This window comes from Kitasatospora sp. NPDC017646, assembly GCF_044329365.1.
GTDB lineage: Bacteria > Actinomycetota > Actinomycetes > Streptomycetales > Streptomycetaceae > Kitasatospora.
Map to the genome: position 1 here is coordinate 191,994 of NZ_JBIRJC010000010.1, position 55,284 is coordinate 247,277.

The 55,284-nt window shown below is 72.6% G+C and carries 55 protein-coding genes and 1 pseudogene (1 of these 56 cut by a window edge); 11 read left to right on the top strand and 45 right to left on the bottom strand.

Features of this window, described 5'->3' with window-relative positions; genetic code table 11:
- Positions 1-224: 224 nt before the first annotated feature.
- Positions 225-3,080: a DEAD/DEAH box helicase gene (locus ACH4J0_RS18430; RefSeq protein ID WP_396241428.1), complete on the bottom strand. Its 2,856-nt coding sequence runs from the start codon at positions 3,078-3,080 to the stop codon at positions 225-227.
- Between the two features lie 261 nt (positions 3,081-3,341).
- On the opposite strand from ACH4J0_RS18430, the gene ACH4J0_RS18435 reads away from it, so the two are divergent.
- Together ACH4J0_RS18435 and ACH4J0_RS18440 are read left to right on the top strand one after the other, a co-directional pair.
- A complete protein-coding gene (locus ACH4J0_RS18435; RefSeq protein WP_396241254.1) occupies positions 3,342-3,716 on the top strand; it encodes a hypothetical protein in 375 nt (124 codons plus the stop codon).
- A gap of 29 nt (positions 3,717-3,745) precedes the next feature.
- Positions 3,746-4,078 (top strand): ArsR/SmtB family transcription factor, encoded by a 333-nt coding sequence (locus ACH4J0_RS18440; protein ID WP_396241256.1) that lies wholly within the window; start codon positions 3,746-3,748, stop codon positions 4,076-4,078.
- A 50-nt stretch (positions 4,079-4,128) separates the two neighbouring features.
- On the opposite strand, the gene ACH4J0_RS18445 is transcribed toward ACH4J0_RS18440, so the two are convergent.
- A complete protein-coding gene (locus ACH4J0_RS18445; RefSeq protein ID WP_396241258.1) occupies positions 4,129-5,322 on the bottom strand; it encodes an aminotransferase class V-fold PLP-dependent enzyme in 1,194 nt (397 codons plus the stop codon).
- Between the two features lie 150 nt (positions 5,323-5,472).
- Between ACH4J0_RS18445 and ACH4J0_RS18450 the strand changes: the two genes are divergently transcribed.
- Entirely contained in the window at positions 5,473-5,850 is a 378-nt protein-coding gene (locus ACH4J0_RS18450) for a YrdB family protein (RefSeq protein ID WP_396241260.1), read from the top strand.
- A gap of 78 nt (positions 5,851-5,928) precedes the next feature.
- On the opposite strand, the gene ACH4J0_RS18455 is transcribed toward ACH4J0_RS18450, so the two are convergent.
- Positions 5,929-6,150 carry a hypothetical protein gene (locus tag ACH4J0_RS18455; RefSeq protein ID WP_396241262.1) on the bottom strand — a complete coding sequence of 74 codons (222 nt, stop codon included), beginning with the start codon at positions 6,148-6,150 and terminating at the stop codon, positions 5,929-5,931.
- Between the two features lie 11 nt (positions 6,151-6,161).
- Positions 6,162-6,509: a hypothetical protein gene (locus ACH4J0_RS18460; protein ID WP_396241264.1), complete on the bottom strand. Its 348-nt coding sequence runs from the start codon at positions 6,507-6,509 to the stop codon at positions 6,162-6,164.
- Positions 6,510-6,511: 2 nt separating this feature from the next.
- Here ACH4J0_RS18460 and ACH4J0_RS18465 point away from each other — a divergent pair, with 2 nt between their 5' ends.
- Entirely contained in the window at positions 6,512-6,700 is a 189-nt protein-coding gene (locus tag ACH4J0_RS18465) for a hypothetical protein (protein ID WP_396241266.1), read from the top strand.
- A 151-nt stretch (positions 6,701-6,851) separates the two neighbouring features.
- On the opposite strand, the gene ACH4J0_RS18470 is transcribed toward ACH4J0_RS18465, so the two are convergent.
- The 5 genes from ACH4J0_RS18470 to ACH4J0_RS18490 are packed head-to-tail and all read right to left on the bottom strand — an operon-like array spanning position 6,852 to position 12,540.
- Positions 6,852-7,829 carry an ABC transporter ATP-binding protein gene (locus tag ACH4J0_RS18470; RefSeq protein ID WP_396241268.1) on the bottom strand — a complete coding sequence of 326 codons (978 nt, stop codon included), beginning with the start codon at positions 7,827-7,829 and terminating at the stop codon, positions 6,852-6,854.
- On the bottom strand, positions 7,829-8,836 hold the full coding sequence (locus ACH4J0_RS18475; protein ID WP_396241270.1) for an ABC transporter ATP-binding protein: 1,008 nt from the start codon (positions 8,834-8,836) through the stop codon (positions 7,829-7,831). The genes ACH4J0_RS18470 and ACH4J0_RS18475 overlap by 1 nt, the downstream gene beginning before the upstream one ends.
- Before the next feature lies 1 nt (position 8,837).
- On the bottom strand, positions 8,838-9,824 hold the full coding sequence (locus tag ACH4J0_RS18480) for an ABC transporter permease (RefSeq protein WP_396241272.1): 987 nt from the start codon (positions 9,822-9,824) through the stop codon (positions 8,838-8,840).
- Positions 9,821-10,777 (bottom strand): ABC transporter permease, encoded by a 957-nt coding sequence (locus ACH4J0_RS18485; protein ID WP_396241274.1) that lies wholly within the window; start codon positions 10,775-10,777, stop codon positions 9,821-9,823. The genes ACH4J0_RS18480 and ACH4J0_RS18485 overlap by 4 nt, the downstream gene beginning before the upstream one ends.
- 11 nt (positions 10,778-10,788) lie before the next feature.
- Entirely contained in the window at positions 10,789-12,540 is a 1,752-nt protein-coding gene (locus tag ACH4J0_RS18490) for an ABC transporter substrate-binding protein (protein ID WP_396241276.1), read from the bottom strand.
- Positions 12,541-12,734: 194 nt separating this feature from the next.
- On the opposite strand from ACH4J0_RS18490, the gene ACH4J0_RS18495 reads away from it, so the two are divergent.
- Complete coding sequence (locus tag ACH4J0_RS18495) at positions 12,735-14,186, top strand: aminopeptidase P family protein (RefSeq protein WP_396241278.1); 1,452 nt, start codon at positions 12,735-12,737, stop codon at positions 14,184-14,186.
- Positions 14,187-14,204: 18 nt separating this feature from the next.
- On the opposite strand, the gene ACH4J0_RS18500 is transcribed toward ACH4J0_RS18495, so the two are convergent.
- The 4 genes from ACH4J0_RS18500 to ACH4J0_RS18515 are packed head-to-tail and all read right to left on the bottom strand — an operon-like array spanning position 14,205 to position 17,437.
- The gene (locus ACH4J0_RS18500) at positions 14,205-14,495 is read right to left on the bottom strand and encodes a helix-turn-helix domain-containing protein (protein WP_396241280.1); all 291 of its coding nucleotides are present in this window, start codon (positions 14,493-14,495) and stop codon (positions 14,205-14,207) included.
- A gap of 46 nt (positions 14,496-14,541) precedes the next feature.
- Positions 14,542-15,564, bottom strand: coding sequence for a nitronate monooxygenase (locus ACH4J0_RS18505; RefSeq protein WP_396241282.1), 1,023 nt, complete (start codon positions 15,562-15,564; stop codon positions 14,542-14,544).
- Between the two features lie 44 nt (positions 15,565-15,608).
- Positions 15,609-16,235 carry a response regulator gene (locus ACH4J0_RS18510; protein WP_396241284.1) on the bottom strand — a complete coding sequence of 209 codons (627 nt, stop codon included), beginning with the start codon at positions 16,233-16,235 and terminating at the stop codon, positions 15,609-15,611.
- Positions 16,232-17,437: a sensor histidine kinase gene (locus tag ACH4J0_RS18515; protein ID WP_396241286.1), complete on the bottom strand. Its 1,206-nt coding sequence runs from the start codon at positions 17,435-17,437 to the stop codon at positions 16,232-16,234. The genes ACH4J0_RS18510 and ACH4J0_RS18515 overlap by 4 nt, the downstream gene beginning before the upstream one ends.
- 162 nt (positions 17,438-17,599) lie before the next feature.
- Here ACH4J0_RS18515 and ACH4J0_RS18520 point away from each other — a divergent pair, with 162 nt between their 5' ends.
- Entirely contained in the window at positions 17,600-18,676 is a 1,077-nt protein-coding gene (locus ACH4J0_RS18520) for an ABC transporter permease (RefSeq protein WP_396241288.1), read from the top strand.
- The gene (locus tag ACH4J0_RS18525) at positions 18,673-19,356 is read left to right on the top strand and encodes an ABC transporter ATP-binding protein (protein ID WP_396241290.1); all 684 of its coding nucleotides are present in this window, start codon (positions 18,673-18,675) and stop codon (positions 19,354-19,356) included. The genes ACH4J0_RS18520 and ACH4J0_RS18525 overlap by 4 nt, the downstream gene beginning before the upstream one ends.
- On the opposite strand, the gene ACH4J0_RS18530 is transcribed toward ACH4J0_RS18525, so the two are convergent.
- The 3 genes and pseudogenes from ACH4J0_RS18530 to ACH4J0_RS18540 all read right to left on the bottom strand — a co-directional run.
- Positions 19,353-19,475: a hypothetical protein gene (locus tag ACH4J0_RS18530; protein WP_396241292.1), complete on the bottom strand. Its 123-nt coding sequence runs from the start codon at positions 19,473-19,475 to the stop codon at positions 19,353-19,355. The genes ACH4J0_RS18525 and ACH4J0_RS18530 overlap by 4 nt on opposite strands.
- Before the next feature lie 8 nt (positions 19,476-19,483).
- Complete coding sequence (locus ACH4J0_RS18535) at positions 19,484-20,194, bottom strand: GntR family transcriptional regulator (protein ID WP_396241294.1); 711 nt, start codon at positions 20,192-20,194, stop codon at positions 19,484-19,486.
- A 45-nt stretch (positions 20,195-20,239) separates the two neighbouring features.
- Positions 20,240-20,500, bottom strand: a pseudogene (locus ACH4J0_RS18540) (hypothetical protein); the annotation flags it as partial.
- Between the two features lie 26 nt (positions 20,501-20,526).
- Here ACH4J0_RS18540 and ACH4J0_RS18545 point away from each other — a divergent pair.
- Positions 20,527-20,715 (top strand): hypothetical protein, encoded by a 189-nt coding sequence (locus ACH4J0_RS18545; protein WP_396241296.1) that lies wholly within the window; start codon positions 20,527-20,529, stop codon positions 20,713-20,715.
- 96 nt (positions 20,716-20,811) lie between these two features.
- Here the strand turns inward: ACH4J0_RS18545 and ACH4J0_RS18550 are convergent, their stop codons facing one another.
- The 23 genes from ACH4J0_RS18550 to arc form a co-directional block, all read right to left on the bottom strand.
- Positions 20,812-21,708, bottom strand: a complete 897-nt coding sequence (locus ACH4J0_RS18550) for an ornithine cyclodeaminase family protein (protein WP_396241298.1) — start codon at positions 21,706-21,708, stop codon at positions 20,812-20,814.
- Between the two features lie 107 nt (positions 21,709-21,815).
- Entirely contained in the window at positions 21,816-22,844 is a 1,029-nt protein-coding gene (locus ACH4J0_RS18555; protein ID WP_396241300.1) for a proline racemase family protein, read from the bottom strand.
- Positions 22,844-24,199 carry an aldehyde dehydrogenase family protein gene (locus tag ACH4J0_RS18560; protein ID WP_396241302.1) on the bottom strand — a complete coding sequence of 452 codons (1,356 nt, stop codon included), beginning with the start codon at positions 24,197-24,199 and terminating at the stop codon, positions 22,844-22,846. Before ACH4J0_RS18560 ends, ACH4J0_RS18555 begins: the two co-directional genes overlap by 1 nt.
- A 38-nt stretch (positions 24,200-24,237) precedes the next feature.
- Positions 24,238-25,242 (bottom strand): proline racemase family protein, encoded by a 1,005-nt coding sequence (locus ACH4J0_RS18565; protein WP_396241304.1) that lies wholly within the window; start codon positions 25,240-25,242, stop codon positions 24,238-24,240.
- A 70-nt stretch (positions 25,243-25,312) separates the two neighbouring features.
- The gene (locus ACH4J0_RS18570; protein WP_396241430.1) at positions 25,313-26,176 is read right to left on the bottom strand and encodes a dihydrodipicolinate synthase family protein; all 864 of its coding nucleotides are present in this window, start codon (positions 26,174-26,176) and stop codon (positions 25,313-25,315) included.
- A gap of 163 nt (positions 26,177-26,339) precedes the next feature.
- Positions 26,340-27,743, bottom strand: a complete 1,404-nt coding sequence (locus ACH4J0_RS18575; RefSeq protein ID WP_396241306.1) for an NAD(P)/FAD-dependent oxidoreductase — start codon at positions 27,741-27,743, stop codon at positions 26,340-26,342.
- The gene (locus tag ACH4J0_RS18580; RefSeq protein WP_396241308.1) at positions 27,724-28,044 is read right to left on the bottom strand and encodes a (2Fe-2S)-binding protein; all 321 of its coding nucleotides are present in this window, start codon (positions 28,042-28,044) and stop codon (positions 27,724-27,726) included. Before ACH4J0_RS18580 ends, ACH4J0_RS18575 begins: the two co-directional genes overlap by 20 nt.
- 66 nt (positions 28,045-28,110) lie before the next feature.
- The gene (locus ACH4J0_RS18585) at positions 28,111-29,283 is read right to left on the bottom strand and encodes an NAD(P)/FAD-dependent oxidoreductase (RefSeq protein WP_396241432.1); all 1,173 of its coding nucleotides are present in this window, start codon (positions 29,281-29,283) and stop codon (positions 28,111-28,113) included.
- 122 nt (positions 29,284-29,405) lie between these two features.
- Complete coding sequence (gene tatC, locus ACH4J0_RS18590) at positions 29,406-30,299, bottom strand: twin-arginine translocase subunit TatC (protein ID WP_396241434.1); 894 nt, start codon at positions 30,297-30,299, stop codon at positions 29,406-29,408.
- 148 nt (positions 30,300-30,447) lie between these two features.
- The gene (gene tatA, locus ACH4J0_RS18595; RefSeq protein ID WP_396241310.1) at positions 30,448-30,735 is read right to left on the bottom strand and encodes a Sec-independent protein translocase subunit TatA; all 288 of its coding nucleotides are present in this window, start codon (positions 30,733-30,735) and stop codon (positions 30,448-30,450) included.
- A gap of 204 nt (positions 30,736-30,939) precedes the next feature.
- Positions 30,940-31,116 (bottom strand): hypothetical protein, encoded by a 177-nt coding sequence (locus tag ACH4J0_RS18600; protein WP_380417795.1) that lies wholly within the window; start codon positions 31,114-31,116, stop codon positions 30,940-30,942.
- Positions 31,117-31,145: 29 nt separating this feature from the next.
- Positions 31,146-31,352, bottom strand: coding sequence for a hypothetical protein (locus ACH4J0_RS18605; protein ID WP_396241312.1), 207 nt, complete (start codon positions 31,350-31,352; stop codon positions 31,146-31,148).
- Between the two features lie 27 nt (positions 31,353-31,379).
- Positions 31,380-32,336 carry a YafY family protein gene (locus ACH4J0_RS18610; protein WP_380417799.1) on the bottom strand — a complete coding sequence of 319 codons (957 nt, stop codon included), beginning with the start codon at positions 32,334-32,336 and terminating at the stop codon, positions 31,380-31,382.
- The gene (locus ACH4J0_RS18615) at positions 32,333-33,313 is read right to left on the bottom strand and encodes a helix-turn-helix transcriptional regulator (protein ID WP_396241314.1); all 981 of its coding nucleotides are present in this window, start codon (positions 33,311-33,313) and stop codon (positions 32,333-32,335) included. The genes ACH4J0_RS18610 and ACH4J0_RS18615 overlap by 4 nt, the downstream gene beginning before the upstream one ends.
- 166 nt (positions 33,314-33,479) lie before the next feature.
- A complete protein-coding gene (locus ACH4J0_RS18620; protein WP_396241316.1) occupies positions 33,480-33,863 on the bottom strand; it encodes an FKBP-type peptidyl-prolyl cis-trans isomerase in 384 nt (127 codons plus the stop codon).
- Positions 33,864-34,026: 163 nt separating this feature from the next.
- Positions 34,027-35,349, bottom strand: coding sequence for an FKBP-type peptidyl-prolyl cis-trans isomerase (locus ACH4J0_RS18625; protein ID WP_396241318.1), 1,323 nt, complete (start codon positions 35,347-35,349; stop codon positions 34,027-34,029).
- Positions 35,350-35,552: 203 nt separating this feature from the next.
- Entirely contained in the window at positions 35,553-36,539 is a 987-nt protein-coding gene (locus ACH4J0_RS18630) for an FKBP-type peptidyl-prolyl cis-trans isomerase (RefSeq protein WP_396241320.1), read from the bottom strand.
- A gap of 127 nt (positions 36,540-36,666) precedes the next feature.
- Positions 36,667-38,028 carry a Pup--protein ligase gene (gene pafA / locus ACH4J0_RS18635; protein WP_396241322.1) on the bottom strand — a complete coding sequence of 454 codons (1,362 nt, stop codon included), beginning with the start codon at positions 38,026-38,028 and terminating at the stop codon, positions 36,667-36,669.
- Between the two features lie 120 nt (positions 38,029-38,148).
- Entirely contained in the window at positions 38,149-38,904 is a 756-nt protein-coding gene (gene prcA, locus ACH4J0_RS18640; RefSeq protein ID WP_396241324.1) for a proteasome subunit alpha, read from the bottom strand.
- Positions 38,905-38,934: 30 nt separating this feature from the next.
- A complete protein-coding gene (gene prcB, locus ACH4J0_RS18645) occupies positions 38,935-39,777 on the bottom strand; it encodes a proteasome subunit beta (protein WP_396241326.1) in 843 nt (280 codons plus the stop codon).
- A gap of 161 nt (positions 39,778-39,938) precedes the next feature.
- Positions 39,939-40,157 (bottom strand): ubiquitin-like protein Pup, encoded by a 219-nt coding sequence (locus ACH4J0_RS18650; protein ID WP_380648148.1) that lies wholly within the window; start codon positions 40,155-40,157, stop codon positions 39,939-39,941.
- Between the two features lie 183 nt (positions 40,158-40,340).
- Positions 40,341-41,852: a depupylase/deamidase Dop gene (dop, locus tag ACH4J0_RS18655; protein ID WP_396241328.1), complete on the bottom strand. Its 1,512-nt coding sequence runs from the start codon at positions 41,850-41,852 to the stop codon at positions 40,341-40,343.
- 228 nt (positions 41,853-42,080) lie between these two features.
- Positions 42,081-43,847: a proteasome ATPase gene (gene arc / locus ACH4J0_RS18660; RefSeq protein ID WP_396241330.1), complete on the bottom strand. Its 1,767-nt coding sequence runs from the start codon at positions 43,845-43,847 to the stop codon at positions 42,081-42,083.
- Positions 43,848-44,133: 286 nt separating this feature from the next.
- Here arc and ACH4J0_RS18665 point away from each other — a divergent pair, with 286 nt between their 5' ends.
- Entirely contained in the window at positions 44,134-44,439 is a 306-nt protein-coding gene (locus ACH4J0_RS18665) for a ferredoxin (RefSeq protein WP_207809367.1), read from the top strand.
- Between the two features lie 3 nt (positions 44,440-44,442).
- Here ACH4J0_RS18665 and ACH4J0_RS18670 read toward each other — a convergent pair whose 3' ends face one another.
- The 3 genes from ACH4J0_RS18670 to ACH4J0_RS18680 all read right to left on the bottom strand — a co-directional run bounded on the left by ACH4J0_RS18670 (position 44,443) and on the right by ACH4J0_RS18680 (position 47,438).
- Positions 44,443-45,105 carry a hypothetical protein gene (locus ACH4J0_RS18670; protein WP_396241332.1) on the bottom strand — a complete coding sequence of 221 codons (663 nt, stop codon included), beginning with the start codon at positions 45,103-45,105 and terminating at the stop codon, positions 44,443-44,445.
- A 114-nt stretch (positions 45,106-45,219) separates the two neighbouring features.
- Positions 45,220-46,179 (bottom strand): tRNA (adenine-N1)-methyltransferase, encoded by a 960-nt coding sequence (locus tag ACH4J0_RS18675; RefSeq protein WP_396241334.1) that lies wholly within the window; start codon positions 46,177-46,179, stop codon positions 45,220-45,222.
- Between the two features lie 47 nt (positions 46,180-46,226).
- A complete protein-coding gene (locus ACH4J0_RS18680) occupies positions 46,227-47,438 on the bottom strand; it encodes a site-2 protease family protein (protein WP_396241336.1) in 1,212 nt (403 codons plus the stop codon).
- Positions 47,439-47,651: 213 nt separating this feature from the next.
- Between ACH4J0_RS18680 and ACH4J0_RS18685 the strand changes: the two genes are divergently transcribed.
- Both ACH4J0_RS18685 and ACH4J0_RS18690 read left to right on the top strand, forming a co-directional pair.
- Positions 47,652-48,569 (top strand): RecB family exonuclease, encoded by a 918-nt coding sequence (locus ACH4J0_RS18685; protein ID WP_396241338.1) that lies wholly within the window; start codon positions 47,652-47,654, stop codon positions 48,567-48,569.
- Entirely contained in the window at positions 48,569-49,240 is a 672-nt protein-coding gene (locus ACH4J0_RS18690; protein ID WP_396241340.1) for a response regulator, read from the top strand. Before ACH4J0_RS18685 ends, ACH4J0_RS18690 begins: the two co-directional genes overlap by 1 nt.
- Positions 49,241-49,345: 105 nt before the next feature.
- Here the strand turns inward: ACH4J0_RS18690 and ACH4J0_RS18695 are convergent, their stop codons facing one another.
- From ACH4J0_RS18695 to metH, 3 genes are all read right to left on the bottom strand, one after another.
- Positions 49,346-50,959: an ABC transporter substrate-binding protein gene (locus ACH4J0_RS18695; protein WP_396241342.1), complete on the bottom strand. Its 1,614-nt coding sequence runs from the start codon at positions 50,957-50,959 to the stop codon at positions 49,346-49,348.
- Between the two features lie 255 nt (positions 50,960-51,214).
- Positions 51,215-51,919: an HAD family hydrolase gene (locus ACH4J0_RS18700; RefSeq protein ID WP_396241344.1), complete on the bottom strand. Its 705-nt coding sequence runs from the start codon at positions 51,917-51,919 to the stop codon at positions 51,215-51,217.
- A 152-nt stretch (positions 51,920-52,071) separates the two neighbouring features.
- A protein-coding gene (gene metH, locus ACH4J0_RS18705; protein WP_396241346.1) for a methionine synthase crosses the window boundary here: on the bottom strand, positions 52,072-55,284 show its 3' portion. 297 nt of this gene lie beyond the right edge of the window; 3,213 of the gene's 3,510 nt are visible here — the last part of the coding sequence; its start codon lies beyond the right edge, outside the window; the stop codon is at positions 52,072-52,074.

The window sequence follows — 55,284 nt, forward strand, 5'->3', positions numbered from 1 at the left end:
ACCTACCACCCCCCCGCCCCGGGTGGGGGCCGGGCACCCACCCTCCCCCGCCGCCGGGGTCCTTTGCCAACCAAGTGGGGCGTGTGGCGCGCAGGAAGTCGGCCGGGCCGACTTCCTGCGCAACGCCACCAGCGCCCCGCCCTGGGCCTCATCAGGGACTCCCGGTGCGCGACGCAGGAGGTGGCCGGCGCGAGTGGCCTCGTGCCGGCCACCTCCTGGTCGTACTAGCCCACCGACGAGTAGGCGATGATGCCGCGGCGGAGGCCGTCGACGGCCTTGCGGGCGGTCTTGCGGAGTTCGGCGTCCGCGCCGGCGGCGTCCTGGATCTGGCCGAGGACGTCGATCAGTTGCTTGGTCCAGCGGACGAAGTCGCCGGCCGGCATGTCGGCGTCGCGCAGGACCTGGTCGAGGTTGTGGCCGAGGGCCCAGCGGTAGGCGACCCAGGCGAAGCCGAGGTCGGGTTCGCGCTGGCCGACGCCCTCGGCGGTGTTGATCCGGTGCTGCTCCTCCAGGGCGTCGAGGTGGCCCCAGATGCGGACCATCTGGCCGAGCGCCTCCTTGGCCGCGCCCTCCGGCACCCGGGGGGCGCCGGCGTCGTCGGCCTGGCGCGACTCGTAGACCAACGCCGAGGCGCAGGCGGCGAGTTCGGCGGCGGCCAGGCCGCTCCAGACGCCCTCGCGGATGCACTCGGAGGCGAGCAGGTCGAGTTCGCCGTAGAGCCTGCCGAGGCGCTTGCCGTCGTCGGTGACGGTGTCGCCCCGGAGGTAGCCGAGGTCGGTGAGCAGCGCGCAGACCCGGTCGAAGGTGCGGGCGATGGTGTGGGTGCGGGAGCGCATCCGGCGTTCCAGCAGTTCGGTGTCGCGGTGCAGCCGGTGGTAGCGCTCGGCCCAGCGGGCGTGGTCCTCGCGGTCGGTGCAGCCGTGGCACGGGTGCCGGCGCAGCTCGGTGCGCAGCCGGGTGATCTCCGGGTCGTCCGCGGCGGCCGCGCGGCCGCGCCGGAACCGCTCGGGTTCGAGGTGGCCGGCCTTGGTGCGCAGCGCGGAGGCGAGGTCGCGCCGGGACTGGGGGCTGCGCGGGTTGAAGGACTTGGGGATGCGCACGCGCTCGATCGCGGCGACCGGGTGCGGGAAGTCGATCATCGCGAGCCGCTTGACCTGCCGTTCGGCAGTGAGCACCACCGGGCGCGGGCCGTCCTGGAAGTCGGGGTGGCGCGGGCCGCCCCGGCCGGAGCGGCTGACCGGGGGCAGACCGGGGTCGAGGACCAGGGCGAGGCCGGCGAACTTGCCGGTGGGGACGTGGATGACGTCGCCCGGCTTGAGCTGCTCGATGGACTCGACGGCGGCGGCGCGGCGCTGGCTGGTGCCCTCGCGGGCCAGTTCGTTCTCGCGGTCCTTGAGCCGGCGGCGCAGTTCCATGTACTCGTCGAAGTCGCCGAGGTGGCAGGTCATCGACTCGCGGTAGCCCTCCAGCCCCTCCTCGTTGCGCTGCACCTGGCGGGCGATGCCGACCACCGAGCGGTCGGCCTGGAACTGGGCGAAGGAGGTTTCCAGCAGCTCGCGGGAGCGGTGCCGCCCGAACTGGGAAACCAGGTTGACGGCCATGTTGTACGACGGCCGGAACGAGGACTTGAGCGGGTAGGTGCGGGTGCCCGCCAGCCCGGCCAGGGCCTCCGGGTCGAGGCCTCGCTGCCAGAGCACCACGGCGTGGCCCTCGATGTCGATGCCGCGCCGCCCGGCCCGGCCGGTGAGCTGGGTGTACTCCCCGGGCGTGATGTCGGCGTGGGTCTCGCCGTTCCACTTGACCAGCTTCTCCATGACCACCGAGCGGGCGGGCATGTTGATGCCGAGCGCCAGGGTCTCGGTCGCGAAGACGGCCTTGACCAGGCCCTTCACGAAGAGCTCCTCGACGACCTCCTTGAACCGGGGCAGCATCCCGGCGTGGTGGGCGGCGATGCCGCGCTCCAGCCCGTCCAGCCACTCGAAGTAGCCGAGGACGTGCAGGTCCTCGTCGGGGATGTCGGCGCAGCGCTCCTCGACGATGGCCCGGACCAGGGCGCGGTCGGCGTCCTTGTTGAGCCGCAGGCCGGAGCTGAGGCACTGCTGGACGGCGGCCTCGCAGCCGGCCCGGCTGAAGATGAAGGTGATCGCGGGCAGCAGGCCCTCGGCGTCGAGCCGGTCGATGACGTCGACCCGGCCCGGCGTCCAGACCCGGCCGGGACGGCCGTTGGGCATGGAGCGGCCCCGGCCGCGGCCGAAGCGGTCGCGCGGGTTGCGGTCGAGTTCGGAGCGGGCGAGCCGGACCAGCTCGGGATTGACGGCCTTGCCGGGGTTCTTGAGGTTGTTCTTGGGGCGGCCGTCCCGGTCGGGGTTGGCGAACAGGTCGTACATCCGGTTGCCGGCCATCACGTGCTGCCACAGCGGCACCGGGCGGGTCTCGGAGACGATCACCTTGGTGCCGCCGCGGACGGTGTCCAGCCAGTCGCCGAACTCCTCGGCGTTGGAGACGGTCGCGGAGAGCGAGACGAGGGTGACCGACTCGGGGAGGTGGATGATGACCTCCTCCCAGACGGCGCCGCGGAAGCGGTCGGCGAGGTAGTGCACCTCGTCCATGACGACGTAGCCGAGGCCGTCGAGGGTGCTGGAGCCCGCGTAGAGCATGTTGCGCAGCACCTCGGTGGTCATGACCACCACGGGGGCGTCGCCGTTGACGGTGTTGTCGCCGGTGAGCAGGCCGACCTTGGCGGCGCCGTAGCGCTTGACCAGGTCGCCGTACTTCTGGTTGGACAGCGCCTTGATCGGCGTGGTGTAGAAGCACTTGCGGCCCGCGGCGAGGGCCAGGTGCACGGCGAACTCGCCGACGATGGTCTTCCCGGAGCCGGTGGGGGCGGCGACGAGGACGCCCGATCCGGCCTCCAGCGTCTCGCAGGCCTCCAGCTGGAAGTCGTCCAGCGGGAAGTCGTACAGCTGCTGGAAGCCGTGGAGGGCGGTGGCCTGCTCCTTGGCCCGGCGACGGCTGGCCGCGTACGCCTCGGCGGGGCTGAGCTCCCGGTCTTCCTGGGGCTCTGGATCGGGGGTGTTCATCGCCGTCCGGGTGTGGTTGGTGTGATCTCGCATCTCAGCGAGAGGTTACCCGGGTGGAGTGACATCGATAGCACTGTTTTCCGCGCGAGGAGATCACTCCTCTCCCAGATCCATAGTTGCAAATGTCTTCAAGCGATCGGGAGCGAATCAGATCCGAACGTCTCCGGTCATCTGCGGTGGAGGGCGGGAGTTGCTCCCTACCTTCGAGTGCCGGGGCACCCGCGGGTGTCCCGGTCACCGACTCACGGGAGGACAGTCACGATGGCGAACCTGGAGATGTCCCTCAAGGAAGCCATGGCGATCGACGGCGCGATCGGCGTCGCCCTGGTCGACTACGGCAGCGGGATGGCCCTCGGCAGCCTCGGCGACGGCGGCGACATGGACCTCAACGTCGCCGCGGCCGGCAACACCGACGTGGTCCGCGCCAAGATGCGGGCGATGGAGATGCTCAACCTGCACGACAACGAGATCGAGGACATCCTGATCAGCCTGACCAACCAGTACCACATGGTCCGGCCGATCACGACGCCCAGCGGGCGCGGCCTGTTCCTGTTCCTCGCCCTCAACCGCAGCCGCTCCAACCTCGCGATGGCCCGCCACCAGCTGAAGCGGATCGAACTCTCGCTGGAGATCTGAGCCCGCCGACACCAGGGAAGGGGGGCCTCGTGACGGTAGGGCTGTACCAGGCCAAGGCCGACTTCTTCCGGATGCTCGGCCATCCCGTCCGGATCCGGGTGCTGGAGATGCTCCAGGCCGGGCCGACGCCCGTCCGCTGCCTGCTCGCCGAGCTGGGGGTCGAGCCCTCCAGCCTGTCCCAGCAGCTCGCGGTGCTGCGCCGGTCCGGCATCGTCACCGCCACACGGGAGGGCAGCACGGTGGTCTACGCGCTGGCCGGCGGGGACGTCACCGACCTGCTGCGGGCAGCCCGGCGGATCCTCACCGGGCTGCTCGCCGAACGGGACGCCCTGCTCGCGGAGCTGCGGGCGGCCGGCGATTAGGGGCGTCCTACGGATCCTCGCCGGGTCCGGCAGGATCCACAGGACGCGCTCTACTCCTTCAGCAGCTCCGCGAGCCCGTCCGCGAGCCGCTCGTACTCCGCCGCCCGGTTGTACAGCTGGGCGCTCACCCGCAGCAGCCCGCCGCCGGGCCACGGCCGGGCCGCCACCCGGACGCCGAACCGCTGCCACAGCTCGGCCACCAGCGCCCGGGTGGACTCCTCGGTGTCGAAGCGGCCCTCCGGCAGCCGTACTGCGCGCATCCACACCCAGGGCGTCGCGGGCAGCGCCCGCAGGCCCGCGCGCTCGACCAGCACTCGCCGGCCGTACGCGGCGAGCGCGGCGTTGTGCGCGGCGACCGCCTCCCGGCCCAGCTCGCCCAGCAGCTCGAAGCCCGCCGGGGCGGCCAGCCAGGGGGTGTAGTCGCAGGTGCCGCGCCACTCCACGTTGGCCGGGAAGCCCCGGTGGTGCTCCCAGGACAGCGCGAGCGGGCGCACCCGGGCCGTCCACTCGGGGCGGACGGACAGGACGCCGGTGGCGCGTGGGGCGAAGGCCCACTTGTGCAGGTTGCCGAACCAGAAGTCGGCGTTCGGGTCGATCGGGTCGGACAGCATGCCGGGCGCGTGGGCGCCGTCCACCAGGGTGGTCACTCCGCGCTCGCGCAGCTCGGCGACCAGGCCCGGGGAGGCGACCGTACGGGCGGTGGGCGAGGTGATCCGGTCCAGGATCGCGACGGTGGTGCGCCCGTCGACGGCGGCGAGCACCGCCTCGTGGACGGCCCGCTCGTCCGGGGCGTCCACCGGCAGCTCGGCCACCACCAGTTGGGCGCCGGTCTCGGCGGCCTTGCGGGCGGCGGCCTGGGTGACCGCGCCGTAGCCGTGGTCGGTGACCAGGATCCGGTCGCCGGGCGCGAAGGCGATGGTGTCGAGGGCGATCGCGGCCGCCTCGGTGACGTTGGCGACCAGCGCCAGCCGGTCCGGATCGGTGGCCAGCTCGGCGGCGATCCGCACCCGGGCCGCGGCGATCCGTTCCGGCAGGTCGGCGAAGAAGAGGTCGGGGTCCCGCTCGTGTTCGGTGCGCAGCGCCTCCTGCGCGCGCTGGACCGGGAGCGGCACGGCACCGAAGGAGCCGTGGTTCAGGTGCGCGGCCTGCGGCGAGACGCTGAACAGCCCCTCGGCGGCGGGCAGTGGGGTGGGCGGTTCGACGGTGCTCAGATCTTCGGCGGTGCCCTCAGTGCCCTCGGTCACGACAGCCTCCCCTTGGTGATGTGTGACATTTCACAACACTGTACTGGCTGCCCCTCGGTCGATCCATTGAGTCCGTACGGGTCGGACTGGGAGACTCCACACGACCGCCGCCCTGGCCGGGCGGCCCGGCGAGACGGGGGAGAGCACGGGATGAAGATCGCAAGACCGGGTCCGGTCGGGCAGCGGCAGTGGACCCCGCTGACGGCGACCAACGCGGGCCTCGCCTTCGGGCTGGAGCTCGCCATGCTGGCGGCGCTCTGCTACTGGGGGTTCGAGACCGGGTCCACCCTGGCCACCCGGCTGCTGCTGGGGATCGGCGCACCCGCCCTGGCGGCCACCGTCTGGGGCCTGTTCCTGGCCGCGGGCGGGCCCAGGTTCCGCCAGCCGCTGGCCGTGGAGATCGCGCTCAAGGTACTGGTCCTGGAGACGGCGGCGCTCGCGCTGCACTCCTCCGGCCGGAGCACGCTGGCGGTGGTCTTCGCGGTGCTGGCGGTGGTCAGCGTGGCCGTGGAGTACACCGCGAACTGACGTGCCGGCGGGTGCGCGAGGAAAGGCCCCGGAGCCCCCCGACGAAGAGGGATCCGGGGCCGGTCCGCAAGGGTCCCGCTAACCCGTCCGGCGGGCGGTGAGCGCGGCCGTCCCCACCCCGAGCACGGTGATCGCGGCGATCCCGAAGGTCATGTACCGCACGGCCTCCACCGGCCCGCCCGTCCCGAGGTTGACCAGGGTGCCGGCCAGCGCCGAGGTCACCGAGAAGGAGACCAGCTGGGTGGTGTTGATCGCCGCCGCGGCCTTGCCGCCCTCGGCCGGGTCGCCGCTGCTGCGCATCGCGGCGACGCTCAGGTAGCCGCCGTCCAGCCCGCCGACACGGCGGCACCGAGGAAGTCGGCCGGCAGTGGGCCGAGACCGCCCAGCTCCTGCCCGAACAGCGGGATGAAGTTCTCCGCCACCACGCCCGCGCACAGCACCGCGACGGCCAGGTAGAGCCACTTCAGCGGCCCCCGGCCCGGTAGGTCCGCTGCGGCAGCACCGTCGCCCCGCCGCGCTGCTCGGCCGCCACGAAAGCCCACCAGCAGTGCCAGGCCGGCGCCGAGGCAGACCGCCGTCGCCCAGCCGCTCGGAACGGTCGAGCTGATGCTGAAGGCGGCCGCCGCCAGGGTGAGCAGCAGCAGCGAGGGCAGCGGCACCGGTGCGGATCTCCCGCCGCTGGGCCGAGCAACTGCGGTCCCGCCGCGGCGAGCTGGAACGGCTGGAGGCCGAGCTGACCGGCTGCACCGGCTGCGTGTGGCTGCGCCGCTGCCGGGTGCTCAACCCGGGCGACGAACTCGCCACCGAGGGGCCCGGTCCCCGGCTGCTGCTGCCGACCGAGGAGCACTGACGGTGGAACCCGGTCGGACGCGGCCCTCGTGAGGTTCCCCGCCGCGTCCGACCGGGGCTTGTGCGGCCCTGAGGGCCCGACAGGCCCTCAGGGCGGGGACGGGTTCAGGGCGGGACGGGTTCAGGGCGGGACGTCAGGGCGGGACGGGCCCTCAGACCTCCGGGAAGTGGCAGGCGGCCTGGCGGCCACCCGTACCGACGACCTCCAGCAGCGGCCGCTCCGTCCGGCAGCGCTGCTGCGCCTTCGGGCAGCGCGGGTGGAAGCCGCACCCGGCGGGCGGGTCGGCCGGGCTCGGCGGGTCGCCGAGCAGCACGATCCGCTCCCGGGCCCGTTCCGCCGCCGGATCCGGCAGCGGGACGGCGGACAGCAGCGCCCGGGTGTACGGGTGCGCCGGACTGCCGTAGACCTCGGCCTTGTCGCCGATCTCCACGATCCGGCCCAGGTACATCACCGCGACCCGGTCGCAGACCCGCTTGACCACCGAGAGGTCGTGCGCGATGAACACGTACGCCAGGCCCAGTTCCCGCTGCAACTGCTCCATCAGGTTGACCACTTGGGCCTGGACGGAGACGTCCAGCGCGGAGACCGGCTCGTCCGCGATCACCAGCTTCGGCGAGGTGGCCAGCGAGCGGGCGATGCCGATCCGCTGCGCCTGGCCGCCGGAGAACTCGTGCGGGTAGCGGTCGAGGTGCTCGGGGATCAGGCCCACAAGCTCCATCAGGTCCGCGGCCCGTTCGCGCGCCTCCTCGGCGCCGGTGCCCTGGACGAGCAGCGGCTCGGAGATGATCCGGGCCACCGTCTGCCGGGGGTTGAGCGAGGAGTACGGGTCCTGGAAGACCATCTGCAGGTGCCGCCGGTGCGGCCGCAGCCGGGCCTGGGAGAGGCCGCCGATCTCGGTGCCGTCGAAGGTGACGGTGCCCGAAGTCGGGTCGAGCAGCCGGACGATCATCCGCCCGGTGGTGGACTTGCCGCAGCCGGACTCGCCGACCAGGCCCAGTGTCTCGCCCGCGCCGAGGTCGAAGCTCACCCCGTCCACGGCCCGGATCGGCGCACCGGCCCGGCCGGTGCGCCCGCGCCGCCCGGCGAAGGTCTTCACCAAGTCCCTTACGGAGAGCAGTGGTTCGGCCATCAGACGATCCCTTCCGGCACCAGGGGCAGATGGCAGGCGGCCAGGTGGCCGGCGGCGGGCGGGCCGAGCCGGTCGAGCGGCGGGCGCTCGGCCAGGCAGCGGGCGTGCTCCTCGGCGGACGCGGCGGTGGTGCGGGCGCAGCGCGGGGCGAAGGAGCAGCCGGGGGCGGGGGCGAGCAGTGACGGCGGGCTGCCGGGGATGGCCCGCAGCGGGGCGTCGTCGGTGTCGTCCAGGCGCGGCAGCGAGTCCAGCAGGCCGCGGGTGTACGGGTGCGCGGGCGCGGCGAAAAGCCTTTCCGCCGGGGCCTGTTCGGCCGCCCGGCCGCCGTACATGACCAGCACCTCGTGGGCGACCCGGGCGACCACGCCCAGGTCGTGGGTGATCATCACGACGCCGAGGCCGCGGTCCTGCTGGATCCGGGCGATCAGGTCGAGGATCTGCGCCTGGACGGTGACGTCCAGGGCGGTGGTGGGCTCGTCGGCGATCAGCAGGTCGGGTTCGCAGGCGAGCGCCATGGCGATCATGACGCGCTGGCGCATGCCGCCCGAGAACTGGTGCGGGTACTCGTCGACCCGGCGGGCCGGTTCCGGGATGCCGACCTCGGCGAGCATCTCGACCGCCTTGGCGCGTCCGGCCTTCCGGCCGGCCCGGAAGTGCACCCGGTAGTGCTCGGCGATCTGTTCGCCGACGGTGTAGAAGGGGTGCAGGCTGGACAGCGGGTCCTGGAAGATCATCGCGATCCGCCGGCCCCGGACGGCGCCCAGCTGCCGCTCCCCCAGCCCGGTCAACTCCTGTCCGTGGAGCCGGATCGAGCCGCTGACGGCGGCCCCCCGGTGCAGGCCCATGACGGCCAGGGAGGTGACGGACTTCCCGCTGCCGGACTCGCCGACCAGCCCGAGGGTGCGCCCGGCCTCGACGGCGAAGGAGATGCCGTCCACGGCCTTGACGGTGCCGCGCGGGGTGTCGAAGGCGACCTTGAGGTCATCGACCTCCAACAGGAGAGCCATCTCAGTACCTCACTCTCGGGTCGACGTACGCGTACAGCACGTCGACCAGCAGGTTCGCGACGACGATGAAGGTGGCCGCGAGCAGGGTGACCCCGAGGATCACCGGCTGGTCGGAGCGCACCAGCGCGTCGTAGAAGAGCCGCCCGACACCGGGCAGTCCGAAGATCGACTCGGTGATGACGGCGCCGGCCAGCAGCCCGCCGAGGTCCATCCCGAAGATGGTCAGGATCGGCGTCATCCCGGAGCGCAGCCCGTGCTTGACGGTCACCGTGCGCGCCGGCAGCCCCTTCGCCCGGGCGGTGCGGATGTACGGCTCGGCCATCGCCTCGATCATCGAGTTGCGGCTCTGCCGGGCGTACATGGCCGCGTACAGCAGGGCGAGGGCGATCCAGGGCAGCAGCAGGTTGGAGGCCCAGGCGACCGGGCCGTCGGTGAACGCGTGGTACGACGGGTACGGCAGCAGCCCGGCCGTCCTGACCACGCCCCAGATCAGCATGATCGAGGTGAAGTAGACGGGCAGCGAGGCCGCCCCGACGGAGAACACCATCAGCGTCTTGTCGGCGATCCCGCCCTTGCGCAGCGCCGAGGTGACGCCCGCGCCCAGGCCGAGGACCAGCCAGAGCACGGAGGCGCCGACGGCCAGCGAGACGGAGACCGGCAGACGGTCGGTGAGCAGCCCCCAGACCGGAAGCGAGTACTCGTAGGAGTAGCCGAGGCAGGGGAAGCCGCAGTGGGTGGCGCCGGCCCCGCTGCCGTAGTCGCGTCCGGCGAAGATGCCGGTCACATAGGTGGCGAACTGTTCCCACACCGGCTTGTCCAGGCCCATCGCGGCCTTGACCTCGGCGACCCGCTCGGGGCTGCAGGTCTTGCCGCAGGCGGCCACCGCCGGGTCGGCGGGCAGCAGGTAGAAGATGGTGAAGGTGATCGCGCAGATCGCCAGCAGGATGCCGAGCGCGCCGAGCAGCCGGCGGCCGAGGTAGAGGATCACGACCGGCCTCCCCTGGGGTCGAGGATGTCGCGCAGCGCGTCGCCGAGCAGGGTGAAGGCGAGCACGGCGAGGAACAGGAAGGCCGTCGGGATCAGGAAGTAGGTCGGGTCGGTCTCGTAGAAGCTGATGCTCTCGGCGATCATCTGGCCCCAGGAGGGGGTCGGCGGGCGCACGCCCACGCCGAGGTAGCTGAGCGCGGCCTCGGTGGCGATCATGCCGGGCACCAGCAGCGTGGTGTAGGCGATGACCGGGCCGGAGACGTTCGGGAGGATCTCCCGGGTGAGGATGCGCCAGGGGCGGGCGCCGCCGACCTTGGCGGCCTCGACGTACTCGCGGTGCTTGAGCGAGAGGGTCTGGCCGCGCACCACCCGGGCGATGCCGGGCCAGGTGAAGAGCCCGATCACCAGGGTGATCAGCAGGATCCGGTTGACGTCCTTGGCCACCGACATCATCGAGATCATGAAGATCAGCGAGGGGAAGGACATGGTGAGGTCCATCAGCCGGGACAACACGGTGTCGGTCCGCCCGCCGAAGTAGCCGGCCGCGATCCCGACCAGGGTGCCGGTGACCACCACCACGGCGGTGGCGGTGAAGGCGATCAGCAGAGAGACCTGGCCGCCGTGCAGCACCCGGGCGAACAGGTCGCGCCCGGTGGCGGGTTCGACGCCCAGCCAGTGCCGGGTGCCGATGCCGCCGAAGTCGCCGATCGGCTGGCCGCCGAGGTACGGGTCCACGGCGCGCTTGTCGAACTCCTCGGGGGTCCAGCCGCCGAGCTCGCTCAGCGGCTGGGCCAGGGCGGCGAGCAGGATCAGCAGGGCGACGGTGACCAGGCCGAAGCGGGCCGAGCCCTTGGCCCAGAGCTGGTCCCAGACCAGCCGCCAGGGCCCTCTGCCGGAACGTTTCGCCAGGGTCGGCGCCGCTTCGGCCGTAGCGGTTTCGATGGTGGTGCTCATCGGAGGGACCCTCAGCCCTTGCTCTTGGAGGGATCCTTGAGACCGATCGTGGCGAAGTCCCACTGACCGGTCCACACCGGCGAGCCGAACGCCCCGGCCACGTTCGTCCCGGCCAGCAGCGGACGGCGCTGCCACAGCATCGGCACGGTGGGCGCCTTCTTCAGCAGCTCCTCGTTGAGCTGGAGCCAGGCCTTGTTGGCCTCGGCGACGTCGGACATCGCGTTGATCTGGTCGATCCGGTCCGAGGTGGCCTGGTCGCGGAACTGCTCGACGTTGCCCTGGTTGCCCTTCTCCTTGATGGTGCGGCCGTCGAAGACCTGCGGCAGGAAGGTCGCGCCGGACGGGTAGTCCGGACACCAGCCGACGATGGCCAGGTCGGGAGCGTTCTTGGTGTCGCCGATGGTGTCGTAGAAGACGGACGGGTCGGCGGTGTTGATGGTGACCTGGATACCGACCCTGGCCAGCGACTGCTGCAGCGCCTCGGCCCGGGTCTTGTCGCCGGAGGAGACGGTCAGCGAGACCTTGAGGTCCGTCTTGCCCGCGTCCTTGAGCAGCTGCTTGGCCTTCTCCGGGTCTCCGGTGGAGGGGATCTTCAGCGGGTCCAGCCTGGTTCCGCCGGTCAGCGCGGGCGGCAGGTAGGAGGTGGCCACGTCGCCCATCGCCGGGCCGCCGTTGGCCGTCACCTGGGCGTCCCGGTCGACGGCGTACATCAGGGCCTCGCGCACCTTGGGGTCGTCGAACGGCGCCTTGGAGGTGTTGGGGTACAGCATGTCGGTGCAGCCCTGCTGCTCGGCGATCAGCCGGGACTTCACGTCCGCCTTGGGCAGCACCTTGGAGACGGACTCCGGGCGCAGGTTCATCCACTCGACCGCGGAGGCGTCCGCACCCTCGCTGGCGATGATCCGGTCGTCCACCTGGCCGCCCTTGAGGCCCTGGGTGACCACGATCCTGTCCGGGTACGCCTTGCGGACCGGGTCGGTGGACTGGTCCCAGCCGGTGTTGCGGACCAGGACCAGCTGCTTGCCGCGGTCGTAGGTCTCGATCTTGTACGGGCCGGAGGAGAACGGCCGCAGGTCGTACTGGGTGCCCTTGTCCTGGGACTGTGGCACGGGCGAGAAGGTCGGCAGGGTCGCGGTGTACGAGAACTCGGCGACCGGGCGCTTGAGGTGGAAGACGATCGTCCTGTCGTCGGGGGCCTCGATGCTCGCCAGGTGCTCGCCGTTCAGCGGGCCCTTGTAGTTCTCGCCCCCGGCCAGGTACTGCTGGGCGTAGTCGGGGCCGCCGGTGAGGTCCGGGGCGAAGGAGCGCTCGACGTTGTACTTGACGTCGGCCGACTTGATCGGGGTGCCGTCCTCGTACTTGACGCCGTCCTTGAGGGTGAAGGTCCAGGTCTTGCCGCCGTCCGAGGGCCGGCCGAGGTCGGTGGCGAGGTCCGGGACGATCTCGCTGCCCGCGGCGCCCGGCTCGGCCTTGAAGGTGACGAGGGTGCGGTAGAGCAGCCGGATGCCGAAGTCCATGTTCGGCATGGTCCAGTTGCGGGCCGGGTCGAGGTGGGCGAAGTCCTGGTTGGACAGGACGGTCAGGGTGCCGCCCCTGACCGGGGTGCCGCCGACGATCGTCCCGGACTCGGCGCCGGGGGCCCGGGTGCTGCCGGCCGCGGCGTCACCGCCGCTGTCGCTCTTGTCGTTCTTGCAGGCCCCGAGGCCGAGGGTGAGGGCCGCCGCCAGGGCGGTGGCGAGGAGGGCATGGGTGCGCCTGGTCATGTGGCAACTCCGCTGTGGGGGGCCTGCGTTGGCCCGCTCTGGGCCCGGGTCGGTCGCGGGGTCCGGCTCTGGCCGCACCGCCGTGTGACCCGTAACATAGTAATGTGAAATTGCACTGCACAAGAGGTGGCGCCCTCCGTTACCCAGCTGTGTCCGTGCGCCCCAGCCCCCCTCCCCCGCCTAGGAGTTCACCGGTGACCCTTCCGCAGCCCGGACCCACCACCGGAAGCCACGACCTCCCGGTCTCCCCCGCCCTGGACGCCTTCATGGCCGCCCACTGGGCCGCCACCCCGCTGCCCGCCGACCAGCGCGTCCCCGGCCACTCGCAGTTCCCCGGCCGCCGCGCCCGGCTCTCCGCGGCCTTCCCCGGCGAACGCCTCGTCGTCCCGGCCGGCCGCCTCAAGGTCCGCTGCAACGACCTGGACCACCGCTTCCGCCCGCACAGCGCGTACGTCTGGCTCACCGGACTCACCGGCGAGGACCAGGCCGACCACGTCCTCGTCCTCGAACCGGCCGGCGCCGCCGGCCACGAACCGGTGCTCTACGTCCGCCCCCGGTCCCCGCGCGACGGCGGCGAGTTCTACCGCGACCGCCGTTACGGCGAGTTCTGGGTCGGCCGCCGACCCGACCTCGCCGAGGCCGCCCGGCTCACCGGGCTGCGCACCGAACACCTCGACGACCTGGGCAAGTCGCTCACCGGGCCGCAACCGCCCACCCGGGTGCTGGCCGGCACCGACGCCTTCGTCGACGAGGCCACCGGACGCCCCTGCGCCGACCAGCGCGACGGCGAACTCGCCGCCGTTCTCTCCGAGTTGCGGCTGGTCAAGGACACCTGGGAGGTCCAGCAGCTGCAACTCGCCGTCGACCACACCGTCACCGGCTTCCAGGACGTCGTCCGCGCCCTGCCCGCCGCCCTGCGCCACCACCGCGGCGAACGCTGGATCGAGGGCGTCTTCGACCTGCGCGCCCGCGCCGAGGGCAACGGCACCAGCTACACCACCATCGCCGCCTCCGGCGCCCACGCCTGCGTCCTGCACTGGATCCGCAACGACGGCGCCCTCGACCCGAACTCCCTGCTCCTGCTCGACGCCGGCGTCGAGACCGACACCCTCTACGCCGCCGACATCACCCGCACCCTCCCGCTCAGCGGCACCTTCACCCCGGTCCAGCGCCAGGCCTACGAACTCGTCCTCGCCGCCCAGAGCGCCGGCATCGCCGCCCTGCGCCCCGGCGCCCGCTTCCGCGACTTCCACCGGGCCGCCATGCGCGTCATCGCCGAAGGCCTCGCCGACTGGGGCGTCCTGCGAATCCCCGCCGAGCAGGCCCTCGCCGAGGACAACGGCCTGTACCGCCGCTACACCCTCTGCGGCAGCGGCCACATGCTCGGCCTCGACTACCACGACTGCGCCAAGGCCCGCGCCGACCGCTACGTGGACGGCACCCTGGAAGCGGGCATGGTCCTCACCGTCGAACCCGGCCTCTACCTCCAGCCCGACGACGAGACCCTCCCCCTGGAACTCCGCGGCCTCGGCATCCGCATCGAGGACGACCTCGTCATCACCGAGGACGGCGCCCACCTGATGTCCGCCGCCCTCCCCCGGACGGCCGACGGCATCGAGTCCTGGATGGCCACCCTGCTGAGCTGAGTCCGGTCGCGCGGACGATCAAGCCACCTTGATCGTCCGCTCCCGCTGCTTCACGGTGACCTCGACCTCGCCGCCGATCGCTGCGGCGTACGCTCGGAGGTTGTCCAGGCTGTCCACCTGCCCGTGCTCGATCTGGGACACCCGGGCCTGGCTCACGCCGAGCAACTCGGCCACATGCTTCTGGGTGAGCCCGGCCTTGCGCCGCAACTCGGCCAGCTCATACCCCCGGATCCGCGCCAGGGACTCCTCACGCATCCGCGCCCGCCCGACTTCCGCCACCGGCGTCGCCAGCTCCGGGAAACGCTCCATGACCCTGCGAGCGACAACACGCCCCACTCAACGCGCGCCCAGCGCACTACCCCCGCGCGCTCCGCCACAGCTGCGTCACGATCTCCTCCGCCGGCCCCGTACGGGCCAGCCGGTGCGCCGTGCCCGCCCACAGGTGCATGGCGGTCGTGTCGGCGCGGCGGGTGGCGGCGGCGCGCAGGGGCGCAGTGAGGTGGTGCACCTCGGGGTAGGCGGGTGGGGCGTACGGGCCGTGGCGGTCGACGAAGGCGTTGCGCAGGCCGCGGGCCGGGCGGCCGGTGAAGGCGCGGGTGACGACGGTCTCCGGCAGTTCGGTGAGCGCGGCCCGGTGGGCGGCCGAGGCACCGGACTCGTCGGAGCGCAGCAGCGCCGTTCCCAGCTGCACCGCGACCGCTCCGGCCCGCAACGCCGCCGCGACCGCCGCCCCGTCGCCCAGCCCGCCCGCGGCGACCAGCGGCAGCGGCGTCACCGCCCGTACGGCGGGCAGCAGTTCCAGCAGCGGCAGCTCCCCGGGGGCGTCCGCCGCCCGGTGGGTGCCGCGGTGACCGCCGGCCTCCGGGCCCTGCACGCACAGGGCGTCCATCCCGACCGCCTGCGCCGCTCGTGCCTCCTCCGGCGTGGTGACGGTGCCGACCTGCAGCGTTCCCACCGCCCGCAGCGCGGCCGCCTCCTCGGCCGTCGGCAGGCCGAAGGTGTACGAGACCACCGGCACCGGGTCCGCGATCAGCGCGGCGAGCTTGGCCTCCCAGTCGTCCCGGTCCGGCCCGATCACCTCCGGCAGCGCCACCCCCCACCGCTCGGCCTCGGGCCGCAGCCGCTCCCGGTAGGCGGCCACCGCCGCCGGGTCCGCGGGCGGGGCCGGCACGAAGAGGTTCACCCCGTACGGCCGGTCGGTGGACTTCCGCAGGGCGGCGATCTGTTCGGCCATGGCCGCCGCGCTCTTGTAGCCCGCGGCCAGGAACCCCAGCCCGCCGGCCCGGTTGACCGCCGCCGCCAGCTCGGGGGTCGAGGCCCCGCCCGCCATCGGGGCACCGACCACCGGTACGGCGAGTTCGTCGAGTCGCACGAGCATCGGGGGCTCCTCCCACTCCTACGGGTACCGCCCTCACCCTACGCTCAGCGGATCAGCCCCCGCCCGCGCGCCTCCCGCACCGCCGCCGTGCGCGAGTCCACCCCCAACTTGGTGTAGATGTGCACCAGATGGGACTTCACCGTGGCCTGGCTCAGGTGCAGCCGCTGGCTGACCTGCTGATTGGTCAAGCCGTCCGCGACCAGCCCCAGCACCTCGGTCTCCCGCGCGCTGAGCGCCGCCGCGGGCGTCCGCATCCGCTCCAGCAGCCGGTCCGCCACGCTCGGCGCCAGCGCGCTGCGCCCCGCCGCCGCGGCCCGTACCGCCTGGGCCAGCTCCTCCGGCGGGGCGTCCTTCAGCAGGTACCCGGTCGCGCCGGCCTCCAGCGCCGGCAGGGTGTCCGCGTCGCTGTCGTACGTGGTGACCACCAGCACCCGCGGCGCCCCCGCGCGGGCGGTGATCGCCGCGGTGGCCTGGGCCCCGTTCATCGCCGAGGCCGGCCCGAACTGGAGGTCCATCAGCACCACGTCCACCCCCGGAGCCGCGGCCAGCTCGACGGCACGCTCGGCGGTCGCCGCCTCCGCCACGATGGTGAAGTCCGGCTCGCTCTCCAGCACCGCCCGCAGCCCGGCCCGCACCACCGGATGGTCGTCGGCGATCAGCAGCCGGATCACGGACCGACCTCCGGGGCGACGGGCAGCTGCACCGCCACCGCCGTGCCCTCCCCGGGCGCGGACTCCACCGTGAAGCTGCCGCCGAGCGCCCGCGCCCGGGCCCGCATCGAGGGCAGCCCGAAGCCGCCGTCCCCGCCGGTGCGGCCGGCCACCGCCGCCGGATCGAACCCGGCCCCGTCGTCGAACACGTCCAACGCCACCTCGCCCTCCATGTAGCTGAGTGTCACCTCGGCCCGCGAGGCCTTCGCGTGCCGCACGGTGTTGCCGAGCGCCGACTGCGCGATCCGCAGCAGCGCCACCTCCTGCGCGGCCGGCAACCGGACCGGGCTCCCGGAGACGTGCAGGTGGACGGGCAGCGCGCCGTGCGCCGTGGTGGTCGCGCACAGCCGCTCCAGCGCGACCGGCAGCGGATCTCCGTCCAGCGCGGGCGGGGTCAGCGCGCGGACGAACCGCCGGGCCTCGTCCAGGTTGTCCTGGGCGGCCTGCCGCGCCTGCTCGACGTACCCGGCCGCGGCCCCGGTACGCTCCGGCAGCGCCCGCTGGGCCGCGCGCAGCAGCAGCTGGATGGAGGTGAGGCTCTGCGCGAGGGTGTCGTGGATCTCCCGGGCGAGGCGCTCGCGCTCGGCGAGCACCCCGGCCGCGTGGTGGGCGGCGGCGGCGTCTGCGCGGGCCGCGGTCAGCTCGTCGATCAGCCGGCGCCGCTCCTCGCTCTCCCGGTACAGGGCCTGGTAGCCGAGCACGGTGGCGGTGGCGACGGCCGCCCCGAGGGCGGGCCCGATCGAGGCGGCGAGGCTGAAGCTGTGCTGGTGCCAGGACCACGCGGCGATCGAGGCCGCGGCCGTCAGCCCGACCGCGACCAGGCCGCTGCGGCGGCCGAGCAGGTGCAGCTCCAGGAAGTACAGCGGGAAGGCCAGCCACACCCCGTCCTGGGTGGCGACCAGCAGGCCCGCCCAGGTGACGCCGAGCAGCGCCAGCCAGAGCGCCGCTCCCCGGCGCGAGCCGCGGACGGCGGCCAGTCGCGGGCCGACGGCGTACACCGCGGCCATCGCGGAGGCCGCGGCGGCGACGGCGGCCGGATCGGCGCTCCGGTCGACCAGGGCGGCACGGGCGACGGCGAGCGCCAGCAGGCCCGCCACGAGCAGGTGCAGGCAGACCTGGAGGACGCGGGCGACGGGAGTGGTTCTGGATCGTTCGGTCGCCATCCCTCCAGCCTAAGCTCCTCGCCCGCGCAGCGGCATCAATCAAAAGGTTGACCGGTGCTTCGACCCTTCGATGCCCAGGATGCAATCCCCGGCGCGATGCCCGAGCAGTCCGGTTTCCCGCACCGTTTGAGCATCACCCGTTTCACCGTAGGAAGGCCCACCGTGTTCGTCGCCTGGAGGGACCTGAGGTTCGCCAAGGGCCGGTTCGCCCTGATGGGAACCGTCATCGTGCTGATCACCGTGCTGGTCGGTCTGCTGTCCGGGCTCACCGCCGGACTCGGCCGGCAGAACATCTCCGCCATCGAGGGGCTTCCCGCCGACCACCTGGTGTTCGGCAAGCCCGCCGACGGCCAGGAGCTCAACTTCACCGACTCCCAGGTCACCCCCGACCAGTGGCAGGCCTGGGCACGCGAGCCCGGCGTCACCTCCGCCCAGCCGCTCGGCATCACCACCACCAAGGCCGCCGCCGGGCAGCGCACCGCCGCCCTCTCCGCCTTCGGCGTCCCGGACGGCTCCGACCTGGCCCCTGGGGGCGGCCGGGTCGCTCCCGGCCGGGCCGTGCTGTCCACCGCCGCCGCCGAGAAGCTCGGCAACCTCACCGACGGCGCCGACTTCACCATGGCGGGGCACCGTCTCACCGTCGCCGCCGTGGAGGGCGACGCCGCGTACAGCCACACCCCGGTGATCTGGACCAGCCTCACCGACTGGCAGCAGTTCGCCCCCGGCGGCACCGGCCACGCCACCGTCATCGCCCTCCACACCACCGGGGGCGCCGACCTCGCCGCCGCCGACGGCCGCCACGGCACCGAGACCCGGACCCGGGACGACGCCCTCGCCGCGATCGGCTCCTACACCTCCGAGAACGGCTCCCTCCAGCTGATGCGCGGCTTCCTGTTCGCCATCTCGGCCCTGGTGATCGGCGCCTTCTTCACCGTCTGGACGATCCAACGCAGCGGCGACGTCGCCGTGTTGAAGGCCCTCGGCGCCTCCACCCGCTACCTGCTGCGCGACGCCCTCGGCCAGGCCGTCCTGCTGCTGCTGCTCGGTACGGCCGTCGGCACCGCCATCGCCCTCGGCGCCGGCTCGCTGATCGGCTCCGCCGTCCCCTTCGTCCTCGACGCCCCGACCCTGCTGCTGCCCGCCGCCGTCATGATCGCCCTCGGCGCGGTCGGCGCGGCCCTGTCCATCCGCCGGATCACCTCCGTCGACCCGCTGACCGCCCTGGGGAGCGCCCGATGAGCCTTTTCCTGGACCGCATCACCCTCACCTACCCGGACGGCGACGGCCGGCTCACCGCGCTGGACGACGTCTCCCTGACCGTCCCCAAGGGCTCGCTCACGGCCGTCGTCGGCCCGTCCGGCTCCGGCAAGTCCAGCCTGCTGGCGGTGGCCGCGACCCTGATCAGCCCGGACTCCGGGCGGGTGGTGGTCGACGGCACCGACACCGCGGACCTCGACCGTGCCGCCCTGACGTCCCTGCGCCGCACGAAGATCGGGATCGTCTTCCAGCAGGCCAACCTGTTGCCCTCGCTCACCGCCGCCGAGCAGTTGCAGGTGATGGCCCACCTCGACGGCCGCTCCCCCCGCAGCGCCCTCCCCCGCGCCCTGGAACTCCTCGACGCCGTCGGCCTGCGCGACCAGGCCCACCGCCGGCCGCACCAGCTCTCCGGCGGGCAACGCCAACGGATCAACATCGCCCGCGCCCTGATGAACGACCCCACGGTCCTGTTGGTGGACGAGCCCACCAGCGCCCTCGACCACGAACGCGGGGCGGCGGTCCTGGACCTGATCACCGAGCTCACCCACCGCCGCGCCACCGCGACCGTCCTGGTCACCCATGACCGCACCCACCTGACGGCCGTCGACCAGATCGCCGAGGTCCACGACGGTCGGCTGGTGGTGCCTTCGGCGGCAGCCTAGGAGAACAGGTCGTCCACGCTCATCGTCACCACCGCGCCGATCGACTCCGGCAAGGTGAACGACTCCCCCGGGCGGTGGACGACCTTCTCCCGGTACTCACCGTCCTTCGGCTCGGTCAAAAGCCCCCCTAGCGGGCCCGCAGCCGCAGGGCCGGGCGCTCCGCCTCCGCCGTCTCGTCCTGGCCGGCCCAGAGGGAGCGCACGTGGCTGAGGTGCCGCGTCATGCAGGCCTCCGCCGCCTCGGCGTCCCCGCTCAGCATCAGGTCCAGCAGCTCCACGTGCTCCTCCGCCGAGGACACCAGCTGCCCCTGCTCGTCCAGACGCGTCAGCCCGTACAGCCGGGAGCGCTTGCGCAGGTCCCCGACCACGTCGACCAGGCGGGCGTTGCCCGCCAGCCCGAGCAGGTCGAGGTGGAACTGGCGGTCCGCCTCCAGGTACCCGATCAGGTCGTGCTTGCGCGCGGCCGCGACGATCGCCTCGGCCTGGGGGCGCAGCCGCTCCAGCTGGTCCTTGCTCGCGGTGCGTGTGACCCGGCCGACGGTCGGGACCTCGATCAGGGCGCGGATCTCGGTGTAGTCGTCCAGGTCGCGCTCGGTGAGCTCGGTGACCCGGAAGCCCTTGTTGCGGACGGCTTCGACCAGGCCTTCACGGGCGAGGTCGAGCATGGCCTCGCGCACGGGGGTGGCGGAGACGCCGAAATCGGCGGCGAGCGCGGGGGCGGAGTAGACGACGCCGGGGCGCAGTTCGCCGGAGATGAGAGCCGCCCGGAGGGCGTGGGCGACCTGGTCGCGGAGCCGCTCCTGCACGGAGATCAGGGTGCGGGATTTGAGCTCGGCCATGGTGTTCCTCCGGGTGGGTGCAGAACACCAGCGTACAATGTCACGTTACGTTGAGCGTGCAACAGTCCGGGAAACGAACATCCCGTCATGCCCGCCAGCCCCGCCAGCCCCGCCAGAGGCCATGGTGACAGCGGCCGCCGGCCGTGACAACGGCCGGCGGCCCACGATCTGCCGCTGCACGGACGGCCCCGCCCGCCGGAACCGCCCCACCAACGCAGTCAGGCTCGCCGCACCGCGCCCGGACTCGACGCCGCGCCGGAAGGCCTCGGCCAGCACGGCCGGCAGGGCGCCGTCCACTCCGGAGGCCTCGGCGGTGTGCCCGGACGTGCTCGATGCCGGCCAGCGCCGTCGTCAGCCGGTCGACGTCCCCGGAGTGGTTCCCGGCCGCGATGGCCGGCACGGTCATCAGCGCCCTGGAGGGCGCCGAACTCGCCGCCCAGGTCGCCCGCAGCGAGGAGCCGCTGCACGTCGCCGGTCGCCACCTGGCCCGCCTGCTCGCCACCTACCTCCCGCACGGCTGACACACGAAAGGAGCCGGTCCGGCGGGGGATCCCTTCCCGCCGGACCGGCTCCGGCCCCACAACTGCGCCGCCACCCCGGGGCAGTCGGCTCGCGCGCTACGGCGACTGACGCCGCCCGGCCCGGTACACCTCCGCGGCGACGGCCAGGTCCTCCCAGGCCATCCCGACGCTCTTGAAGAAGCGAGGCCGTCCGCCCGGCACCGGTGCGTCGCCGCGCACCAGTTCCGCCAGGTTCCACAGCCGCCGCCCGCCGACGCCCGCCAGCAGCAGGTCCCCGGCCTCGCGGGCCGCCACCGCTCGCGCCTCGACGTACAGTTCGGCCCGCCCGACCAGCACCCCGTCCACCTCCCGCGCGTCCGGTTCGTGCGAGCCGACCGCCGCGACGGCCGCGTGTGCGGGCACCAGCGCGCCGTCGAACAGCGGGGTGCGCGCGGTCGTGCAGCACACCACCACGTCCGCCCGTCCGACCGCCTCCGGCCCACCCGCCGAAGCCGACAGCCCGAGGCCCCGCCCGTACGCCACCAGGGCGGCCACCCGTCCGGGGTCCCGCGCCACCACGGTGAGCCGCCGCAGCGGCCGGACGGCGAGCAGCGCGTCGAGGTGCCCGTACGCCTGCGGGCCGGAGCCGAACACCACCAGGTGCTCGGCCTCCGGCTCCGCAAGCCGCGCCAGCGCCGCCGCCGTCACGGCGGGCGTGCGCAGGGCCGTGAGGGCCGCGCCGTCCAGCACGGCCAGCGGCTGGAGCGTCGGCCCGTCCAGCAGCAGGTAGCTGCCGGTGATCCGGGGCAGGCCGCGGGCCGGGTTGTCCGGTGCGACTCCGGCGACCTTGACGCCCGCGTACGGCCCGGCGGCGGCCGGCATCAGCAGCAGTTCGCCCGCCGGCACCGGCACGGCCGACCGGGCGGGTGCCGTTTCCGGGTCCAGCCCGTCCAGCAGCACCCGCTCGATCGCCCGCACCGCCCCGGCGGGCCCCACCCCGCCGGTGCCCGGCACGGAGTACTGGAGCGGCTCAGCCCCCGTACCGGACGGCCCGCCACCAGGCGCTCCGGCACCGGGCGGCGCAGCCCCCGGCAACCCGGCACCCGGCAACCCAGCACTGCTCACAGGAGGAACCCCGTCCCGAGGGAGTCCCCCGGTTCCAGCAGGAACCCGTGCTCGCCGGTCCGGAACGCCACCCCGCCCACCTCGGTGACGATCCCCTCCCCCAGCGGGTCGCCCCCGGCCACCGCCCGTCCGGTGAACACCGTGCCGATGATCGACTCGTGCAGCAGTTCCTCCCCCGGCGCGAGCCTCCCCTCGGCGACGAGCACCGCGAGGCGGGCGGAGGTCCCGGAGCCGCAGGGCGAGCGGTCGATCTGCCCGTCCCCGAAGACGGTGACGTTCCGCTGGACCAACGCCGTGCCCTCCGAGGGGAGTTCCTCGTACAGCACGACGCCGTACACTCCCGACAGCCGCGGGTCCGTCGGGTGCGAGACCGCCTCCGACCCGGCCAGCAGCTCCCTGATCTCCCGCCCCACAGCGGTGAGTTCGGGGAGCAGCTCCGGCCTCACCGTCAGGCCCAGCGACGCCGCCGGCACCGAGACGTAGCACGCCCCGGCGTGGGCCACGGCGACTTCGGCCACCCCGCGCGAGGTGGTCAGCGGCAGCTTCAGGGCGCTGACCCGGCTCGGCACGTTGCGGAAGGTGACCCCGGTGGTGCGCCCGCCCGCCCGGTGCACCAGGGCGGTGACCCGCCCCGAGGGCACGTCGATCCGCACCCGCGCCACGCCGTCCGCGGGGGCCGGGACCAGTCCGGAGTCGACGGCCCAGGCGCCGAGCGCGATGGTGCCGTGCCCGCAGGCGGTCGAGTAGCCGTCCTTGTGCCAGAACAGCACGCCCAGGTGCGCCTCGTCGTCGTCCGGCGGCACCAGGAACCCGCCGTACATCCCGGCGTGCCCGCGCGGCTCCCGGACGAGCAGCTGCCGGACCCGGTCCAGGGCGCTCGGCCGGGGCGCGGTGGCGCTGCCGCCCGCGCCGATCGCGATGGCCCGCCGTTCGGCGACGCTGTCGCCGGGGATCGGGGGCACCCCGTCCAGCACGATCCGGAACGGCTCGCCGGCCGTGTGGTAGTCGACCGTACCGACCCGCATCACAGCTCCCCGCCCGGCAGCACGCTGACCGTCCGGCTGACGGTGTAGAACTCCAGCGCCGCCCGGCCCTGTTCGCGCTCACCGTGGCTCGCGCCCTTGGTCCCGCCGAAGGGCAGGTGGAAGTCGACGCCGCTGGACGGGGCGTTGACCCGGATCATGCCCGCGTCCAGCCGGTCGGCGGCGGCCAGGGCCGCGTCCAGGCTGCGGGTGTGCACCGAGGTCGCGAGGCTGTGCGGGGTGTCGTTGGCGAGCGCGATGGCCTCGTCCAGGTCGGCCGCCGCGTGCAGCACCGCGACCGGGCCGAAGAACTCCTCGCGTGCCAGCGGGTGCCGGGCGGGCACTTCGGCGAGCAGGGTCGGCTCGACGTACCAGCCGGCCCGCTCGGGCACCCGCCCGCCGACCAGCACGCTCGCCCCGGCCTCGACGGCCGAGGAGACCGCCCCCACCATCCGCTCCCGCGCGGCGGCGCTGACCACCGGCCCGCACACCGAATCGTCCACCGCCGCGAGGGCCTTGACCAGGGCCTCGCGCAGCGGCTGGTACGCGGCACCCACCGCGATCACCCGGCTGGTGGCGGTGCACTTCTGCCCGGCGTACCCGGCGATGGCGGCCGCGATGTGCCCGGCGGCCAGCTCCACGTCCGCGTCCGGCAGCACCAACGCGGCGTTCAGCCCGCCGAGTTCGGCCTGCACCGGCACCCCGCGCCCGGTGGCGGCCCGCACCACGGCCCGGCCGACCCCGGTCGAGCCGGTGAAGGACACCACGTCCGCCGCGTCGACCAGCGCCGCGCCCTCCTCCGCGCCACCGGGCACCACCGTGAACACGTCCGCGGGCAGCGAGGCCAGTTCGGCCAGCCGCAGCGCGCACGCCGTCGCCTCCGGCGCGGGCTTGAGCACCGCCGTGTTCCCGACAGCCAGCGCCGGAGCGGCCTTCCAGCTCGGAATCGCCAGCGGGAAGTTCCACGGCGCGATCAGCCCGGCCACCCCGTACGGCCGACGCCGGGTGAGCAGCAGCCCGGGCCCGGCGGCGGTCTCGTGCACCGCCCCGGACGGCTCGTACGGCGCCTGGGCGTAGTAGCGCCAGATCGCCGCCGTCCGGCCGACCTCCCCCCGTGCCTCGGCGAGCGGCTTGCCGACCTCGCGCACGATCAGCGCGGCCAGCTCCTCCGCGTGCGCCTCGACCGCCTCGGCGATCCGGCCGAGCGCCGTCGAGCGGGCGCCCGCCCCGGCCGCGAGCCAGCCGCCCTGCGCGACCCGGGCCCGTCCGACGGCGGCCCGCACGGCCTCGGCGCCGGGCGCCTCGACGGCGACCACGAGGTCGGCCGGGTCGGCGGGGTTGTACGAGGTGATGGTCACAACTACCAGCCCTTCAGAGCACGTTCGAAGTCAAAGCGTCAGAGCAGGAAGCCCGCCGGGAACGGGTCGTCCGGGTCGAGGAAGTACTGAGCGGTGCCGGTGACCCACGCCCGCCCGGTGACGGTGGGCACCACGGCGGGGCGCCCGGCCACCTCGGTCTCCTCGACCAGCCTCCCGGTGAAGGTCGTGCCGATGAAGGAGTCGTTGCGGAAGTCCCGCCCGAGCGGCAGTTCGCCGCGCGCGTGCAGCTGCGCCATCCGCGCCGAGGTGCCGGTGCCGCAGGGCGAGCGGTCGAACCAGCCCGGGTGGATGGCCATCGCGTGCCGGGAGTGTTCGGCGGTGGAGCCGGGGGCGAGCAGCTGGACGTGGTGGCAGCCGTGGATGGACGGGTCCTCCGGGTGCACCGGCCGGTCGGGGCCCGCGTTGACGGCGGCCATCAGGGCGAGGCCGGCGTCCAGGATGTCCTGCTTGCGCTCGCGCTCGAACGGCAGCCCGAGTTCGGCGAGCGGCAGGATGGCGTAGAAGTTGCCGCCGTACGCGAGGTCGTAGCCGACCGTGCCGTAGCCGGGCACCTCGATCTTGCGGTCCAGCGCGACCGCGTAGGAGGCGACGTTGCGGATGGTCACCGCCTTGGCGGCGCCGTCCTCGACCCGCACCTCGGCGACGACCAGCCCGGCGGGGGTGTCCAGCCGTACGGTCGTCACCGGCTCGACCACCGGCACCATCCCGGTCTCGACCAGCACGGTGGCGACGCCGATGGTGCCGTGCCCACACATCGGCAGCAGCCCGGACACCTCGATGTAGAGCACGCCGAAGTCGGCGTCCGGCCGGGTGGACGGCTGCAGGACGGCACCGCTCATCGCGGCGTGCCCGCGCGGCTCGTACATCAGCAGGGTGCGGAAGTGGTCCAGGTGCTGCTGGAAGTGCACCCGGCGCTCGGCCATGGTGGCGCCGGGGATGACGCCGAAGCCCCCGGTGATCACCCGGGTCGGCATGCCCTCGGTGTGCGAGTCGACGGCGTGGAACACGTGACGGCTGCGCATCCCTCACAACTCCTCTGTGTAAGCGGTCGATGGGGGCCGGCTGCCCGCACAGCCGGCCTGATGCGGAGAACTACGCGAGGCCCTCGGCCAGCGCCTTCTCGGTGGCCGCGCGCACCGCCGCCTCGATCTCCGGCTCCAGCGGCTGCCGGGGCGCCCGGACCGGTCCGCCGGGGCGTCCGACGATGTCCATGGAGAGCTTGATGGCCTGGACGAACTCGGTCTTGGAATCCCAGCGCAGCAGCGAGTGCAGCGACTTGTAGAGCGGCAGGGCGGTCTCCAGATCGTGCCCGACGGCCGCGTCGTAGAGGGCCACGGAGGCCTCCGGCAGCGCGTTCGGGTACCCGGCGACCCAGCCGACCGCGCCGGCCAGCGCCAGTTCCAGCAGCACGTCGTCGGCGCCGATCAGCAGGTCCAACCCGGGCGCCAGCTCGGCGAGCTCGTACGCCCTGCGGACGTCCCCGCTGAACTCCTTGACTGCCACGATCGAGCCGTCACCGTGCAGTTGGGCGAGCAGCGCGGGCACCAGGTCGACCTTGGTGTCGATCGGGTTGTTGTACGCGACGACCGGCAGGCCCGCCCGGGCGACCTCCGCGTAGTGCGCCCGCACCGAGGCGTGGTCGGCCCGGTAGGCGTTGGGCGGCAGCAGCAGGACGGAGCCGGCGCCGGCCTCGGCGGCCTGCTCGGCCCAGCGGCGGGATTCGGCGCTGCCGTACGCGGCGACCCCGGGCATGACCCGGGAGCCGTCGCCGGCCGCCTCGACCGCCACCTCGACGACCCGGGCGCGCTCCTCGGCGGTGAGCGTCTGGTACTCGCCCAGCGAGCCGTTGGGGACGACGCCGTGGCAGCCGGACTCGATCAGCCAGCGGACGTGCTCGGCGTACGCGTCGTAGTCGACGGAGAGGTCCGGGCGCAGCGGGATCGTGGTGGCGACCATGATGCCGCGCCAGGGGCGGGTGGTGTCGTGTGGGGTGATGGACACGTTCGACTCCTTGGTGAGGTGTGACATTTTATAAACAGGTACAGGCCGGAGACAAGAGCCCCCGCCCCGCGCGTTCCGAGGGACCGGATCCGGCCGGGCCGGAAGCCCCCGGCCCGGACTACTCCGACGCGCCCGCCGCCGGCCGCGCTCCCGCCGCCAGTTGCGAGAGCGGCACCGGGCAGGCCAGCGGCCGCCGGTCCGGCCCGGCCCCCGTGGCCCCGGACAGGCAGGCCACGGCCGGACCGCACATCCGCCCCTGGCACCAGCCCATACCGGCGCGGGTGAGCAGCTTGACGGTCCGGGGGTCCCCCGCGCCCAGCTCCTCCACGGCCTCCCGGATCCGCGCGACCGGCACCTCCTCGCACCGGCACACATCGGTGTCCGGCCGCAGCCACCCGGTCCAGCCGGCCCCCGGCCGGTGGGCCGCCGCCATCAGCTCGGCGAAGGCCCGCAACCGCGCCCGGCGGCGCAGCAGCGCTCGCCCCGGAAGCGCTCCGGCGACCGCGTGCGCGGCCAGCTCCCCCTCGGCCAGCGCGAGGTCCGCGCCGCCCACGCCGTTGGTCTCCCCCGCCGACCACAGGCCGGGGACGGTGGTCCGCAGCCGGGCGTCGACCCGCAGCGCGACCGCGCCGTCCGGCCCGGTCCGAGTGTCCGCGCCGAGTTCGGTGGCCAGGTCGATCTGCGGCAGCAGCCCGTGGCCGACGGCGAGCGCGTCGCAGTCGATCCGCCGCTCGGTGCCGGGCAGCGGCCGCCAGTCGGCGTCCAGCCGGGCCACGGTGACCCCGGTGACCCGCTCGTCCCCGTGCGCCTCGACGACCGCGCTGCGCGGCCGCAGCCGTACGCCGTGCCGCAGCAGCGCGCTCCCGTGCCCGGCGCCCTCGACCAGCTTCGCGGGGACGGCCGCCAGCACGCCGGGTCGCCGGGCGTACCCGAGGTACCCGCTCGCCTCGACCACCGCCGGGACCTCGGCCCCGGCGCTCACCAGCGAGGAGGCGGCCGCGAGCAGCAGCGGCCCGCTGCCGGCCACCACGATCCGCCGCCCGGGCAGCACCAGCCCGGCCTTCAGCATCGCCTGGGCGCCGCCCGCGGTGACCACCCCGGGCAGGGCCCAGCCGGGGAACGGCAGCTGCCGCTCGTACGCCCCGGTGGCGAGCAGCACCGTCCGGGCCCGGACGGTGGTCCGGTCGGCGGCCTCCGGCCCGAGCGTGACGTGCACCGCGAAGCCGTCCGCGCTCCGTTCGAGCGCCCACACCTGGTGGCCGCCGCGAAAGACCGCCCGCCGGTGCGCCGCGAGCCGCGCGGCCAGCCCGGTGTACGCCGGCCAGCCGTGGTGCAGTCGGTCCGGACGGGCCGCGCCGAGTCCGGGCGCGGGGTGGCGGTAGTACTGCCCGCCGGTCCGGTCCGCGCCGTCCAGCAGGACGCAGCGCAGCCCGAGGTCGGCGGCGGTGACGGCGGCGGCGAGCCCGGCCGGCCCGGCGCCCACCACCGCGAGGTCGAAGAGCTCAGACGGCGAGGTCGGCACGGCCGTGTCCCTCCTGGGTGGTGACGACGGTGCCCGGTTCGGCGGGCAGCAGGCACAGGCGTTGGTTGGCCCGCCCGTTCACGGTGGCCAGGCAGTCGAAGCAGGCGCCGATCCCGCAGAACGCCCCGCGCGGCCGCCCGCCGATCCGGGTGGTGCGCCAGGCGAGGATCCCGTCGGCCCAGAGCGCGGCGGCGATCGACTGCCCGGGCAGGGCGCGGACGGGCCGCCCGTCGAACTCGATGTGGTGGCCGGGCCCGGGTTCGGCCTCGACCAGGGCGGCAGGGGTGCGGCGACGCGTCACCGGCTTCTCCAATCCATCACCGGCTTCTCCAATCCGGAAGGAACGTCCGAGGAATGCGGCACCTGATCACCCCGCCGCAACCGGGTCCGCCGGGAACCGGTCGGCCCGGAACGGCGCGAGGTCCAGCTCCGGCCGCTTCCCGGTCAGCTGCTCGCTGATCAGCAGTCCGGTGGCGGGCGCCAGCCCGATCCCGGCGCCCTCGTGCCCGCAGGCGTGGTACAGCCCCGGCACCCGGGGGTCCTCCCCGATGGCGGGCAGGTGGTCCGGCAGGTAGGGGCGGAACCCCCGGTAGGTGCGCATCACGGCGGCCCGCGCGAGCACCGGGAACAGCGCCGCCGCCTCGGCGGCCAGCCGGCCGATCGCCTCGTGGGAGATGGTCCGGTCGAAGCCGACCCGCTCCCGGCTGGCGCCGATCAGCACCGGCCCGCCGGGGGTGCCCTCGATCACGGAGGAGGTCTGCAGCCCGGCCGAGCCGCTGGCCACGTCGGCCACGTAGTCGGCGGAGTAGACCTTGTGCCGGACGACCCTGGGCAGCGGTTCGGTGACCAGGACGAAGCCGCGCCGGGGCAGCACCGGCAGGTGCACCCCGGCCAGCGCGGCCAGTTCGGCGCCCCAGGCGCCGGTGGCGTTCACCACGGCGGGGGCGTCCAGCCTGCGCCGGTCGGTGCGGACGCCGCGCACCGCGCCGTCCGGCCCCCGTTCCACGGCCGTCACGCTCTCCCCGGTGGTGAGTTCGGCGCCCATCCGGCGGGCCTCGCGCAGCAGGTGGGCGGCGGCGAGCGCGGGCTGCACCTGGGCGTCCTGCGGGTAGTGGTAGCCACCGGCCAGCCCGGGGGCGAGGTGGGGCTCCAGTTCGTGCAGCCGCTCGGCCGGGACCTCCTCGGCAGTCACGCCGACCGCCGTCTGCCCGGCGGCGAAGTCCCGCAGCGCCTGCTGCCCGGCGGCCGTCGAGGCGACCACCACGCCGCCCTTGGGCTCGTACTCGACGGCCGGGCCGAGCCGCTCGGCGAGTTCGCGCCAGAGCCGGAGGCTGAGCAGGGCGAGGTCGAGCTCGGGTCCGGGCTCCTTGTCGGAGACCAGCAGGTTGCCCTCGCCCGCGCCGGTGGTGCCTCCGGCGACCGGCCCCCGGTCGACCACGGCGACGGCGAGCCCGGCGCGGGCCGCGTAGTAGGCACAGGCGGCGCCGACGACTCCGGCGCCGACCACGACGACGTCCAGGGGAGGTGTCCAGGTCTTCAGCACACCAGTAATATGTCACATGCCATGGGCCCTGCCAAGAGCACGTAAAGCCGGAGGACGGCGAGAGGCCCCGGCCCGCCGCGGGGAGGCGGCGGGCCGGGGCCCCGGGAGCGGCTACCGGCTCACGTGATGTCGTCCATCTGCTCGTGGCGCGCGGCCGGCACCGGCGCGGGGCCGGCCGTCGGCGCCGCCGAGGCGCTCACCGCCTCCGCGCCGTCGACGGCCTGGACGGTGAGGTCGACGTTCGAGGCCTCCTCGTCGTCCAGGTCCGCGTCCGGGTTGTTGCGCCGCTTGCGCCGGTCGTTGAGCAGCGCGACGGCCACCGCGGCGAAGTACAGCGCCCAGATCGGCATCGCCAGCAGCAGCATGCTGACCGGGTCGGCGCCCGGGGTCGCGAACGCCGTGAACACGGTGATGCCCATGACCATCCCGCGCCACCAGCCGAGCAGCCGCTTGCCGGTCACGATGCCGACCAGGTTGAGCATCACCAGCAGCAACGGGAACTCGAAGGCGAAGCCGAAGACCAGCACCATCCGGGTGGCGATGTCGAAGTAGTCCTCGGGCGGCAGGATCGGCGTCGTGTCGCTCGGGGTGAACGAGATCAGCATCTTGACCATGGTCGGCATGACCCAGATGGCGCAGGCCACACCCGCCAGGAACAGCGGGGCGCCGCAGGCCATGAAGACGATCGCGTACTTCTTCTCGTGCTTGTGCAGCCCGGGCGCCACGAACGCCCACACCTGGTACAGCCAGATCGGTACGGCCGCGACCACGCCCGCGGTCAGCACGACCTTCAGCATCCAGTTGAAACCGGCGGTGAGGCCGATGTTGGACACCTGGGCGCAGCGCTCGTGGACGTTGCCCGGGTTCTGCTTGTCGCACTGCGGCAGCGGCTGGAGCAGGAACTGCTCGATCTGCTTGTGGTAGACCGCCGCGACGATCGCGAACACCATGATCGCCAGGACCGACTTGACCACGCGGTTGCGCAGTTCCCGCAGGTGGTCGGCTAGGGCCATCCGCCCCTCAGGATCCTTGGGCGCCTTCTGCGACGCCTTGGAGAGCTTGCTCAACCCCGGTCCTCAACTCGTGCGTCGAGGCCCGCCGGTCGACGGGCCTCCGTGGTCTGGTGCGCCGCGTAGGTCACGTACGTCACGTGCGCCGCGCTCAGTGCGGCCGGTCGCCGTCGGACCCGGCCACCGGACGGGCCGTGGCCGACGCTCCAGGGGCCGCCTGGATGGTCTTCCCCGACGGCCGTGCCGGACCGTCGACCGGCGGCGCCGCCGACGGCACGCTCCCGCCCGTCTTCCCGTCCGAGCGCATCGCCTTGGCCTCGCTCTTCAGGATCCGCATCGACTGTCCCAGCGAACGCGCCAGCTCGGGCAGCCTCTTGGCACCGAACAGCACGATGGCGAGAACCACGATCACCACGATCCCGGTCATCGAGATGCGCACGCGCGACCACCTTCACTCACCGCGGCCCGGCAGGCCGCCCGCCGCGGATGGTAACCGCTGCGGATGACGCCCCGACGACGGCCGCCCGAACAGGACAGCGGCCCCGGTTCGCAGTTCAGGAGCCACCTGAGAGCGTAACCCGCCCCTACCTCCGCGCAGCAGCCCCGTACCGCCCGGTGCCCCAGGTGTGCTAACAGCCGGACCCTACGGGGCCGGGACCGCCGAGGCCAGCTCCCCCGCCGCCTCGGCCAGCGCCCGCGAGGCCGCGTCCACGCCCTTGGCCAGCGCCCGCACGTCCAGCCAGAGCCGGATCGCGAGGACCCCGAGGACCAGCAGGCCCGCGGTGGCGAGCAGGACGGCGGCGACGAGCATCCAGGACATGCGCCCACCCTATACGGGAGGCGGGCACGCTATCCCTCCGCCGGGACGAGCCTCATGGTGCGCACCCCCGCCGCGGTGAGCGCCTCGACGATCCTCTCCCCGGCCGCCTTGCGCACCGCCGCCCCGCAGAGCGGGCAGCCGAAGCTGTAGTGCGCCTGCGCCGGGGTCCGGCCGAGCGTCAGCCGGAACGCCTCGGCCGGCAGCTCGACCTTCTCACGGCACTGGGAGCAGTACACCTTGAATCTCGTCCCGGGCTCCACCGCTCAGACCTGCCCCTCCCCGTAGGCGGCCAGCGCCTCCCGCGCGGCCGAGCGCGCCTGCTCGGCCAGCTCGGGCGGCGAGACGATCCGGCCGTCCCGGCCCAGCCGCAGCGCCAGCGGGCGCAGCTGGGACGGGTCGGCGCTGCGCAGGGTGATCCGCAGCCCGCCGTCGGGCAGTTCCTCGGCCCGGTCGTGGGTGTAGTACTCGGCGACCCAGCGGCCGCCGGAGGAGACCTCCACCACCACCTCGGGGTCGTCCGCCGCCGGGTTGACCAGCCCGCCGCTGAGGTCGCGCGGCTCGCGCCGGGGCGGGTCGGCCGGGACGTCCAGGACGCGGATCTCGGCGACCCGGTCCAGCCGGAACATCCGGTGGTCCTCCGAGGTGCGGCACCAGGCCTCGAGGTAGGTGTGGCCCTCGGTGAGCAGCCGGATCGGGTCGACCTCGCGCTCGGTCATCCCGCCGCGCCCGTGCGAGTAGTAGCGCAGCCAGACCCGGCGGCCCTCGCTGAGCGCGCGGTCGATGTCGGCGAAGACGTGGCTCTCCGCCTCGAAGGTCACGCCGACCCGGGCGCTGCCCTCGGCGCTCTCCCCGGCGGCGTTCTCGATCTTGGCGACGGCCCGGGTGAGCGCCTCCCGGTCACCGGCCCGCAGGCCGGGCAGCCCCGCCACCGCGCGGGCGGCCACCAGCAGCGCGGTCGCCTCGTCGGCCGCCAGCCGCAGCGGCTGGGCCACGTCGTCGACGTTGTGCCACCAGATCCGCTCGCCGTCGGTGTCGATGTCGAGCAGGTCGCCGCCGCGGAAACTGGTGCCGCACATCGGCAGCACGTTGAGGTCCCCGATCAGCTCCCGCTCGCTGATCCCGAACGCCCGGGCCACCTCGGCGACCTCGGCCCCCGGCCGCTCGCGCAGGTAGGTGACCAGCGACAGCATCCGTCGCGTCTGGTCAATGGCGTTGCTCATGCCCGTACGTCCTCCGAGTCCAGCCCCGCGACCGCCCGCAGCCGGTCGACCACATCCGCCCGCAGCTCCTCCGGCCCGAGCACCAGCACGTCCGGCCCGAACTCGGCGAGGTCCGCGCCCAGCCCGTTGCCGTACGGGATCTCCAGCTCGTCCCAGCCCTCGTCGACCCGGGTGTTGTTCAGCGCCTTGGTGCGCAGCGGGAAGCCCGCACCCCGGCGGACCCGGACGGTCGCGGTGGCGGTGGCGCCCTCGCCGGCGAACTTGGCCACGGTGGCCCGGACGTCCACGTGCTCGGGCACCGTGCCGAGGAAGGCGCCGCCCTTGGCCTTCACCTTGCCGGTGATCCTGCTGAGCCGGAACACCCGGGCGTCGCCGCGGTCCCGGTCGTACCCGGCCAGGTACCAGTGCCCGCGCCAGCACTCCAGCGCCCACGGCTCGACGCTGCGCTGCTCGACGGCGGCGGCCCCGGCCTTGCGGTACTCGAAGGTGACCGGACGGCGGTCCCGGGCGGCGGTGAGCAGCGGCTCGAACGCGGCCTCCCGGGCGGGGATGCGCGGCTCCAGGGCGGTGCGGCCCTCGGCCTCGCCGAACGGCACCCCGGCCGCGCGCAGCTTCTGCAGCGCGCCGCTGGCCGCGCCGGACATCTTGGCCTGCTGCCAGACCCGCGCGGCCAGGGTGAGCGCGGCGGCCTCCTCGGCGTCCAGCGCGATCTCCGGCAGCCGGTTGCGGTCGGGGCGGGCGAGGTAGCCGAGCTCGCCGTCCAGCGCGCTCTCGTCGACGTCGATCACCAGGCCGAGTTCGCGCAGGTCGTCCTTGTCCCGCTCGAACATCCGGTTGAAGGCGTCCTCGCTGCTGTTCTGCCAGGCTTCGCGGTACGCCTCGATGGATTCCCGCAGCTCCTTCTTGGAGAGCGGGCGTCTGGTGTTCATCAGGCACAGGGCGAGATTCATCAGCCGCTCTGCCTTGGCGATCGCCATCGGTGACCCTTCCGGTGTGCCGCGCCGCGCGCGGGGTGCGCCAACCGGGCGATCCCCACCCGGCGGGACCGACCGTACCGGTAGCGGTACGCACTGCAAAAGCCGCGTCCGGAAACGCCGGTGCCCCGAGCCCCGCACGGGGTTCGGGGCACCGCTTCCAGCGGGCTCAGACGGCCAGCAGGTCGACTACGAAGATCAGGGTCGAGTGCGGCGGGATCGCCGGAGTCGGCGACTGGGCGCCGTACGCCAGGTGCGACGGGATGGTCAGCTCACGACGGCCGCCGACCTTCATGCCCGCGACGCCCTGGTCCCAGCCCTTGATGACGCGGCCCTTGCCCAGCGGGAACTGGAACGGAGCGGTGCCCCGGTTCCAGCTCGCGTCGAACTCCTCGCCCGTCTCGAAGGTCACGCCGACGTAGCGGACGCTGACGGTCTGGCCCGCCTTGGCCTCCTCGCCGTCGCCGACGACGATGTCCCGGATCTTCAGCTCCGTCGGAGCATCGCCGATCGGGAAGTCGATCTCGGGCTTCTCGTTGAGGTTCACAGCCATGGTCCCTCTTCTCACGTTCGCAAATTCCCTACACGACCAAGTGGCGGGCGCCCGCACCACGGTCCGTTCCCGGACCACGGTACGGGCGCCCGCCACCCGTGGGGGTGCGGCCACGCGGCCGACCCCCGAGGTCACACGCCTTCTATTGTCACCCGAAAGTGGATCAGCCCTGACCGGCGTCCAGGATGTCCACCACGAAGACCAGGGTCGCGGCGGGCGGGATGTCGCCCTGGCCCTTGTCCCCGTAGCCCAGCGAGGCCGGGATCACCAGCTCGACCCGGCTGCCGACGGTCTGGCCCGCCAGCCCCTGGTCCCAGCCCTGGATGACCTGGCCGCCGCCGACCGCGAAGGAGAACGCCTGGCCCTTGCTGAGCGAGGAGTCGAAGACCTTGCCGTCCTTGGCCAGCGCGCCGGTGTACTGCACGACGACCTTCTCGCCCTTCTCCACCACCGGCCCGGTGCCCTTGATCAGGACGTGGGTCTTCAGCTCGGTCGGGTCCTTGGCGCCGGCCACCGGGGTGATGTCGGCCGGCTTCTTGCCGTTGTCCTTGACCTGCGGGAAGTCCGCTGGCGGCGGGGTGACGGTACCGCTCACCACGGCGTCGGGCGCGTTGGTGTTGCGGATGTCGATCACGAAGATCAGGTTGTCCTTGGCGCCGATCGACATGTCCGGCTTGCCCTGGGAGCCGAAGCCCGCGGCGGGCGGGGCCACCACCAGCAGCCGGCTGCCGGCCTTCTTCCCGATCACGGCCTGGTCCAGCGCGGGGATCAGCGCGTCGGTGCCCGCCTGGAAGATCTGCGGCTTGCCCTTGTCGTCGTACGAGCTCGGGATGTCCTTGCCGGTGTTCCAGTCCTTGGCGGTGTAGTCCACCGAGGTCCAGTTGTTCTTGTCCACCTTGGGACCGCTGCCCTCGGACAGCACCTTCACCACGAAGGAGCCGTCGGAGGCCTCGCCCGGCACCTGGATGTCGGCCTTCTTGCCGAAGTCACCGGTGACCGTCGGCAGCACCTTGGCGCTGTCCTTGATCGGCGGGACCGGCTCGGCGCTCGGTGTGGGCGGCGCGGACTTGGTCGCGTCCGGCTGGGCGGACGCGGCGGTGTCCTTGGAGTCGTCCTTGTTCACCATGTACAGGGTGACGCCGCTGCCGACCAGCAGCAGGGCCAGCACGGTGCCGAGGATCACGCCCAGCTTGCCCACGCCCGGAGGGTTCTCGGCGTACCCGGCCTCCGAGGTGTCGGCCTTGCGCACGCTGCTGGCGAAGATCTGCGGGGCGTCCTCGTCGTCCGTCTTGGTCCCGCCCGCCGGCCGCGGCTTGTCGCCGGGCTGCGCCCAGCCGGCCTGCTGCGCGAGGATCGCCGGGGGGACGACGATCGACTCGCGGTCCGCCGCGACCGGGCCGCCGGGACGGGAGGCGGTCGGGTCACCCGCAGAGCTGTCGTTCGCCGCGGTGCCGGCCCCGCCCGGGCTCGGCGTCTTCTCAGTCATGACTCCCCATCCATCTCGCCACGAGGTCTTCCAGGTCTGCGCCCGGCGTGGTGAGCGCCGGCCTGCCGCCGTACCGCCCGCCCGGACCTCGGCGCCGGGCGGCGCCTGCCACAGTGCGAGGGCAGTATGACAGCTCATGATGAGGGCGGACGCTTCGTTGTACGAGCGTCCGCCCAAGCGTACGGAATCCCCCCGGTGACTTCCTAGACCGCTTCCAGAATGTCGATCACGAAGACCAGCGTGGAGTTCGGCGGCACCGACCCCTGCGCCTGGTCCTTGTACCCGAGCGCCGGCGGCACCACCAGCAGCACCCGGCTGCCCACGTTCTGGCCGACCAGCCCCTTGTCCCAGCCCTCGATCACGCTGCCGGTGCCGATCTGCACCGCCTGCGCGCCGCCGTGCGTCCAGGAGGAGTCGAACTGCTGCCCGTTGCTCCACAGCACCCCGGTGTACTGCACCACCAGGGTCTGCCCGGTCTTGACCTGCTTGCCCTCGCCCTTGATCAGCACCGCCTGCTGGAGGTCGGTGGGCGCGGCCTGCCCGGCCGGGATCGTGATCCCGACCGGCGCCTTGCCGTTGTCCTTCACCTGGGGCAGCGTCGCGGCGGCCTGGGTCATGTTCCCGGTCAGCGTGGAGTCCGGCGGCAGGCTCTCCACGATGTCCAGCACGAACACCACGGTGTCGCCCTTGCTGACGCCCAGCTGGGTGGAGCCCTGCTCGCCGAAGGCCGCCGCCGGCGGCGCCACCACCAGCAGCCGGGTGCCCACCTTCTTGTCGATCACGCTCTGGTCCAGCGCGGGCACCAGCTGCCCGCTGCCGGCCTGGTAGAGCTGCGGCTTGCCGTTGTCATCGTACGAGCTGGGCAGGTCCTTGCCCGTGGTCCAGTCCTTCGCCGTGTAGTTGACGGTCACCCAGTCGCCCTTGTTGACCGTCGACCGCTCCCCCTCGGTCACCGTGTTCACCACGAACTGGCCGCTGGGCTGGCCCTCGGGAAGGGTGATGGTGGCCTTGCTGCCGAAGCCGCCACCCGAAAGAGTGGGCATCGGGGACGCCTCCGTGACCGGCGGGGGCACCGTCGGCGCGGCGCTCGCCGTGGACGGCGTCGCCGGTCCGGCCGCCTTGGGCGAACTGCTGCAGGCCACGGCGAGCAGCAGCGGCAGGGTGAGAAGCAAACCGGCGGTGCGGCGCACGGTGGTCCTAACTGTCGGTCGAAGTCGGCTCTCCTGACTCGACGGACAGCGTATGCCCGGCATGCGTCCGGCCCCGGTAGACACCACCGGGGCCGGACGACGCCTGACGCTCGGACGGGCCGGACGATCACATGCCGGCGATCAGTTTCTCCACCCGCTCGTCCACCGAACGGAACGGGTCCTTGCACAGCACCGTGCGCTGCGCCTGGTCGTTCAGCTTCAGGTGCACCCAGTCCACCGTGAAGTCCCGGCGCTGCTCCTGCGCCCGGCGGATGAAGTCCCCGCGCAGCCGGGCCCGGGTGGTCTGCGGCGGGATCGACTTGGCCTCGAAGGTCTTGAGGTCGGTGGTCACCCGCTCCGCGCGGCCCTTGCCCTGGAGCAGGTAGAACAGACCCCGCCGACGGTGGATGTCGTGGTACGCGAGGTCGATCTGGGCGACCCGCGGGTTGGACATCGTCATCTGGTGCTTCTCGCGGTACCGCTCGATGAGCTTGTACTTCATGATCCAGTCGATCTCGGTGGCCACCCCGTCCAGCCGCTCACTGCGCACGGCCTCCAGGGTGCGGCCCCACAGGTCGAGGACGCGGGCGATGGTGCCGGTGTTGATGCCCTTGCGGTCGGCGAACTCCAGGGCCTTGGTGTAGTACTCCTCCTGGATGTCCAGCGCGCTGGCCTCCCGGCCGTTGGCCAGACGCACCTGGTGGGTGCCGGTGAGGTCGTGGCTGACCTCGCGGATCGCCCGGATCGGGTTCTCCAGGGTGAGGTCGCGCATCACCACACCGGCCTCGATCAGCCGCAGCACGAGGTCGGTGGCGCCGACCTTGAGCAGGGTGGTGGTCTCGGACATGTTGGAGTCGCCGACGATCACGTGCAGCCGGCGGTAGCGCTCGGCGTCCGCGTGCGGCTCGTCCCGGGTGTTGATGATCGGGCGCGAGCGGGTGGTGGCGGAGCTGACGCCCTCCCAGATGTGCTCGGCCCGCTGGCTGACGCAGTACACCGCGCCGCGCGGGGTCTGGAGCACCTTGCCCGCGCCGCAGATCAGCTGGCGGGTCACCAGGAACGGGATCAGCACGTCGGCCAGCCGGGAGAACTCGCCGTGCCGGGCCACCAGGTAGTTCTCGTGGCAGCCGTAGGAGTTGCCGGCCGAGTCGGTGTTGTTCTTGAAGAGGTAGACGTCCCCCGCGATGCCCTCCTCGTGCAGCCGCCGCTCGGCGTCCACCAGGAGGCCTTCGAGGATGCGCTCGCCCGCCTTGTCGTGCGTCACCAGCTCCACCACGTCGTCGCACTCGGGGGTGGCGTACTCGGGGTGGGAGCCGACGTCGAGGTAGAGGCGGGCGCCGTTGCGCAGGAAGACGTTGCTGCTGCGGCCCCAGGAGACGACCCGGCGGAACAGGTACCGCGCGACCTCGTCCGGCGACAGCCGTCGCTGCCCGCGGAACGTACAGGTCACGCCGTACTCGTTCTCCAGCCCGAAAATCCGGCGGTCCATGAGCACTCCTATCTGGTCGGAGCTGTCCGAAACCGCCTCCACGACGACTGGGCCGCCGCAGGGGCACCGGAGTCCCGTACGCCGGCGGTCCGGCCGCCGTACGGGACTCCGCAGGCACTGCTACTCCGGCGTGATGTCCGCCGGGTCGTCCTCGTCGTCCGCCTCGGCGGACTGGTCGCCGTCGAGCAGGCGACCGAGCTGGTTGCCCAGGATCCGCTTGAACTTGCGCTGCTGGAACCGCTGGCGGTCGAGGACCGCGACCTCCAGCTGTTCCGGGGTGAGGGCGCGCGGGCTGCCGCCGTTGGGGTCGCGGGCGAGCGAGTCCACCGCGACCTTCACCGCCTCGGTGAGGCTCATCCCCGTGCGGTGGCGCTGGCCCAGGTAGTTGCCGATCGAGTCGGCGTTGCCGCCGACCACCACGTAGTTCTTCTCGTCGACGACCGAGCCGTCCGGGGTCAGCCGGTAGATCTGGTCGTTGTCCGCGGTCCGGCCGACCTCGGCGACGATCAGCTCGACCTCGTACGGCTTCTCGCCGACCGAGGAGAAGACGGTGCCCAGGGTCTGGGCGTACACGTTGGCGAGGCCCCGGGCGGTGACGTCGGCCCGGTCGTAGGAGTAGCCGCGCAGGTCGGCGTAGCGGACGCCGCCGATGCGCAGGTTCTCGAACTCGTTGTAGCGGCCGACCGCCGCGAAGGCGATCTTGTCGTAGATCTCGGAGACCTTGTGGAGCGCCCTGGAGGTGTTCTCCGCGACGAAGACGATGCCGTCGGCGTAGGTGAGCACGACCACGCTGCGGCCGCGAGCGATGCCCTTGCGGGCGTACTCCGCGCGGTCCGCCATGGCCTGCTGGGGTGAGACGTAGAACGGTGTCGACACCGGCGGTCGTCCCTTTCCTGTGAGGTGTGGCTAGATCAGCGGGGCCTGTGGGCCGTTGGGCCGGGTCAGGCGCTCGTCGGTGATGGCGACCACGGTCTCGGCGACCTCGGCGTCGGTAAGCCGGCGGAAGCCGTCCTCGGTGATCAGCGAGACGATCGGGAAGATCTTGCGGGCCAGGTCGGGGCCGCCGGTGGCGGAGTCGTCGTCCGCCGCGTCGTAGAGGGCCTGGACGACCAGGGTGACGGCCTGGTCGGCCGTCAGGTCGTCGCGGTAGAGCTTCTTCAGCGAGCCGCGGGCGAAGACCGACCCCGAGCCGGTGGCGGCGAAGCCCCGCTCCTCGGAGCGCCCGCCGGTGACGTCGTAGTTGAAGATCCGGCCGCGGCCCTGGTCGAGGTCGTAGCCGGCGAAGACCGGCACCACCGCGAGGCCCTGCATCGCCATGCCCAGGTTGCCCCTGATCATGCTGGTGAGGCGGTTGGCCTTGCCCTCCAGGGAGAGGGTGGTGCCCTCGATCTTCTCGTAGTGCTCCAGCTCCAGCTGGAACAGCCGCACCATCTCGACCGCGAGGCCGGCGGTGCCGGCGATGCCCACCGCGCTGTACTCGTCGGCCGGGAACACCTTCTCGATGTCGCGCTGGGCGATGACGTTGCCCATGGTCGCCCGGCGGTCACCGGCGATCACCACACCGCCGTCGAAGACCGCGGCCACGATCGTGGTCCCGTGCGGGGCCTCCACCACCGATCCCTCGGGGAGCCCGATGCGGCCGGGAACCAGGTCCGGCTTGTGCTCGGCGAGGAAGTCGAGGAACGAGGAGGACCCCGGGGTCAGGAAGGCAGCCGGTAGACGCCCGGTGCCACGAGTGTTGGCTTCCACACGATTCCTTCCAGGTAGCTTGAAGCGCGCAATGCCCGCACCCTACCCGCCGACGATCACTGTCCACGCGTGGAGGGGCCGGTGCCGGGCGGCCGGGCGGACGTTGCCACCCGACCGCCCGGGACGGTCGCGACCGTGAATTCCCGAATACCGGGGACGGGCTATTGCCCACCCTTTTGCACAAAGCCGCGCACGAAATCCTCCGCGTTCGACTCCAGGACCTCGTCGATTTCGTCCAGTACCGCGTCGACGTCGTCGCCCAGCTTTTCCTGGCGCTCCTTGAGGTCATCGGAATTCTGCGTTTCCGCGACCTGCTCCTCGACCTCCTCGGAGGAGCGGTTTGCCCGCTGCTGGCCGCCGCCGGTGTCCTTGCTCGCCATTTCCCTCACCCCGCTCGAATCGTCTGGCACGGTTTGGTCGGTCGGTCGTTGCCCGTTGGCACCGACCCTATACACAAGGTGCGACTGCCGCTCCCGGTTTGCCGGTGGCGCTTCCTGTCCAACACCCGCCGCCACCCCGGATGATTCCCATTCGGCGGACGTTCACCCGTGGTGATCGAAAAGTTACCCGCCGGCCAGCACGCGCAACAGGTCCTCCGCCGTGCGGCAGCGGTCCAGCAGCTCCTTGACGTGGTTCCGGGTGCCGCGCAGCGGCTCCAGTGTGGGCACCCGCTGCAACGAGTCCCGGCCCGGCAGGTCGAAGATCACCGAGTCCCAGGAGGCCGCCGCGACGTGCTCCGCGTACTGCTCCAGGCAGCGGCCGCGGAAGTACGCCCTGGTGTCCTCCGGCGGCTTGGTGACGGCCCGCTCGACCTCCTCCTCGCTCAGCAGCCGCTCGAACCGGCCGCGGGCCACCAGGCGGTTGTAGAGGCCCTTCTCGGCCCGTACGTCGCTGTACTGGAGGTCGACCAGGTGCAGCCGCGGGTTCTCCCACTCCAGGGCGTCCCGGCTGCGGTAGCCCTCCAGGATCTCCCGCTTGGCGATCCAGTCCAGCTGCCTGGAGAGCGACATGGGGTCGCGCTCCAACCGCCCGAGGACGTCCTCCCAGCGCGCGAGCACGTCCACGGTCTGGTCGTCGGCGTCGGTGCCGAAGCGGTCCTCCACGTACTTGCGGGCCAGTTCGAAGTACTCCAGCTGGAGCTGGACGGCGGTGAGCTTGCGCCCGTTGCGCAGGGTGATCAGGTGCTTGAGGGTCGGGTCGTGGGAGACCCGGTGCAGGGTGCGCACCGGCTGGTCGACGGCGAGGTCGGAGGCGATGAAGGAGTCCTCGATCATCGACAGGACCAGCGAGGTGGTGCCCAGCTTGAGGTAGGTGGAGATCTCGGAGAGGTTGGCGTCCCCGATGATCACGTGCAGCCGGCGGTACTTCTCGGCGTCGGCGTGCGGTTCGTCCCGGGTGTTGATGATCGGCCGCTTGAGGGTGGTCTCCAGGCCGACCTCGACCTCGAAGTAGTCCGCGCGCTGGCTGATCTGGAAGCCGTGCGCCGAGCCGTCCTGGCCGATGCCGACCCGGCCGGCGCCGGTGACCACCTGGCGGGAGACGAAGAACGGGGTGAGGTGGCGGACGATGTCGGCGAACGGTGTCGCCCGCTTCATCAGGTAGTTCTCGTGGGTGCCGTAGGAGGCGCCCTTGTTGTCGGTGTTGTTCTTGTACAGGTGGATGTTCTGCCCGTTGGGCAGTTCCAGCGCGCGCTGCGCGGCGGCCGCCATGATCCGCTCGCCGGCCTTGTCCCAGAGGACGGCGTCGCGCGGGTTGGTCACCTCGGGCGAGCTGTACTCGGGGTGCGCGTGGTCCACGTAGAACCGGGCCCCGTTGGTCAGAATGACGTTGGCGAGGCCGATGTCCTCGTCGGTCAGCTGACTCGCGTCCGCCACCTCCCGCGCGAGGTCGAAGCCCCGCGCGTCGCGCAGCGGGTTCTCCTCCTCGAAGTCCCAGCGGGCCCGCCGCGCCCGGTGCATCGCCGCCGCGTAGGCGTTGACGATCTGGGACGAGGTGAGCATGGCGTTGGCGTTGGGGTGCCCGGGCACGGAGATCCCGTACTCGGTCTCGATGCCCATCACGCGCCGTACGGTCATGCGGCCCTCCTTGCCCGGTGCCCCGCCCCCTACGGGCGGAACACGCTGACGTACCGCTGAACAACACCGACGCCGGCGGTCTGCCCGCGGACGGTGGGTCGAGCCTAGAACCCGGCGCCGACCGGCGGGCCCCGAGACGCGCCGTCCGGCTGCGGGGCCGCGAGGCGCCACAGCCGGACGGGGTGCGTACAGCTCCGGGGACCGCTGCCGGCCCGGACAACCGCGTGCTTACAGGTACTGCCCCGTGTTGGCGACAGTGTCGATCGAGCGGCCGGACTCGGCGCCCTGCTTGCCGGTGACCAGCGTGCGGATGAAGACGATCCGCTCGCCCTTCTTGCCGGAGATGCGGGCCCAGTCGTCCGGGTTGGTGGTGTTGGGCAGGTCCTCGTTCTCCTTGAACTCGTCCACGCAGGCGGCGAGCAGGTGGGAGACACGCAGACCGCGCTGACCGTGGTCGAGGAAGTCCTTGATGGCCATCTTCTTCGCGCGGTCGACGATGTTCTGGATCATGGCGCCGGAGTTGAAGTCCTTGAAGAACAGGACCTCCTTGTCACCGTTGGCGTAGGTGACCTCCAGGAAGCGGTTCTCCTCGGTCTCGGAGTACATCCGCTCCACGACCGACTGGATCATCGCCGCCACCGTGGCCTCGACGGAGCCGTCGTGCTCCTTGAGGTCGTCCGGGTGGAACGGCAGCGAGTCCCTGAGGTACTTGGAGAAGATGTCCTTCGCGGCCTCGGCGTCCGGGCGCTCGATCTTGATCTTGACGTCCAGGCGGCCGGGCCGCAGGATCGCCGGGTCGATCATGTCCTCGCGGTTCGAGGCGCCGATGACGATGACGTTCTCGAGCCCCTCCACGCCGTCGATCTCGGCGAGCAGCTGCGGGACGATGGTGTTCTCCACGTCCGAGCTGACACCGGAACCGCGGGTGCGGAACAGCGACTCCATCTCGTCGAAGAAGACGATGACGGGCGTGCCCTCGCCCGCCTTCTCCCGGGCCCGCTGGAAGACCAGGCGGATCTGCCGCTCGGTCTCGCCCACGTACTTGTTGAGCAGCTCCGGGCCCTTGATGTTGAGGAAGTAGCTCTTCCCCTGCGGGCGGCCGGTGACCTCGGCGACCTTCTTGGCCAGCGAGTTGGCGACCGCCTTGGCGATCAGCGTCTTGCCGCAGCCGGGCGGACCGTAGAGCAGCACGCCCTTGGGCGGGCGCAGCTCGAACTCCTTGAAGAGGTCGGCGTGCAGGTACGGCAGCTCGACCGCGTCGCGGATCTGCTCGATCTGGTTGGCCAGGCCGCCGATCTGGCGGTAGTCGATGTCCGGGACCTCTTCGAGGACCAGCTCCTCGACCTCGGACTTCGGCACCACCTCGTACACGTAGCCGGAGCGCGGCTCCAGCAGCAGGGCGTCCCCCGCCCGGACGGTGAGCTCGCGCAGCGGCTCGGCGAGGCGCACCACGCGCTCCTCGTCGGTGTGGCCGATGACCAGGGCGCGCTCGCCGTCCTCCAGGAGCTCCTTGAGGGTGACGATCTCGCCGATGCGCTCGAAGGCCATCGCGTCCACGATGTTGAGGGCCTCGTTGAGCATCACTTCCTGGCCGCGCCGAAGTTCGTCGAGGGCGACGTTCGGGCTGACGTTCACGCGGAGCTTGCGACCGCCGGTGAAGATGTCGGCGGTACCGTCCTCGTTCGCCGCGAGGAAGGTGCCGAAACCGGCCGGGGGCTGTGCCAGCCGGTCCACTTCCTCCTTGAGGGCCACGATCTGGTCGCGGGCCTCGCGCAGGGTGGAGGCGAGTCGTTCGTTCTGGGCGGTCACGCCGGCCAGGTTGGTCTGGAGCTCGACGATCCGCTCTTCGAGGATTCTCGAATTGCGCGGCGAGTCGGCGAGCTTGCGGCGCAGTACGGCGATTTCCTGCTCAAGGTACGAGACCTGAGCGGCCTCGTCGGAACCACGAGCGGGCCTGCCGGTGCTGCGGTTGTAGTCGTCATCGTGGGCTGCCACGGTCCTCACCTCCTCCGGGGAGCTGGACGCTTCCAGACCCTACCTGGGACCAGGGGTCCGTAAACCCCTAGATCAAGAAAGATGGAACGGGCGTGTCCGATCTTCGCCCCAGCGTGCTTCCCCTCTGCTAAGGGGATACCCACCGCGCACCACCCAAAGCGGACCAGATGTATCGTCGAGCGAAGTGATATCCGATCGCGACCACGGTGGTTGGGTCCGATCGTTGTACGAATGGCGGGATTGCTCCAGGAATAGGGGCGACCCGGGACAGAAACGGCAGGGGACCATGTCGGTGACCGAGCAGACCGCGGCGGCGACCGAGGAGCTGGAGGTGTGGATCGACCAGGATCTGTGCACCGGCGACGGCATCTGCGCCCAGTACGCGCCCGAGGTCTTCGAGCTGGACATCGACGGACTCGCGTACGTGAAGGGCCCGGACGACGAGTTGCGCCAGCAGCCCGGGGAGACCGCCCCGGTGCCGCTGACGCTCCTTCAGGACGTGGTGGACTCGGCGAAGGAGTGCCCCGGCGACTGCATCCACGTGCGCCGGGTCGCCGACCGGGTCGAGGTCTACGGGCCGGACGCCGAGTAGCGCCTACGCCGAGCCGGCCGGGGCGGCGGTCTGGGAACGTTCCCAGCCGCCGCCCCCGCGCGTCCAGGTGAGGTCGAGTGAGACGTCGGGGCGGAAGCGCGGCACGTCGTCGCTCGAATACCCCTGCGCGCGACCGGTGATGGCGCCGTCGGAGCGCACCGCGAGCCGACTCAGGGTGAGGTTCTCGCGTTCGGTCAGCAGGGTGGCGACCACCACCGGGCGCCGGTCCGGGCCGAAGCCGAGCAGGAAGACGGAGTCCGGCGGGGTGCCGGTGTCGGTGGCGCAGTGCGCGGCGACGACCGTACCGGGGTGTCCGTCGCCCAGTTCGGCGGGCACGCTGAGCACCGTCTTGACCGGGAAGGGGCCGCAGTCCATGGGCAGTTGGGCCGCGGCCGGGTCGGGGGCGGCGGCCGCGGCGAGGGCCCTGGGGGCGCCTCCGGCGGCCAGCGGGGTGCCGGAGGCCGGGGAGGCGGCGAGCGCGGCGGTCACCACCGCGCCACATCCGGCCAGGGCAACGGCCCAGTGCCAGGGGGCGGTTCGCGCGCGGGCGGGCCCGGTGCGGCCCCGCGGTGTCTGCTGTCCAGCCGTCGCCGTCGTCGTCCCGACCGCGGTCTCCACCAGGCGTCCCCTCCAGAGCTCCAGGAGCTGGTCTGCGTGAGCGAGCATCGTCCCACACCGTGTCCGTGCGCCGACGGCCGGGGAGCCGGAGGGCGGGCCGGCCGCGAAAGGAAGGGGTGGGGCGAGCTCGACGCTCGCACCACCCCTTCTTCAGGTAAGGGCTCAGCCCAGGTCGGGCTGCTCGGCCTCGGGGTCGCGGGCGGCCTTGCGGGCCGCGGCGCGCTCCTGGAGGCTCGGCTCGGGCGCCCCGCTGTCGTAGTCCTCGCCGTAGGCGCCCTTGGCCGGGCGACGGCGGCGCAGCGGCGGCTCGACGCCGTCCGCCAGGCGGCGGGCGGTGAGCAGGAAGCCGGTGTGGCCGATCATCCGGTGGTCCGGGCGGACGGCCAGGCCCTCCAGGTGCCAGGTGCGGACCATGGTCTCCCAGGCCTGCGGCTCGGTGAAGGTGCCGTGCTCGCGCAGCGCCTCGACGGTCTTGGACATCTGCGTCGTGGTGGCCACGTAGCAGCAGATGAGGCCGCCGGGGACGAGTGCCTTGGAGGCGGTGTCCAGGCACTCCCAGGGAGCCAGCATGTCGAGGATGACGCGGTCGACGTCGGTCTCGACCAGGTTGTCCTGGAGGTCGCCGACGGTCAGCTTCCACGCCGGGTGGGGGCCGCCGAAGTAGCGCTCGACGTTGCCCCGGGCGATGTCCGCGAAGTCCTGTCGGCGCTCGTAGGAGGCCAGCATGCCCTGCTCGCCGACGGCGCGCAGCAGGTAGGTGCTGAGCGCCCCGGAGCCGACACCCGCCTCGACCACGCGGGCGCCCGCGAAGATGTCGGCCATCGCCAGGATCTGCCCCGCGTCCTTGGGGTAGATCACGGCGGCGCCGCGCGGCATGGAGAGGACGTAGTCGGGGAGCAGGGGGCGCAGCGCGAGGTACGGGACGTTCCCCGTGGTGCGCACGACCGTGCCTTCGGGGGCGCCGATCAGCTCGTCGTGGGGGAACGCACCCTTGTGGGTGTGGAACTGGTTCCCGGCCTGGAGCGTGAACGTGTAGTGGCGACCCTTGGGGTCGGTCAGCTGGACCTGGTCCCCGACCTGGAAGGGCCCGCGTCGGCGGGCGGCACCGGTCGGTTCGGACATGCGGCCAATCCTAAGGGAAGCGGGCCGCCCCGCCTCACCAGCCCTGGTCACCTGCCCGAGACGGCGGCGGTGAGGCGCTGCTCGATGTCGGTGAGCGCGGCCACGCCGTACACCCGGCCGTCCGCCTCGACCACCAGGTACTCCCCCGCCGGCGTGGCCTGGACGGCCCGCAGCAGGTCCTCGCCGCGCAGGTCGGCGTCCAGCCGCAGCCCGGGTTCGAGGTCGCGGGCGAGCGGGCCGACGGCCACCCAGGGGCGGCGGTGCTCCGGTACGGCGCGTACCGCGGACTCCCGGACGATGGCGATCGGCTCGCCCCGGCCGTCCACCACCACGACCGCGCCGGCCTCGGCCTCGCGGGCCCGGCGCATGGCCTCGCCGAGCGGGGTGTCGGCGGTGACCTCGACGATGCGGCGGGCGAGGTCGCGCAGCCGCAGTTCGGGCAGCGCCTCCTTGAGCCGGGCGTTGCGCAGGCTGCCGGTGGCGCCGTTCCAGATGATCGCGGCCAGTACGGCGGCCAGCACCGCGTCGACCAGGGTGTCGGTGGTGGTGCGCTCGCCGCCGCGGGAGGCGCTGACCAGCGGCAGGCCGATCAGCACCACCAGGGCCAGCGCCCGGCCGATCCAGGCGGCGGCCACCGTGCCGGTCATCGCCCTGCCGGTGAGGGCCCAGACCACGGCGCGCAGCATCCGGCCGCCGTCCAGCGGCAGGCCGGGCAGCAGGTTGAAGGCTGCGACCACCAGGTTGGAGACCATCAGGCCGGTCAGCAGCACTCCGGGCACGCTGGACAGATCGACGGCGCGCAGCGCGAGGTAGAAGACCCCGCCGAGCACCAGGGAGAGCAGCGGGCCGACGAAGGCGAGCCAGAACTCGCGCCAGGGACTCTCGGCCTCGTTCTCGATCTCGGAGACGCCGCCGAAGAACTGCAGCTGGATCCGACGGACCCCGAGCTTGTAGCGCAGCGCGACCAGGGTGTGGGCGAGTTCGTGGACCAGGACGGAGGCGTAGAAGGCGACCGCGAAGAAGAAGGCCAGCAGGTAGCGCACGCCGCTGCCGAGTTCGGGAAGGACGTCCGCGAGCTGTCCGCCGAACAGCCAGGTGATCAGGGCGGCGATGACGAACCAGGACGGGGTGACGTAGATGGGCACGCCGAAGGGGCGCCCCATCAGGAGGCCGCCGCCGCGCTCCGGGGGCGGCCCGGTGGGGCGCCCGCCGTCCTGCGGTGGCTGGTCGGAGGTCTGCTGCCCCCTGGTGTCGCTCACCGTGATCCCTTCGGTCGTCCGCCCGTCGTGCCCCCGGTGCGCCCACGCTACGTGATCGCGGCCACTTGGTGCCGCGCGCCCCTCTGTCGGGCTTCATACCCACCGGCGCGGTCCCGGACCGGGCCGGCGCCGGCCCCAGGAACACCGGCGCCCCGGGCGGTGCGGCAGCACGGTGGCAGCGGGATGACAGCGAAGGGCAATAGGGTCGTAGCCATGCAGCAGACCGACACCAGCAGTGCCGCCGGGACTCCGGCGCGCCCGGCGGCGCCCCCGACCGGGCTGTCCCCGTCCCGCGCGGGGGACTTCCTCACCTGTCCCCTGCTGTACCGGCTGCGGGTGATCGACCGGCTGCCCGAGCCGCCGAGCTCGGCGGCGACCCGGGGCACGCTGGTGCACGCGGTGCTGGAGCGGCTGTTCGACAGCCCTGCGGCCGAGCGGACGCCGGAGCGGGCGCTGGGCCTGCTGCGGCCGCAGTGGGAGCGGCTGCTGGGCGAGCGCCCGGAGCTGGGTTCGCTGTTCCCCGACGACCCGGACGGCGCGGCGCTGACGCGTTGGCTGGCGGACGCCGAGAAGCTGGTCGGCCAGTGGTTCCGGCTGGAGGACCCGACCCGGCTGCACCCGGTGGAGCGGGAGCTGTACGTGGAGACGGCCCTGGAGTCGGGGCTGCTGCTGCGCGGCTACATCGACCGGGTGGACGTCGCGCCCACCGGTGAGGTCCGGCTGGTGGACTACAAGACCGGCCGGGCGCCCTCGCGGGACTTCGAGGGCAAGGCGATGTTCCAGATGAAGTTCTACGCGCTGGTGGTGTGGCGCTGGAAGGGCGTGATCCCCAAGCGCCTCCAGCTGGTCTACCTCGGTGGGGGCGGGGACGTGGTCAGCTACGACCCGGACGAGGCCGATCTGCTCGCCGTGGAGCGCAAGCTGCAGGCGCTGTGGGAGCGGATCAGCCACGCGGTGGCCACCGGGGACTTCCCGGCCACCCGCAACCGGCTGTGCGACTGGTGCGACCACCAGGCCAGCTGCCCGGAGTTCGGCGGCACCCCGCCGCCGTACCCGCTGCCCGTGCCGGCACAAGCCCGTACGTCGGATGAGAGCGATCCCACGGGGGATCCGATGAGCAAGGAGTCCTAGTGACGATCCGAGTGCTGCTGGTCGACGACCAGCCGCTGCTGCGCACCGGTTTCCGGATGATCCTGGAGGCCGAGTCCGACCTGGTGGTGGTCGGTGAGGCCGGCGACGGTCAGCAGGCGTTGGACCAGGTGCGGGCGCTGCAGCCCGACGTGGTGCTGATGGACATCCGGATGCCGCGGATGGACGGCGTCGAGGCGACCCGCCGGATCGCCGGCCCGGGGCGGGACGGCCCGGCCAAGGTGCTGGTGCTGACCACCTTCGACCTGGACGAGTACGTGGTGGAGGCGCTGCGCGCGGGCGCCAGCGGCTTCCTGCTGAAGGACGTCCCGGCGGAGGAGCTGGTGCAGGCGATCCGGGTGGTCGCGGACGGCGCGGCGATGCTGGCGCCGAGCATCACCCGCCGGCTGCTGGACATGTACGCCACCAAGCTGCCCTCGGGCGAGGAGACGCCGCCGCAGGCGCTGAGCGCGCTGACCGAGCGGGAGTTGGAGGTGCTGAAGCTGGTGGCGCGCGGGCTGTCGAACGCGGAGATCGCGGCCGAGCTGTTCGTCAGCGAGACGACCGTGAAGACCCACGTCGGCCACGTGCTGACGAAGCTCCAGCTGCGCGACCGGGTGCAGGCGGCGGTGTACGCCTACGAGAGCGGGCTGGTGCGGCCGGGCACGCTGTGACCGGCCCCTGCAACGGACCGCAGCGGCAAGGAGAAACGTGACGGCGGCCCGCCCGCTTCCCCCCATCGGTGCGGGGGAAGCGGGCGGGCCGCCGTCCGTGCCGGACTACTTGTTGTTGCGGCTGATCTCCCAGAAGCGGAAGAAGCCGGTGGTGTCGACGGTGGACTCGACGCCGGTGACGTACGAACGGGCCGCGTAGAAGGCCTTGTTCTGGTACAGCGGGATCAGCGGCACGTTGTCGGCGACGATCTGCTGGAGCTGCGCGTAGCCGGCCGAGGCGGCGCTGCGGTCAGCCTGCTTGAGGCCGTCCGGGATCAGCTTCTGGCTGATCTTCGGGTCGTCCCACCCGGTGTGGAAGACACCGCCGTCGACCAGCAGCGGGGAGATGTAGTTGTCCGGGTCCGGGTAGTCGGCGAACCAGCCGATGACGTACGCCTGGTACTTGCCCTCGGTCCAGCCCTTCTTGTACGCGGTCCAGTCGGCTTCCTGCTGGACCGTCACCTGGAACAGGCCGCCGGTCTCCAGCTGCTTCTTGATCGTGTCGGCCTCGAGGCTGCCGACCCGGGAGCGGGACCAGGTGAGGGTGAGCTTGACCGGGGTCTGGACCTTGTTGTCGGTCAGGGCCTTCTTGGCCTTGGCGACGTCCTGGTCGCCCCAGCGGTCGAAGAAGGAGGTGGTGTGGCCGGTGACGCCGGCCGGGACCAGGGCGTACAGCGGCTGGACGGTGCGGGCGAAGACGTCGCGGGCGAGCGCCTTGCGGTCGAGCAGCGCGGCGGCGGCCTGGCGGACGCCGACGTTGCTCAGGACCGGGTCCTTGGTGTTGAAGGCCAGCGAGTGGGTGTCGTTGCTGTCGCCCTCGACCACCTGGAGGTCGGTCTTGCCGCTCTGCTGGTCGGAGCGGATCTGGGCGGCGGTGTTCGGCTCCAGGCTGTTGTCGGTGAGGTCGACGTCGCCCTTGTCCAGCGCGGCCTTGAGGTCCGGGGCCTTGTCGTAGTACTTGACGGTGAACTTGTCGTTCAGCGGCTTGGCGTCGCCGGTGTACTTGTCGTTGGGCACCAGCACGACCTTGCCCAGCTGCTTGGCGTTGTCGCCGGCCATGTCCTCGAACGAGTCGAAGCGGTACGGGCCGGAGCCGACCAGCTTGTCGTTGGGGAGGACCTTGTCGGCCGGGAAGACCTGGTGGTCGACGATGGCGCCGGCCGGCCCGGCCAGCTTGGCCGGCAGGGTGGCGTCGGGGGTCGCCAGGTGGAAGACCACCTCGTTGTCGCCCTTGGCCTCGACGCTCTTGATCGAGGCGAGCAGGCCCGCCGGACCGCTCGGGTCGTTGATCTTCTTCGTCCGCTGGATCGAGAACACCACGTCCTCGGCGGTCAGCGGGTGGCCGTTGGAGAACTTCAGGCCGGGCCGCAGGGTGCAGTGGTACTCGCTGGCCTCGCCGCCGGAGAAGTCGCAGGACTGCGCGGCGTCCGGGGTGGGCGTGCTGGCGGCGGCCGGGAAGGTCAGCAGCGACTGGAAGGTGTTGCGCAGCAGGAGCCAGGCGCCGGAGTCGTAGGCGGCCGCCGGGTCCAGCGTGCTGGTCAGCTGGGAGGTTCCCATGGTGATCGACTTGCCGCCGCTGTCCCCCTTGACGGCGTCGGTGACCGATCCGCACCCGGCCACCGTCACGGCGACCAGACCGGCACAGCCGAGTACTGCCAGGCGTTCAGCTGAAGTCTTCACGGGAGCGTCCTTCGGGGGTGTCACGAACCCGAGTAGCGTGCCATATCGAACACGCACGACCGATACCCGTGCAGATGACGTTTGGGACACGGCGGTTGGGGGCATCACGGCGTGCCCGACGAGTTGTCAGCCAATGCCCGTTTTCTCCCCGATCAACCCTCCGCAGATGCCGGGCGGGGCTGTCTACCGGCCGGTAGGGACGAGGCGCAATGAGATGACAATCACATCCAGCGCTCGTCGCTCCGTTTGCCCCGGCTACACCCGCGAGGCGACCAGCGAGCGCAGCAGTTCGAGATCGACCTGCTCCAGCGAGGGGACCACCAGCCGCCCGGGCGCCGCCTCGATCGGCGCCACCGAGGGCACCGCGATCACCGGGCAGCCGGCCGCCTCGCCCGCGCGCACCCCGGTCGGGGTGTCCTCGACGACCACGCAGCGGGCCGGCTCCGCGCCCAGCCGCAGGGCCGCCGCCAGGTACGGGTCCGGGAACGGCTTGGTGCGCGGCACCTCGTCCCCGGCGATCGTGAAGGCGAAGCGCTCGGCGCCCAGCGAGCGCAGCACGATGTCGATCACGTGCCGGTGCGAGGCGGACACCAGCGCGGCCGGGACGCCGTGCGCGGCGAGGGTGTTCAGCAGCCGCTCGGCGCCCGGCATCAGCGGCACGCCGCCGGCCAGCAGGTCGACGAAGCGCTGGTTGACCAGCACGCCCAGGTCGGCCGGGGCGATGTCCACCCCGGTGCGGGCGACCAGGTAGTCCATCACCCGGGTCATCGGGCCGCCGACCACGTGCGCCCGGTCCTGCTCGTCCAGCTGGTGGCCCAGCTCGGCGAAGAGCGTGACCTCGGCCTGCCACCAGAAGTCCTCGGTGTCCACCAGCGTCCCGTCCATGTCCAGCAGCACCGCCTGGAGGCCGCGGTCGTTCCCGTGGTCGAGCGTCAGGGCGGTGGTGGAGCTGGTCGTCATGGCGAGTCCTTCCGGCAGTACCCCGCGGCACGTCCTCGGACGCCCTCGGGGATGGCACGGGCCGGCCCGCTGGTGAGCGGACCGGCCCGTTCAGGATCATCCAGAATACGCCCGCTTCGCCCGGAAAGAGCGAACCGAGAAGGGCGTGGGGGTTACCGGGCGTTGAAGTACTTCGCCTCCGGGTGGTGGATCACGATCGCGTCGGTGGACTGCTCCGGGTGCAGCTGGAACTCCTCGGAGAGCACCACGCCGATCCGCTCGGGCTTCAGCAGCTCGGCGATCTTGGCGCGGTCCTCCAGCTCGGGGCAGGCCCCGTAACCGAGCGAGAAGCGGGCGCCCCGGTACTTGAGCGCGAACATGTCCTTGACGTCCTGCGGGTCCTCGCCGGAGAAGCCCAGCTCGTAGCGGACCCGGGCGTGCCAGAACTCGGCGAGCGCCTCGGCCAGCTGCACCGAGAGGCCGTGCAGCTCCAGGTAGTCGCGGTAGGAGTTCCCGGCGAACAGCTCGTTGGCCGCCTCCGAGATCCGGTTGCCCATGGTGACCACCTGGAGGCCGACCACGTCCCGCTCCCCGGTCTCCTCCGGGCGGAAGAAGTCCGCCAGGCAGAGCCGACGGCCGCGGCGCTGGCGGGGGAAGGTGAAGCGGGTCCGCTCGGTGCCGTCCTCGTGGAAGACGATCAGGTCGTCGCCCTTGGAATTGGCCGGGTAGTAGCCGTAGACCACGGCCGCCTCCAGCCAGCCCTCGGTCTGGAGCCGGTCCAGCCAGGCCCGCAGTCGCGGCCGGCCCTCGGTCTCCACCAGCTCCTCGTAGGACGGGCCGTCGCCGCCCCGCGCGGCCTTCAGGCCCCACTGGCCCTTGAACAGCGCGTCCTCGTCCAGCCAGGAGGCGTAGTCGGCGAACGGGATGCCCTTGACGATCCGGTCGCCCCAGAACGGCGGGGTGGGCAGCGCGTTGTCCAGCGTGACGTCGGAGCGGATCTGGCCGAGGTTGACCTCGGGCTCCGGCTCCTCCACCTCGACCCGGGCGTGCCGGCGCTGCTTGAGCTCCGGGAGGGTCGCGCCGGGCACGCCGCGCTTGACCGCGATCAGCGCGTCCATCAGCCGCAGGCCCTCGAAGGCGTCCCGGGCGTAGCGGACCTCGCCCTCGTAGATCTCGTGCAGGTCCTGCTCGACGTAGGCGCGGGTCAGGGCGGCACCGCCGAGGATCACCGGGTAGCTCGCGGCCAGCTTGCGCTGGTTCAGCTCCTCCAGGTTCTCCTTCATGATCACGGTGGACTTCACCAGCAGGCCGGACATGCCGATCACGTCCGCGTTGTGCTCCTGGGCGGCGTCCAGGATCGCCGAGACCGGCTGCTTGATGCCCAGGTTGACGACGTTGTAGCCGTTGTTGGACAGGATGATGTCGACCAGGTTCTTGCCGATGTCGTGGACGTCGCCCTTGACGGTGGCCAGCACGATGGTGCCCTTGCCCTCGCTGTCGGACTTCTCCATGTGCGGTTCCAGGTGGGCCACCGCGGTCTTCATCACCTCGGCGGACTGGAGCACGAACGGCAGCTGCATCTGGCCGGAGCCGAAGAGCTCGCCGACCACCTTCATGCCGGACAGCAGGGTGTCGTTGATGATCTCCAGCGCCGGGCGCTCGGCCAGCGCCTCGTCCAGGTCGGCCTCCAGGCCGCCCCGCTCGCCGTCGATGATCCGGCGCTGCAGCCGCTCCTCCAGCGGGAGCGCGGCCAGCTCCTGCGCCTTGGAGGCCTTGACCGAGGCGGTGGAGACGTTCTCGAACAGCTCCAGCAGGCGCTGCAGCGGGTCGTAGCCGTCCCGGCGGCGGTCGTGGACCAGGTCGAGGGCGGCCTCGCGCTGGTCCTCCGGGATCCGGGAGATCGGCAGGATCTTGGAGGCGTGCACGATCGCCGAGTCCAGGCCGGCCTCCACGCACTCGTGCAGGAAGACCGAGTTGAGCACCACCCGGGCGGCCGGGTTGAGGCCGAAGGAGATGTTCGACAGCCCGAGGGTGGTCTGCACCTCGGGGTGGCGGCGCTTGAGCTCGCGGATCGCCTCGATGGTCTCGATGCCGTCCCGGCGGGACTCCTCCTGGCCGGTGGCCAGGGTGAAGGTGAGGCAGTCGACCAGGATCGAGCCCTCGTCGATGCCGTAGTCGGTGGTCAGCTCGGCGATCAGCCGCTCGGCGATCTCCACCTTCTTCTCGGCGGTACGGGCCTGGCCCTGCTCGTCGATGGTCAGCGCGATCAGGCCGGCGCCGTGCTCGCGGGCCAGCGAGGCGATCCTGCCGAAGCGCGAGTCGGGGGCGTTGCCGTCCTCGTAGTTGACCGAGTTCAGCACCGCGCGGCCGCCGAGCGCCTCCAGGCCGGCCTGCAGCACGGGCGGCTCGGTGGAGTCCAGCACGATCGGCAGGGTGGAGGCGGTGGCCAGCCGGCCGGCGATCTCCTTCATGTCGGCGACGCCGTCGCGGCCGACGTAGTCCACGCAGAGATCCAGCAGGTGCGAGCCGTCCCGGATCTGGTCCCGGGCGATCTCCACGCAGGCCTGCCAGTCGCCGGCCAGCATCGACTCGCGGAACTTCTTCGAGCCGTTGGCGTTGGTGCGCTCGCCGATCGCCAGGTACGAGGTGTCCTGGCGGAACGGCACCGCCTGGTAGAGCGAGGCCGCCGAGGGCTCCGGCTGCGGCTCGCGCCGGGCGATCGGACGGCCCTGGACCTTCTCCACCACCTGGCGCAGGTGCTCGGGGGTGGTGCCGCAGCAGCCGCCGACCAGCGAGAGGCCGTACTCGCGGGTGAACACGTCGTGCGCCTCGGCCAGTTCGGCCGGGGAGAGCGGATAGTGGGCGCCGTCCTTGCCGAGCACCGGCAGGCCCGCGTTCGGCATGCAGGACAGGCCGATCCTGGCGTTCTTGGCCAGGTAGCGCAGGTGCTCGCTCATCTCGGCCGGGCCGGTGGCGCAGTTGAGGCCGATGTAGTCGACGCCGAGCGGCTCCAGCGCGGTGAGCGCGGCGCCGATCTCGGAGCCGAGCAGCATGGTGCCGGTGGTCTCCACCGTCACCTGCACCAGCACCGGGAGGTCCAGCCCGGCCTCGGCCAGGGCGCGCTTGGAGCCGAGGATCGCGGCCTTGGTCTGCAGCAGGTCCTGGCTGGTCTCCACCAGCAGCGCGTCAGCGCCGCCGGCGATCAGGCCGGCCGCGTTCTGCTGGAAGCCGTCGCGCAGCGCCTGGTACGGGGCGTGGCCGAGGGTCGGCAGCTTGGTGCCGGGGCCGATCGAGCCGAGCACCCAGCGGGTACGGCCGTCGGCGGCGTGGGCGTCGGCCACCTCGCGGGCGATCCGGGCGCCCGCCTCGGACAGCTCGAAGATCCG

What these genes read in the sequence shown, in the direction of transcription:
- ACH4J0_RS18675 (WP_396241334.1), bottom strand. Translation starts at nt 46,179, where the DNA reads ATGTCCGAACCGACCGGTGCCGCCCGCCGACGCGGGCCCTTCCAGGTC.
- ACH4J0_RS18505 (WP_396241282.1), bottom strand. Translation starts at nt 15,564, where the DNA reads ATGCTCGTGCGACTCGACGAACTCGCCGTACCGGTGGTCGGTGCCCCG.
- ACH4J0_RS18685 (WP_396241338.1), top strand. Translation starts at nt 47,652, where the DNA reads ATGCAGCAGACCGACACCAGCAGTGCCGCCGGGACTCCGGCGCGCCCG.
- ACH4J0_RS18515 (WP_396241286.1), bottom strand. Translation starts at nt 17,437, where the DNA reads ATGGCGACCGAACGATCCAGAACCACTCCCGTCGCCCGCGTCCTCCAG.
- ACH4J0_RS18600 (WP_380417795.1), bottom strand. Translation starts at nt 31,116, where the DNA reads ATGTCCTGGATGCTCGTCGCCGCCGTCCTGCTCGCCACCGCGGGCCTG.
- ACH4J0_RS18545 (WP_396241296.1), top strand. Translation starts at nt 20,527, where the DNA reads ATGCCGGCCAGCGCCGTCGTCAGCCGGTCGACGTCCCCGGAGTGGTTC.
- ACH4J0_RS18650 (WP_380648148.1), bottom strand. Translation starts at nt 40,157, where the DNA reads ATGGCGAGCAAGGACACCGGCGGCGGCCAGCAGCGGGCAAACCGCTCC.
- dop (WP_396241328.1), bottom strand. Translation starts at nt 41,852, where the DNA reads ATGACCGTACGGCGCGTGATGGGCATCGAGACCGAGTACGGGATCTCC.
- ACH4J0_RS18455 (WP_396241262.1), bottom strand. Translation starts at nt 6,150, where the DNA reads ATGCGCAGCAGCGGCGACCCGGCCGAGGGCGGCAAGGCCGCGGCGGCG.
- ACH4J0_RS18670 (WP_396241332.1), bottom strand. Translation starts at nt 45,105, where the DNA reads ATGCTCGCTCACGCAGACCAGCTCCTGGAGCTCTGGAGGGGACGCCTG.
- ACH4J0_RS18435 (WP_396241254.1), top strand. Translation starts at nt 3,342, where the DNA reads ATGGCGAACCTGGAGATGTCCCTCAAGGAAGCCATGGCGATCGACGGC.
- ACH4J0_RS18430 (WP_396241428.1), bottom strand. Translation starts at nt 3,080, where the DNA reads ATGAACACCCCCGATCCAGAGCCCCAGGAAGACCGGGAGCTCAGCCCC.
- tatC (WP_396241434.1), bottom strand. Translation starts at nt 30,299, where the DNA reads ATGGCCCTAGCCGACCACCTGCGGGAACTGCGCAACCGCGTGGTCAAG.
- pafA (WP_396241322.1), bottom strand. Translation starts at nt 38,028, where the DNA reads ATGGACCGCCGGATTTTCGGGCTGGAGAACGAGTACGGCGTGACCTGT.
- ACH4J0_RS18525 (WP_396241290.1), top strand. Translation starts at nt 18,673, where the DNA reads ATGAGCCTTTTCCTGGACCGCATCACCCTCACCTACCCGGACGGCGAC.
- ACH4J0_RS18475 (WP_396241270.1), bottom strand. Translation starts at nt 8,836, where the DNA reads ATGGCTCTCCTGTTGGAGGTCGATGACCTCAAGGTCGCCTTCGACACC.
- ACH4J0_RS18625 (WP_396241318.1), bottom strand. Translation starts at nt 35,349, where the DNA reads ATGACTGAGAAGACGCCGAGCCCGGGCGGGGCCGGCACCGCGGCGAAC.
- ACH4J0_RS18700 (WP_396241344.1), bottom strand. Translation starts at nt 51,919, where the DNA reads ATGACGACCAGCTCCACCACCGCCCTGACGCTCGACCACGGGAACGAC.
- ACH4J0_RS18450 (WP_396241260.1), top strand. Translation starts at nt 5,473, where the DNA reads ATGAAGATCGCAAGACCGGGTCCGGTCGGGCAGCGGCAGTGGACCCCG.
- ACH4J0_RS18485 (WP_396241274.1), bottom strand. Translation starts at nt 10,777, where the DNA reads ATGAGCACCACCATCGAAACCGCTACGGCCGAAGCGGCGCCGACCCTG.
- ACH4J0_RS18535 (WP_396241294.1), bottom strand. Translation starts at nt 20,194, where the DNA reads ATGGCCGAGCTCAAATCCCGCACCCTGATCTCCGTGCAGGAGCGGCTC.
- ACH4J0_RS18615 (WP_396241314.1), bottom strand. Translation starts at nt 33,313, where the DNA reads ATGGCGATCGCCAAGGCAGAGCGGCTGATGAATCTCGCCCTGTGCCTG.
- ACH4J0_RS18500 (WP_396241280.1), bottom strand. Translation starts at nt 14,495, where the DNA reads ATGGAGCGTTTCCCGGAGCTGGCGACGCCGGTGGCGGAAGTCGGGCGG.
- ACH4J0_RS18610 (WP_380417799.1), bottom strand. Translation starts at nt 32,336, where the DNA reads ATGAGCAACGCCATTGACCAGACGCGACGGATGCTGTCGCTGGTCACC.
- ACH4J0_RS18555 (WP_396241300.1), bottom strand. Translation starts at nt 22,844, where the DNA reads ATGCGGGTCGGTACGGTCGACTACCACACGGCCGGCGAGCCGTTCCGG.
- ACH4J0_RS18490 (WP_396241276.1), bottom strand. Translation starts at nt 12,540, where the DNA reads ATGACCAGGCGCACCCATGCCCTCCTCGCCACCGCCCTGGCGGCGGCC.
- ACH4J0_RS18665 (WP_207809367.1), top strand. Translation starts at nt 44,134, where the DNA reads ATGTCGGTGACCGAGCAGACCGCGGCGGCGACCGAGGAGCTGGAGGTG.
- ACH4J0_RS18620 (WP_396241316.1), bottom strand. Translation starts at nt 33,863, where the DNA reads ATGGCTGTGAACCTCAACGAGAAGCCCGAGATCGACTTCCCGATCGGC.
- ACH4J0_RS18565 (WP_396241304.1), bottom strand. Translation starts at nt 25,242, where the DNA reads ATGCGCAGCCGTCACGTGTTCCACGCCGTCGACTCGCACACCGAGGGC.
- ACH4J0_RS18470 (WP_396241268.1), bottom strand. Translation starts at nt 7,829, where the DNA reads ATGGCCGAACCACTGCTCTCCGTAAGGGACTTGGTGAAGACCTTCGCC.
- ACH4J0_RS18570 (WP_396241430.1), bottom strand. Translation starts at nt 26,176, where the DNA reads ATGGTCGCCACCACGATCCCGCTGCGCCCGGACCTCTCCGTCGACTAC.